General features: G+C 61.3%; 54 protein-coding genes (2 of these 54 cut by a window edge). 27 read left to right on the top strand and 27 right to left on the bottom strand.

Annotated features, from left to right (window positions below; translation table 11 throughout):
* The 8 genes from HX899_RS09895 to HX899_RS09860 form a co-directional block, all read right to left on the bottom strand.
* On the bottom strand, nucleotides 1-569 hold the 5' portion of the coding sequence (locus HX899_RS09895) for a proline/glycine betaine ABC transporter permease (RefSeq protein ID WP_138334161.1). Its footprint begins 280 nt before the window's first position; 569 of the gene's 849 nt are visible here — the first part of the coding sequence; it begins with the start codon at nucleotides 567-569; its stop codon lies beyond the left edge, outside the window.
* Between the two features lie 12 nt (nucleotides 570-581).
* Nucleotides 582-1,670, bottom strand: a complete 1,089-nt coding sequence (locus HX899_RS09890) for a glycine betaine/L-proline ABC transporter ATP-binding protein (protein WP_138334160.1) — start codon at nucleotides 1,668-1,670, stop codon at nucleotides 582-584.
* A gap of 90 nt (nucleotides 1,671-1,760) precedes the next feature.
* Nucleotides 1,761-2,612, bottom strand: coding sequence for a glycine betaine ABC transporter substrate-binding protein (locus HX899_RS09885; RefSeq protein WP_062941731.1), 852 nt, complete (start codon nucleotides 2,610-2,612; stop codon nucleotides 1,761-1,763).
* A gap of 80 nt (nucleotides 2,613-2,692) precedes the next feature.
* A complete protein-coding gene (locus HX899_RS09880; protein WP_138389895.1) occupies nucleotides 2,693-4,039 on the bottom strand; it encodes an FAD-binding oxidoreductase in 1,347 nt (448 codons plus the stop codon).
* A complete protein-coding gene (locus HX899_RS09875; protein ID WP_181292354.1) occupies nucleotides 4,036-5,553 on the bottom strand; it encodes an aldehyde dehydrogenase in 1,518 nt (505 codons plus the stop codon). The genes HX899_RS09880 and HX899_RS09875 overlap by 4 nt, the downstream gene beginning before the upstream one ends.
* Nucleotides 5,546-6,457, bottom strand: a complete 912-nt coding sequence (locus tag HX899_RS09870) for a dihydrodipicolinate synthase family protein (protein WP_181292353.1) — start codon at nucleotides 6,455-6,457, stop codon at nucleotides 5,546-5,548. Before HX899_RS09870 ends, HX899_RS09875 begins: the two co-directional genes overlap by 8 nt.
* On the bottom strand, nucleotides 6,454-7,164 hold the full coding sequence (locus tag HX899_RS09865) for a GntR family transcriptional regulator (RefSeq protein ID WP_138334152.1): 711 nt from the start codon (nucleotides 7,162-7,164) through the stop codon (nucleotides 6,454-6,456). Before HX899_RS09865 ends, HX899_RS09870 begins: the two co-directional genes overlap by 4 nt.
* Nucleotides 7,165-7,463: 299 nt before the next feature.
* On the bottom strand, nucleotides 7,464-8,495 hold the full coding sequence (locus HX899_RS09860) for a GlxA family transcriptional regulator (RefSeq protein WP_138334304.1): 1,032 nt from the start codon (nucleotides 8,493-8,495) through the stop codon (nucleotides 7,464-7,466).
* Between the two features lie 97 nt (nucleotides 8,496-8,592).
* Here HX899_RS09860 and HX899_RS09855 point away from each other — a divergent pair, with 97 nt between their 5' ends.
* The 6 genes from HX899_RS09855 to HX899_RS09830 all read left to right on the top strand — a co-directional run bounded on the left by HX899_RS09855 (nucleotide 8,593) and on the right by HX899_RS09830 (nucleotide 16,264).
* The gene (locus tag HX899_RS09855) at nucleotides 8,593-9,846 is read left to right on the top strand and encodes a sarcosine oxidase subunit beta family protein (RefSeq protein ID WP_062941726.1); all 1,254 of its coding nucleotides are present in this window, start codon (nucleotides 8,593-8,595) and stop codon (nucleotides 9,844-9,846) included.
* A gap of 11 nt (nucleotides 9,847-9,857) precedes the next feature.
* Nucleotides 9,858-10,178 carry a sarcosine oxidase subunit delta gene (locus HX899_RS09850; protein WP_138334150.1) on the top strand — a complete coding sequence of 107 codons (321 nt, stop codon included), beginning with the start codon at nucleotides 9,858-9,860 and terminating at the stop codon, nucleotides 10,176-10,178.
* Complete coding sequence (locus HX899_RS09845; protein ID WP_138334148.1) at nucleotides 10,175-13,165, top strand: sarcosine oxidase subunit alpha; 2,991 nt, start codon at nucleotides 10,175-10,177, stop codon at nucleotides 13,163-13,165. The genes HX899_RS09850 and HX899_RS09845 overlap by 4 nt, the downstream gene beginning before the upstream one ends.
* A 13-nt stretch (nucleotides 13,166-13,178) precedes the next feature.
* Nucleotides 13,179-13,739 (top strand): sarcosine oxidase subunit gamma family protein, encoded by a 561-nt coding sequence (soxG, locus tag HX899_RS09840; RefSeq protein ID WP_138334146.1) that lies wholly within the window; start codon nucleotides 13,179-13,181, stop codon nucleotides 13,737-13,739.
* A gap of 12 nt (nucleotides 13,740-13,751) precedes the next feature.
* Nucleotides 13,752-15,020, top strand: a complete 1,269-nt coding sequence (glyA, locus tag HX899_RS09835; protein ID WP_181292352.1) for a serine hydroxymethyltransferase — start codon at nucleotides 13,752-13,754, stop codon at nucleotides 15,018-15,020.
* A gap of 332 nt (nucleotides 15,021-15,352) precedes the next feature.
* Complete coding sequence (locus tag HX899_RS09830; RefSeq protein ID WP_181292351.1) at nucleotides 15,353-16,264, top strand: acetamidase/formamidase family protein; 912 nt, start codon at nucleotides 15,353-15,355, stop codon at nucleotides 16,262-16,264.
* A gap of 39 nt (nucleotides 16,265-16,303) precedes the next feature.
* Here the strand turns inward: HX899_RS09830 and HX899_RS09825 are convergent, their stop codons facing one another.
* The 4 genes from HX899_RS09825 to HX899_RS09810 all read right to left on the bottom strand — a co-directional run bounded on the left by HX899_RS09825 (nucleotide 16,304) and on the right by HX899_RS09810 (nucleotide 20,034).
* Complete coding sequence (locus HX899_RS09825; RefSeq protein ID WP_181292350.1) at nucleotides 16,304-17,209, bottom strand: NAD(P)H-binding protein; 906 nt, start codon at nucleotides 17,207-17,209, stop codon at nucleotides 16,304-16,306.
* A 94-nt stretch (nucleotides 17,210-17,303) separates the two neighbouring features.
* Complete coding sequence (locus HX899_RS09820) at nucleotides 17,304-18,161, bottom strand: helix-turn-helix domain-containing protein (protein WP_181292349.1); 858 nt, start codon at nucleotides 18,159-18,161, stop codon at nucleotides 17,304-17,306.
* A 93-nt stretch (nucleotides 18,162-18,254) separates the two neighbouring features.
* Entirely contained in the window at nucleotides 18,255-19,157 is a 903-nt protein-coding gene (locus HX899_RS09815; protein ID WP_181292348.1) for a proline iminopeptidase-family hydrolase, read from the bottom strand.
* Between the two features lie 64 nt (nucleotides 19,158-19,221).
* Nucleotides 19,222-20,034 carry a LuxR family transcriptional regulator gene (locus tag HX899_RS09810; protein WP_181292347.1) on the bottom strand — a complete coding sequence of 271 codons (813 nt, stop codon included), beginning with the start codon at nucleotides 20,032-20,034 and terminating at the stop codon, nucleotides 19,222-19,224.
* 129 nt (nucleotides 20,035-20,163) lie between these two features.
* On the opposite strand from HX899_RS09810, the gene HX899_RS09805 reads away from it, so the two are divergent.
* The 5 genes from HX899_RS09805 to HX899_RS09785 are packed head-to-tail and all read left to right on the top strand — an operon-like array spanning nucleotide 20,164 to nucleotide 26,132.
* Complete coding sequence (locus tag HX899_RS09805) at nucleotides 20,164-21,054, top strand: proline iminopeptidase-family hydrolase (RefSeq protein ID WP_181292346.1); 891 nt, start codon at nucleotides 20,164-20,166, stop codon at nucleotides 21,052-21,054.
* Nucleotides 21,055-21,105: 51 nt separating this feature from the next.
* Nucleotides 21,106-22,044, top strand: coding sequence for an ABC transporter permease (locus tag HX899_RS09800; protein WP_181292345.1), 939 nt, complete (start codon nucleotides 21,106-21,108; stop codon nucleotides 22,042-22,044).
* Nucleotides 22,041-22,892 (top strand): ABC transporter permease, encoded by an 852-nt coding sequence (locus HX899_RS09795; RefSeq protein WP_003549355.1) that lies wholly within the window; start codon nucleotides 22,041-22,043, stop codon nucleotides 22,890-22,892. Before HX899_RS09800 ends, HX899_RS09795 begins: the two co-directional genes overlap by 4 nt.
* Nucleotides 22,889-24,598, top strand: coding sequence for an ABC transporter ATP-binding protein (locus tag HX899_RS09790; RefSeq protein ID WP_181292344.1), 1,710 nt, complete (start codon nucleotides 22,889-22,891; stop codon nucleotides 24,596-24,598). The genes HX899_RS09795 and HX899_RS09790 overlap by 4 nt, the downstream gene beginning before the upstream one ends.
* A gap of 19 nt (nucleotides 24,599-24,617) precedes the next feature.
* Nucleotides 24,618-26,132 (top strand): ABC transporter substrate-binding protein, encoded by a 1,515-nt coding sequence (locus HX899_RS09785; RefSeq protein WP_181292343.1) that lies wholly within the window; start codon nucleotides 24,618-24,620, stop codon nucleotides 26,130-26,132.
* A gap of 86 nt (nucleotides 26,133-26,218) precedes the next feature.
* On the opposite strand, the gene yghU is transcribed toward HX899_RS09785, so the two are convergent.
* On the bottom strand, nucleotides 26,219-27,094 hold the full coding sequence (gene yghU / locus HX899_RS09780; protein ID WP_003549352.1) for a glutathione-dependent disulfide-bond oxidoreductase: 876 nt from the start codon (nucleotides 27,092-27,094) through the stop codon (nucleotides 26,219-26,221).
* A 212-nt stretch (nucleotides 27,095-27,306) separates the two neighbouring features.
* Between yghU and HX899_RS09775 the strand changes: the two genes are divergently transcribed.
* The gene (locus tag HX899_RS09775) at nucleotides 27,307-27,555 is read left to right on the top strand and encodes a type II toxin-antitoxin system ParD family antitoxin (protein ID WP_138334129.1); all 249 of its coding nucleotides are present in this window, start codon (nucleotides 27,307-27,309) and stop codon (nucleotides 27,553-27,555) included.
* Complete coding sequence (locus HX899_RS09770) at nucleotides 27,552-27,842, top strand: type II toxin-antitoxin system RelE/ParE family toxin (RefSeq protein ID WP_138334127.1); 291 nt, start codon at nucleotides 27,552-27,554, stop codon at nucleotides 27,840-27,842. The genes HX899_RS09775 and HX899_RS09770 overlap by 4 nt, the downstream gene beginning before the upstream one ends.
* A 31-nt stretch (nucleotides 27,843-27,873) precedes the next feature.
* Here the strand turns inward: HX899_RS09770 and HX899_RS09765 are convergent, their stop codons facing one another.
* From HX899_RS09765 to HX899_RS09735, 7 genes are all read right to left on the bottom strand, one after another.
* A complete protein-coding gene (locus HX899_RS09765; RefSeq protein ID WP_181292362.1) occupies nucleotides 27,874-28,719 on the bottom strand; it encodes an NAD(P)-dependent oxidoreductase in 846 nt (281 codons plus the stop codon).
* 279 nt (nucleotides 28,720-28,998) lie between these two features.
* Nucleotides 28,999-29,754 (bottom strand): hypothetical protein, encoded by a 756-nt coding sequence (locus HX899_RS09760; protein WP_246413408.1) that lies wholly within the window; start codon nucleotides 29,752-29,754, stop codon nucleotides 28,999-29,001.
* Between the two features lie 452 nt (nucleotides 29,755-30,206).
* The gene (locus HX899_RS09755; RefSeq protein ID WP_138334123.1) at nucleotides 30,207-31,712 is read right to left on the bottom strand and encodes an arylsulfatase; all 1,506 of its coding nucleotides are present in this window, start codon (nucleotides 31,710-31,712) and stop codon (nucleotides 30,207-30,209) included.
* Entirely contained in the window at nucleotides 31,709-32,629 is a 921-nt protein-coding gene (locus tag HX899_RS09750; protein ID WP_181292361.1) for a formylglycine-generating enzyme family protein, read from the bottom strand. The genes HX899_RS09755 and HX899_RS09750 overlap by 4 nt, the downstream gene beginning before the upstream one ends.
* A 275-nt stretch (nucleotides 32,630-32,904) precedes the next feature.
* Nucleotides 32,905-33,240, bottom strand: coding sequence for a response regulator transcription factor (locus tag HX899_RS09745; protein WP_210258952.1), 336 nt, complete (start codon nucleotides 33,238-33,240; stop codon nucleotides 32,905-32,907).
* A 168-nt stretch (nucleotides 33,241-33,408) separates the two neighbouring features.
* Nucleotides 33,409-34,026 (bottom strand): response regulator transcription factor, encoded by a 618-nt coding sequence (locus HX899_RS09740; protein ID WP_138334120.1) that lies wholly within the window; start codon nucleotides 34,024-34,026, stop codon nucleotides 33,409-33,411.
* A 4-nt stretch (nucleotides 34,027-34,030) separates the two neighbouring features.
* Nucleotides 34,031-35,914: a sensor histidine kinase gene (locus HX899_RS09735; protein WP_181292342.1), complete on the bottom strand. Its 1,884-nt coding sequence runs from the start codon at nucleotides 35,912-35,914 to the stop codon at nucleotides 34,031-34,033.
* 360 nt (nucleotides 35,915-36,274) lie between these two features.
* On the opposite strand from HX899_RS09735, the gene HX899_RS09730 reads away from it, so the two are divergent.
* From HX899_RS09730 to HX899_RS09720, 3 genes are all read left to right on the top strand, one after another.
* Nucleotides 36,275-36,742 (top strand): universal stress protein, encoded by a 468-nt coding sequence (locus HX899_RS09730; protein WP_181292341.1) that lies wholly within the window; start codon nucleotides 36,275-36,277, stop codon nucleotides 36,740-36,742.
* Between the two features lie 144 nt (nucleotides 36,743-36,886).
* The gene (locus tag HX899_RS09725; RefSeq protein ID WP_181292340.1) at nucleotides 36,887-37,801 is read left to right on the top strand and encodes a DnaJ C-terminal domain-containing protein; all 915 of its coding nucleotides are present in this window, start codon (nucleotides 36,887-36,889) and stop codon (nucleotides 37,799-37,801) included.
* A gap of 2 nt (nucleotides 37,802-37,803) precedes the next feature.
* A complete protein-coding gene (locus HX899_RS09720) occupies nucleotides 37,804-38,127 on the top strand; it encodes a chaperone modulator CbpM (protein WP_181292339.1) in 324 nt (107 codons plus the stop codon).
* A 13-nt stretch (nucleotides 38,128-38,140) separates the two neighbouring features.
* On the opposite strand, the gene HX899_RS09715 is transcribed toward HX899_RS09720, so the two are convergent.
* The 3 genes from HX899_RS09715 to HX899_RS09705 are packed head-to-tail and all read right to left on the bottom strand — an operon-like array spanning nucleotide 38,141 to nucleotide 40,313.
* Entirely contained in the window at nucleotides 38,141-39,070 is a 930-nt protein-coding gene (locus tag HX899_RS09715; protein WP_062943156.1) for a phosphatidate cytidylyltransferase, read from the bottom strand.
* A complete protein-coding gene (locus HX899_RS09710) occupies nucleotides 39,067-39,687 on the bottom strand; it encodes a 1-acyl-sn-glycerol-3-phosphate acyltransferase (protein WP_138334113.1) in 621 nt (206 codons plus the stop codon). Before HX899_RS09710 ends, HX899_RS09715 begins: the two co-directional genes overlap by 4 nt.
* Nucleotides 39,684-40,313, bottom strand: coding sequence for a CDP-alcohol phosphatidyltransferase family protein (locus tag HX899_RS09705; protein WP_138334111.1), 630 nt, complete (start codon nucleotides 40,311-40,313; stop codon nucleotides 39,684-39,686). The genes HX899_RS09710 and HX899_RS09705 overlap by 4 nt, the downstream gene beginning before the upstream one ends.
* Before the next feature lie 206 nt (nucleotides 40,314-40,519).
* On the opposite strand from HX899_RS09705, the gene HX899_RS09700 reads away from it, so the two are divergent.
* The 6 genes from HX899_RS09700 to HX899_RS09675 are packed head-to-tail and all read left to right on the top strand — an operon-like array spanning nucleotide 40,520 to nucleotide 47,752.
* The gene (locus HX899_RS09700) at nucleotides 40,520-41,506 is read left to right on the top strand and encodes a BMP family protein (protein ID WP_033184007.1); all 987 of its coding nucleotides are present in this window, start codon (nucleotides 40,520-40,522) and stop codon (nucleotides 41,504-41,506) included.
* A gap of 8 nt (nucleotides 41,507-41,514) precedes the next feature.
* The gene (locus tag HX899_RS09695) at nucleotides 41,515-42,927 is read left to right on the top strand and encodes an amidase (RefSeq protein ID WP_181292338.1); all 1,413 of its coding nucleotides are present in this window, start codon (nucleotides 41,515-41,517) and stop codon (nucleotides 42,925-42,927) included.
* Nucleotides 42,924-44,456 carry an ABC transporter ATP-binding protein gene (locus tag HX899_RS09690; protein WP_181292337.1) on the top strand — a complete coding sequence of 511 codons (1,533 nt, stop codon included), beginning with the start codon at nucleotides 42,924-42,926 and terminating at the stop codon, nucleotides 44,454-44,456. The genes HX899_RS09695 and HX899_RS09690 overlap by 4 nt, the downstream gene beginning before the upstream one ends.
* Nucleotides 44,446-45,495, top strand: coding sequence for an ABC transporter permease (locus HX899_RS09685; RefSeq protein ID WP_180196299.1), 1,050 nt, complete (start codon nucleotides 44,446-44,448; stop codon nucleotides 45,493-45,495). Before HX899_RS09690 ends, HX899_RS09685 begins: the two co-directional genes overlap by 11 nt.
* Nucleotides 45,492-46,436, top strand: coding sequence for an ABC transporter permease (locus HX899_RS09680; protein WP_181292336.1), 945 nt, complete (start codon nucleotides 45,492-45,494; stop codon nucleotides 46,434-46,436). Before HX899_RS09685 ends, HX899_RS09680 begins: the two co-directional genes overlap by 4 nt.
* A 26-nt stretch (nucleotides 46,437-46,462) precedes the next feature.
* Complete coding sequence (locus tag HX899_RS09675; protein WP_181292335.1) at nucleotides 46,463-47,752, top strand: amidohydrolase family protein; 1,290 nt, start codon at nucleotides 46,463-46,465, stop codon at nucleotides 47,750-47,752.
* Nucleotides 47,753-47,940: 188 nt separating this feature from the next.
* Here the strand turns inward: HX899_RS09675 and HX899_RS09670 are convergent, their stop codons facing one another.
* The gene (locus HX899_RS09670; protein ID WP_018246960.1) at nucleotides 47,941-48,639 is read right to left on the bottom strand and encodes a ribonuclease activity regulator RraA; all 699 of its coding nucleotides are present in this window, start codon (nucleotides 48,637-48,639) and stop codon (nucleotides 47,941-47,943) included.
* A gap of 27 nt (nucleotides 48,640-48,666) precedes the next feature.
* Nucleotides 48,667-49,452 carry an SDR family oxidoreductase gene (locus HX899_RS09665; protein WP_138334097.1) on the bottom strand — a complete coding sequence of 262 codons (786 nt, stop codon included), beginning with the start codon at nucleotides 49,450-49,452 and terminating at the stop codon, nucleotides 48,667-48,669.
* A gap of 97 nt (nucleotides 49,453-49,549) precedes the next feature.
* On the opposite strand from HX899_RS09665, the gene HX899_RS09660 reads away from it, so the two are divergent.
* Nucleotides 49,550-50,422, top strand: a complete 873-nt coding sequence (locus tag HX899_RS09660) for a LysR family transcriptional regulator (protein WP_181292334.1) — start codon at nucleotides 49,550-49,552, stop codon at nucleotides 50,420-50,422.
* 6 nt (nucleotides 50,423-50,428) lie between these two features.
* Here HX899_RS09660 and msrA read toward each other — a convergent pair whose 3' ends face one another.
* Nucleotides 50,429-50,938 (bottom strand): peptide-methionine (S)-S-oxide reductase MsrA, encoded by a 510-nt coding sequence (msrA, locus tag HX899_RS09655; protein WP_138334093.1) that lies wholly within the window; start codon nucleotides 50,936-50,938, stop codon nucleotides 50,429-50,431.
* 186 nt (nucleotides 50,939-51,124) lie between these two features.
* On the opposite strand from msrA, the gene HX899_RS09650 reads away from it, so the two are divergent.
* From HX899_RS09650 to HX899_RS09635, 4 genes are read left to right on the top strand one after another with little or no spacing between them, the layout of a single operon-like run.
* Nucleotides 51,125-52,270 (top strand): extracellular solute-binding protein, encoded by a 1,146-nt coding sequence (locus HX899_RS09650; protein WP_181292333.1) that lies wholly within the window; start codon nucleotides 51,125-51,127, stop codon nucleotides 52,268-52,270.
* Nucleotides 52,270-53,160: an ABC transporter permease gene (locus HX899_RS09645; protein ID WP_181292332.1), complete on the top strand. Its 891-nt coding sequence runs from the start codon at nucleotides 52,270-52,272 to the stop codon at nucleotides 53,158-53,160. Before HX899_RS09650 ends, HX899_RS09645 begins: the two co-directional genes overlap by 1 nt.
* The gene (locus tag HX899_RS09640; RefSeq protein ID WP_181292331.1) at nucleotides 53,157-53,984 is read left to right on the top strand and encodes an ABC transporter permease; all 828 of its coding nucleotides are present in this window, start codon (nucleotides 53,157-53,159) and stop codon (nucleotides 53,982-53,984) included. The genes HX899_RS09645 and HX899_RS09640 overlap by 4 nt, the downstream gene beginning before the upstream one ends.
* 24 nt (nucleotides 53,985-54,008) lie before the next feature.
* A complete protein-coding gene (locus HX899_RS09635) occupies nucleotides 54,009-55,088 on the top strand; it encodes an ABC transporter ATP-binding protein (RefSeq protein ID WP_181292330.1) in 1,080 nt (359 codons plus the stop codon).
* A 19-nt stretch (nucleotides 55,089-55,107) separates the two neighbouring features.
* Here the strand turns inward: HX899_RS09635 and HX899_RS09630 are convergent, their stop codons facing one another.
* Nucleotides 55,108-55,821, bottom strand: partial view of an inositol monophosphatase family protein gene (locus HX899_RS09630; protein WP_138389926.1) — the 3' portion only. It continues 120 nt past the right edge of the window; only the last 714 of its 834 coding nucleotides appear in the window; its start codon lies off the right edge, out of view — the gene reads right to left on this strand; its stop codon occupies nucleotides 55,108-55,110.

Genomic DNA, 55,821 nt, shown 5'->3' with positions numbered 1-55,821 from the left:
CTCGCCTGTCCAAGCTCGATGAACTCGCGCGGCGTCATGCGGATACCAAGCGACGTAAGGCGGATCGCCGGCGGCATCGCAACGATGACGGTGGCTACAAGCGCCGTCGCAGGGCCATAACCCAGCAGCGCGATTGCGGGAAGCAGATAGATATAGGGCGGCAGGGTCTGGATCAGGTCGAGCATCGGCTCGAGGAACCTGTCGAAGGATTTGACGAAGCCCGCGACGATGCCGATGGGGATGCCCACGGCAAGGGCGAGGATGGTCGCTGTTGCCACGAGCGCCAGGGTGCTCATGGTTTCGGTCCACAGCCCCATGATCGCGCAGACCATGATCGCGATGCCAGCGAGAATGCCGGATGTCAAATTTATCAGCCGCCAGCTCAGCAGCGCCACGATGATTGCGACAACGTAGAAAGGCGGCAGTTGAAGCAGCCAGAGAATGCCTGCATAGGTGCCTTCGAGGACCGACCGCAGGAACTCGAACAGCCACTCGCCGTTGTCGCTGATCCAGCTGAGAGCATCATCCGTCCAGGTATCGAAAGTATCCGTTATGACCGAGGTGTCCATTCGCCTTCTCCCTTAAGCTGGCATCTCTCCGAGAGGCGCTCCGGCTACGCCGCGAAGCAAGCCGCGGGTGGTGACGACACCGATAACGGCTCCGTTCTCGACGACTGCCACGGCGTCACGGTCGGACTGCATGGTGAGATCGATGAGTTCGCCGATATCGGCCTCGGGCGAGGTCTTGAGAAGCGTTTCGACGTCGCAGTGCGGCTGCGCGGCTTTGAACTCGGCGACGGGAAACATCACCGAATGCGCCTTTACCAGGTGGATCCGGGAAATGCCCGCGACGAAATCGGAAACGTAGTCGTCCGCAGGTTTCGTGACAATTTCCTCGGCCGTGCCGACCTGCACGATCACGCCGTCCTTCATGATTGCAATCCGGTCACCGATGCGAATAGCTTCTTCGAGATCGTGGGTGATGAAGACTGCCGACTTGCCGAGCGACTTCGTCAGCTGTCTGAATTCATCCTGGAGCTGCCGGCGGATGAGCGGGTCGAGAGCGCTGAAGGGTTCGTCCATCAAGATGATTTCAGGATCGGCAGCAAGCGCGCGCGCAAGACCGACGCGTTGCTGCATGCCGCCTGACAGCTCGGATGGATACCGGGAGGTCCAGTCAGAAAGACCTACCTTGTCGAGTGCGGCCCGTGCCGTCTTCTCGCGCTCAACTTTGGGAACTCCGCGAACCTCAAGGCCGAATGCGGCATTCTCGATGACCGTTCTGTTGGGAAGGAGCGCTACGCTCTGGAAGACCATACCGATATTGCGCGCGCGCATGTCACGGAGTTCGGCGGGATTGAGCTTGGCGATCTCCTTGCCTTTCACCGTGATCTTGCCGAGACTCGGCTCGATAAGGCGGTTGAGAAGGCGAATAAGCGTCGACTTGCCGCTGCCCGAAAGCCCCATGATGCAGAAGATTTCGCCACGTCGGACCTGCAAACTGGCACCGGACACCCCGACCACGCAGTCGAACTCTTGCAGGATTTGGGTCTTGGACAATCCTCGATCGGAGACGGCCTTGACGGCCGCCGACGCCCGGCCGCCGAAGATTTTCCAGACGTTCTGGCAGTCGACCAATACTTCGTTGGAGTCATTCATCGCAGTGTTCATTTCGTTCCCCGCGGGCCGGTCTGATGCTGGCCTGTTGCTCGTCCATGGTAGAGGATGCGGGCCGCCGACCGTGGCGACCCGCGGTTGGCGTCACTCGCTCTTGATGTTTTCCCAGCGCTTGATGAGATCGGCGTGGCTTTCGGTCCACGCTGCAATGGCCTCATCCATGGTCTTGCCGTCGTTGACTGCGCTGTTCATGGCAGTGATATCGGCAAGCGGAACGTAAATGCTGGCGATGACTTCACGCGCATGCGGATAGTCGGCAGAGAAGCCTTTCTTGCCGATCCAGTAGTAGCTCTGCGGCGGCGGGAAGACACCCTTGGGGTCCTGGAGGAACTTGACGTCGTATTTCTGCATCATCCAGGACGGTTCCCAGATGGTAACGGCGATCCATTCCTTGCGGTCGACCGCCGACTTAAGGGCGGCAGTCATGGCAGCCGTGCTGCCTTCGACCAGTTGGAGCTTGAGGTCATATTCCTTGACCGAGTTGCTGGTGTCGCGCATCAGACCGGAACCCGGCTCGATGCCGACGATCTTGCCGCCAAATTTGTCGGCGTTTTCGTTGAGCTGCTCCATGGAGTCGATCGGCACGTATTTCGGCACGGCGACGCCCTGGAACAGACCATGAGAAACCGGGGAGATTTTCTCGAGGCGGTTCTTGTTCTTGTCCCAGTAATCCTGGGCGACGTAGTCCGTCTGCGAGGCGAGCATCTGGATGTCGCCCTTGGTCAGAGCAGCATAGGCGATGCCCCACTCGGAGAACGGCACGACCTTGACGGTGTAGCCCTTGTCTTCCAGAACCTTCTTGGTAATGCCGGTGATCGGCGTGAGATCCTCCCACGACATCGTTCCGATCGTGATGCTTTTTTCCTCCGCCTGAGCGGACGTCATGGTCATCCCGACCATTGCCGCAGCGCAGAGCGCTTTCCACAAAGCCTTCATTGTTGTTTTCCTCTTCTTACGTTCCCATTCTCGTTGAAAACCGGCGGGTCGCCTCAGTCTTCAGATTGCGCGGCAAGGGATCATCCCTCGCGGCCTGCACGCAATTCCTGCAAACGGATCACCGAATTGATGCCCAGCCATGCGATGGGCTCGGGTGGAAGCCGGGACGGCTCGGGGTGATCCATGTATTGTTCGAGATGCCGGGACGTGGTCCCGGTCGCCAGTTCCGCCGCCATCATGCCGGCGAGCGTGCTCTTCACGGTACCCAGCCCGTTTTCGCAGCAGGCGGAGTAAAGCCCTTCTTCGATCTCGCCGAAGGCGGGCACGTGGTTCAGGCTCAGGCAAAGGCGCCCGGCCCAGCTATGTTCGAACGGTATGCCCTCGAGGGCGGGAAAGCGCGCATCGAGCGAAGCCCGATGGGCCTTGGCCATCTTCGCCATCCGCCGTTCGGTCACGGCCACCTTCGTTTCGTAAGTATACTTGGTCCGGATCACGATCCGGGACTGGCCTGAAGAGGAGATCTTACGGACCGTAGCTCCCATCGCATCCGCCGGAAGCAATGCCCATCTCTCCCGTCCCGACGCCTTGCGGCCGATGTCGTCGTCGGAGAAAGGGGCAGTCATCGAGGCATAGGCGAAGATATGCATCAGACGACCGCGATAATGGCCGAAGTCGTCGATATGTCCGTTGACGCCCAGGATAACCTTCGGGGCGACGACCTTGCCGCAAGGGGACGTTGCAATCCAGGTGCCGTTTTCCCGCTTCAACGACGTGACGGGAGAGCGCTCGAAGATATCCACCCTGCCGGAGAGCCCTTGGGCGAAGCTCCGGATGTAATCGGCGGGCTGGATCAGCACCGCCCCCGGCGTATAGATTCCACCGCGATAGAATTCCGTTCCGGTGATCTCGCGCATATCCGCGGCGTCGAGATAGCTGTGCTTTTCGCCTGCACCGGTCAGCGATTCTCCGAAGCTCTGGTTCAGCTTCAGGCCCCTCGCCGTGGCCGCAGCGTTGATCTTTCCGGCCGGATCAAACGTCTCGCGAGACATTCCGTATTCTTCCGCCGCCTGTTTGGCGAAGGCTATCGCGGAACGGTTCTGCTCCATCTCCAAACGAGTGGCGTTCAAGCCGCCGCTCGAATATTCACTGGATGAAAGGGTGTGCGGGACGTCGATCATGAAGCCGGAATTGCGACCCGACGTCCCCTTCCCCAATTCGCTCGCGTCCAAAATGACAATCTTGTCGTCCGGACGCAGTTCGAGCAGACGACGGGCGGCGGAAAGGCCCGCAAAGCCCGCGCCGACGATCAGCCAGTCCGCGGTCACGTTGCCATCGAGGCTTCGGATCGGAAACGAACGTCGACTGATCGCCTCCCAACCCGAGATGCCGTTTTCGACCGGCAAGCGTTTGACGGACTTGGTGATCATCGGATCGTCTCGTCCACCGAGCGTTCCGAGATGTCGATCCAGATCGTCTTCAGTTCGCAATAGTTGTCGTGGGCAAAGATCGACTTGTCGCGTCCGCCGAAACCCGACTCCTTGTAACCGCCGAACGGGGTGGTCGCGTCACCCTCGCCGAAGCAATTGACGGTGACCAGTCCAGCGCGGATTTCGCGCGAGAGCCTGATCGCCTTGCGCAGGCTGCCGGTGTAGACCGATGCCGTCAGGCCATAATTCGTGTCGTTGGCGAGCGCCACGGCCTCGTCGAGGGAATTGAAGGTCGTGACCGACAGGATGGGTCCGAAAATCTCTTCCCTGAAAAGCCGGCTCTGCGGCGTGACGCCATCAACCACCGTCGGCTCGATGAAGATGCCCTTCTGGGTTTCTCCCCCATGAGCGATCTCCAGCTTTTCCGCCTTTGCGTCGTCGAGGAACGACTTCACCTTCTCGAAGTGATTTTTGCTGACCAGTGCGCCGATGCGGTTGTCAGGGTCGAGCGGGTCGCCCGTCCTCCATTCGCGCATATAGGCACCGATGCGCTCGAGCAGTTCGTCCTTGATCTTGGAGTGGACGATAAGCCGCGATGTCGCCGAGCAATTCTCGCCCATGTTCCAGAAGGCACCGTTGACCACCTGTTCGGCAACGAGATCCAGGTCTTCGGCGTCGTCCAGCACGACCGCCGGGTTTTTACCGCCGCATTCGAGGACGACTTTCTTAAGATTGCTGTCTGCTGCATATCGCAGGAAACGCCGGCCGGTCGGCGTCGATCCGGTGAAGGCCACCATATCGACGTCCATGTGCATGCCGAGCGGTTCGCCGACATCCTTGCCGCTTCCCGTGACGACGTTGAGAACGCCAGCCGGAATACCCGCCTCATGGGCAAGCTCGGCGACACGAAGCGTCGTCAGCGTGGTTTCCTGGGCTGGCTTGATGATCACCGAGCAGCCCGCTGCAAGCGCCGGACCGATCTTCCAGGCCAGCATCAGCAGGGGAAAGTTCCAGGGTAGAACGCAGCCGACGACGCCGATGGGCTCGCGCACCACCATGGTCAACGCATTTGGTCCCACAGGATTGGTGTTGTCGTAGAGCTTGTCGATCAGTTCGGCGTGCCAACGAATGGTGTGGATGGTATCCGGAATATCGACGGTCTGGCATTCGCGAACCGGCTTACCGCTGTCGATGCTCTCCATGACGGCGAGCTCATGGCGATTTTCTTCAAGGAGCTTGGCGAATCTGAGGAGAACGGCTTTCCTCTCGCCGGGAGACTGAAGGTGCCAGCGGCCATCGTCGAAGGACTGCCTGGCTTTGGCGACAGCATCATCCACATCGCTTGCGTCACAGGCTGCGATCTCGGCCAGGAGGTCGCCGGTCGCAGGATTGGTTGTTTTGAACGTCTTTCCCGAATTCGCCGGACGGAAGGCGCCATCGATGAAGGCGTTGGTGGCCAGTTGGAGGCTTGCGGCAATTGCCTTGTATTCGGCGGCTGTCAAAGGTTCATGCATGATTTGCTCCCGACGTGATCTGGGCGACCGTGCGCTTCAAGGTGGTAACGACAGTCTGGAGGGTTCTTTTTTCTTCCGATTTGAGCGGGCGAAGCGGCGCGCGAACCGGCCCCGTGCTGAGACCGATCAGTTCGCAACCGTGCTTGATCGACTGGACGAACTTCCCGCATTCGAGGAAATCCATCAGCGGCAGCATCGCGGTCATGATGGCGCGGCCCTTGTCGAAATTCTTCTCGTTCACGCAGGCTTCGTAGAGAGCCACGTGTTCAAGCGGAAGGAAGTTCGAGCCGGCGCAGACCCAGCTCTTTGCACCCCAGGCGAAGAATTCGAGCGCCTGGTCGTCCCAGCCGCAGGACAGCGAGATGTGCGGGAACTTGCGGGCCAGCAAATGGAGATTGGCCATGTCGCCGGAGCTTTCCTTAATGGCGACGACGTTCTTCGATTTGCCCACGCGGGCGAAATATTCTTCGCCCATCACGACGCCCATGCGGGCCGGATAGTTGTAGAGCATGATTGGCATGTTGGCTGCACGGTCGATGGTGAGCGCGTGAACGGCATTCTCGCGCTCGGTGGGCAGCGCATACGGAGGGGACGACACCAGGATAGCATCGGCGCCGATTTCCTTCGCGGCCTTGGCGTATTCGACGGAGTCTTCCGTCCGCGTCGCACCCGTTCCGATGATGAGCGGCAGGCGTGTGCCGATGACATTCTTGGCATAGGCGGCCAGCTCAAAACGTTCCTGGGCGCTCTGCGCATAATACTCGCCGGTCGAACCGCCAACGATGATGCCATGGACCTTCGCTCCGATCAGCGATTCCAGTATGGCGGCGAATGCTGGCCTGTCTATTTGCCCATCCGGGTTTAGCGGGGTCACCGCCGGAGTGTAGATACCTTCGAATTTCAAGACGATTTCTCCATCGCTGCGGCGGGCACTTCGACGAGTGCGTCAGCCTTCATTCCCTGTGGCGCAATGAACATCTCCATGTTCTCCCGCGACAATTCCCAATGTTCGAACACCAGGTCGACGACCGCGTCCTCATCGTGGGCACCGATGGCGGAGATGAAGCCGTCGTGATGTTCGACCGCCAATTGCAGCCGCTGGCGCATGTCGTCGTTGCGCGGCCGGAAGAAGGTGTGGCCGATCCGCGCGTGGTCGATGAGCAGGCGGCCGAGGCTCGGCTGCAGATAGGCGTTGGCCGACATCTCGCCGATGATCTCGTGGAACCGGTTGTTCTCCAGCACCATCGCGAGAGCGTCGCCGGACACACTTGCCGTGCGGAAGCGTTCCTGCGTGTCCTTAAGGTTTCCGAGCTGCTTCGGCTTGAAGTTCTGGACGGCGAGGCGACCGATCGCTGCGTAGATCATCGGCGCGACCAGAAAGAAGTGCCTGAGCGTCTGGTGGTTCATCGGGATGACGCGCGCGCCGCGGTTCGCCCGGATGTCGACGTAGCCCTCGCCTTCGAGACGTCGGAAGATTTCCCGAACCGGCGTGCGCGAAAGCCCGTACTGCTCGCTCAAGCCTACCTCGTCCAGATCCTGATCGGGGTCGAGCTCCATCGTCAGTATCTGCCGCTTGAGATCGTCGTATAGATCGTTTTTGCCGCTTCTCACGTAAACCTCCTGCACATCGCCGTGTCGGGCAGATCACATGATCTGCGCCAGTAAAGTCAGGTTTGCATGGGCCGAGACATGAGTCAATAAAAATGTATAAACTGAGTATACAGTGATTGTTATAAGAAAATACACTCCTTTCTCGCCGCGTTAGAGCGACCGAAATGCCCTACGGACGTCGGTTTTTGCGCGCGAATGTGGTGATGTGCATCGACGCGTTCATGCCGTTTTCGCCAGCGACCGATTGGAACGGCATAGCTGGCTTTGGCTTTCCCATGGTCGGGAGCGAAGTCTCTGGATCAGGATTTCGGGAGAAGAACGCCGACGGCGAATTCCTCGGCGCTGGTCGAGCGCCCGCCTTGCGCCTTGCGATATTCCCCCGGCGTGAACCCATGCTCAGCACTCAGGGCCCGGGACAGGTGTGGCGCGTCACAGAACCCTGTGGCCATCGCAATCTGCGTGATCGTCCAGTCCGTGGTGCGCAAAAGCGAAAGCACTCGATCCAGCCGGAGTTCGAGATAGAGCTTGGCCGGACTGATCTTCAGATCCGTCAGGAACCGCCGCTCGAGCCCCCGTCGTCCGACGCCAAGCTCGTCCGCCAGGTCGATGACCGTCTTCGGTACTTCGATATTTTGCTGCATGCGCAGGATTGTTTTCTTCACCAGCGGATCGCTCGCTATGCGCCTTGTTTGTTGACCCGGCTGCGGCTTTTCTCCGCTTAACGCGTTGTCGATCATCATGATGTTCAGGCTTTTAATGGCGGCAGACTGGCCCACGTGCCGCTCAACCAGGAAAGCCGCCAGATGGGCTGCCCCGTGACCTCCAGAACATGTGAGCCGATCGCGGTCGATGACGAAAATCTGGTCGGCGACCAATTGCTCTGCGCTGAATCGGTCAAGAAAATCCTGATGATGAAACCAGCTGACGCAGCATCGATAACCGTCGAGCAATCCTGCCTCATGCAGGATGAAGACGCCTGTGCACAACCCAATGATCGGGACGCCGATTTCGGCGGAGCTCTTCAGAAAACGGATTGCCTCGGCTGTGAGCGCGCTCTTGTCGCCGATCAGCCCGCCAACGACCACGATGTAATCATATCGTTCCGCATGTTTAAGACGCGTATCCGGTTGCACCTTGACGCCGCAACTCGACTGCACGCTGTTCATGTCGTCCGACAGAACGGTCCATTCGCATAGAATAGGCCGGGAGCGGTCAGCCTCGTCGGCGGCGAGGCGAAGCACATCGACAAAATTCGCGAAGGCCGAGAGCGTGAACCGGTCGGCAAGAAGAAAAGCGACACTCAGGCGCTTTTTGGTGCGAGGCGCGATCATGCGCAAATATTCAATCAAAGCGACGCAATTGTCCAGACGTGCGTCGTGAAATCTCTCTACGTTCCAGGCCACCATATCTCCAACAAGCAGGCACGCCATGACGCGCTTCAACGCACTCAATCTCTTGCGGCATGCACTGACCGGGCATAAGCACTGGGATGAGCAATGGCCGCAGAAAGAGCCAAAAGCCGAATATGACGTTGTCATCGTCGGCGCCGGCGGCCACGGCCTGGGGGCCGCTTATTACCTTGCCAGCCAGCACGGCATTACCAACGTCGCCGTCATCGACAAGGGCTGGCTTGGCGGTGGTAACACCGGTCGCAATACGACGATCATCCGTTCCAACTATCTTTATGACGAGAGTGCGCGCCTTTACGATCACGCGGTTGATCTTTGGGAAGGGCTGAGCCAGGAGCTTAACTACAACGTCATGTATTCGCGTCGAGGCTGCCTCATGCTGGCTCATACCGTGCATGACGTTCAGAGCTTCAAGCGGCATATTCATGCAAATCGGCTGAACGGTGTCGACAACCGATGGCTGACCAAGGAAGAGGCCAAGGAATATTGCCCTCCCCTGGATCTGTCACCCAACGCCCGTTACCCGGTGATGGGCGCCGCCCTTCAAGAGAGGGCTGGCACAGCCCGTCACGACGCCGTCGCCTGGGGATATGCGCGCGGTGCAGCGGCGAGAGGCGTTGATATCATCGAGAACTGCCCGGTCACCGGGATCCGCCGCAACGCCGACGGTTCGGTCGCCGGCGTCGAAACGGCCAAGGGATTTATCAAGGCAAAAAAGGTTGCGGTCTCGGCGGCCGGCCATACCTCGGTCGTCATGGAAACCGCTGGGGTGCGGTTGCCGCTGGAGAGCTACCCACTGCAGGCATTGGTTTCCGAGCCGATCAAGCCAATTTTCCCGTGCGTGGTGATGTCGAATGCGGTCCACGCCTATATCAGCCAGTCAGACAAAGGCGAACTGGTCATTGGATCGGGGACCGATCAGTACACGTCCTACTCGCAACGTGGAGGACTGCCGCTGATCGAGCATACGATCGCCGCCATCGTCGAGATCTTTCCCATCTTCAACCGCATGCGGATGCTGCGAAAATGGGGCGGCATCGTCGATGTCACACCCGATCGCTCGGCTATTCTCGGTAAGACACCGGTTCCCGGGCTGTACGTCAATTGCGGCTGGGGCACCGGCGGTTTCAAGGCCACGCCGGGAGCGGCGCACACCTTCGCCTGGACCATCGCGAAAAACGAACCGCATCCGATCAATGCGCCCTTCACGCTTGAACGCTTCCGTTCCGGCCGCCTGATCGACGAAGCCGCCGCCGCCGCCGTAGCACATTGAGGACATAACTGATGCTGCTGATCCGTTGCCCTTACTGCAATGAAACCCTGCCCGAGGCGGAGTTCACCTACGCCGGCCAGGCCCACATCGTTCGCGCGTCCGATCCTTCGTCACAGTCCGACGAGCAGTGGGAGGAGTTTCTGTTTATCCGCGCCAACGTCAAAGGCCCGCACTACGAACGCTGGCGGCACCTGCATGGTTGCGGCCGGTTTTTCAACGCGGTGCGCGACACGGTCAGCGATCGGTTCCTGACAACCTATGCAGCGGGCGAGCTGCGCCCCGATCTTGCTACATTGCCCGGCCTGCCAGCCGGTTCGGAGGTGCTGAAATGAACCAGTATCGCGTTTCGGGTCGCGGCCGAGTAGACACCGGACGTCCTGTTGTCTTCATCTTCGACGGCAAGGCTTATCACGGCGCAAAGGGCGACACGGTAGCCTCCGCGCTCCTGGCGAACGGCGTTCATCTGATGGGGCGGTCGTTCAAATATCACCGTCCACGCGGCCCTATTGCCGCGGGTTCGGAGGAGCCCAATGCGCTGATCGGCACGCGGCGCGGCCCCGGCCGCTTCGAGCCGAATACCCGCGCTACCGTTCAGGAAATCTGGAACGGGCTCGAAACCAACTCACAGAACAAGTATCCCAGCTTGAAATTCGACGTGGGGGCGGTCAACGACGCCGCCTACATGCTGTTTTCGGCAGGCTTCTACTACAAGACGTTCATGTGGCCCAAGAGTTTCTGGAACAAGGTCTATGAGCCCTTCATCCGTGCGGCCGCCGGTTTGGGCGTGTCTCCCAAGGAGACGGATCCGGACACCTATGCGTCTCGCAACATGCATTGCGACGTCTTGATCGTCGGCGCCGGACCGGCGGGGCTGGCGGCAGCGCGCGCGGCGGCGGTCGATGGCCTGAAGGTCGTCGTCGTGGACGAAAACGGTGAAGCCGGCGGTACGCTTCTGTCCGAGCCGCAGGCCCATATCGACGGACGCCCGGCATGGGACTGGCTGGCTGCCGAGTTGAAAGCTCTCGATGATCTGGGCGTCAAAATCATGACCCGGACCACAGCAATCGCCTATTACCACCAGAACATGATCGGCTTGTGCCAACGTTTGACCGATCACCTCGAGGCCCCGCCCAAAGATACGCCACGCGAACGCCTGTGGCGGGTGCGGGCGCGCCAGGTCGTGCTGGCGCAGGGTGCGCTTGAAAAGCCGCTGGTCTTCCATGGCAACGACCGTCCGGGTGTGATGCTGGCCGGTGCGGCCCAAACCTATCTGAACCGGTATGGCGTCAGGGTCGGCAATATGCCTGTCGTCGTCACCAGCCATGACAGCGCGTGGTACGCAGCCTTCGATCTTCACGGCGCGGGCGCCCGCGTCCAGGCGATCGTAGATACCCGTAACAACGTACGGGAGGAGCTGGTGAATGAAGCCCGCGCCTTGGGAATTCCGGTCAAGCTGTCTCATACGGTAACGTCGACTTCGGGGCGTCTGCGCGTCAACTCGGTCGGCGTGAGCCGGGTCGATGGCAAGACGGTCCACTCGGGGCACAGGATCAAATGCGATGCCGTACTGATGTCGGGCGGCTGGACGCCCTCCTTGCATCTTTTTTCGCATACCCAGGGCAAGATCGCATGGGACGACGAACGCACGACCTTCCTGCCGGCGCTCACCCGCGAGGATTGCGTGATCGCTGGAGCCGGACGAGGGCTCTGGGGCATCGAAGCGGCATTGAAAGATGGCGCGGAGCGCGGTCGCGAGATCGCTGCCGCCCTCGGCAAAACCGGTGCGTCGATCGGCTATGCCGTAGATCATGACCGGACCGGCACTGGCGTGTCACACACGGAGCTGCCGACCGATCGCAATCCGGGCAAGGCCAAGGCTTTCGTCGACTACCAGAACGACGTGACCGCCAAGGACCTGCGTCTGGCCGTCCGCGAGGGCATGCGATCCATCGAGCATGTCAAGCGCTACACGACCAACGGCATGGCGACCGATCAGGGAAAAATGTCGAATATCAACGGTCTGAACATCGCTGCCGATGCGCTCGGCAGACGCCAGCCCGAGGTCGGTCTGACCACCTTCCGTCCGCCCTATACGCCGACGACCTTCGGAGCTTTTGCAGGTTATCATCGCGGCGTTCATTTCGAGGTCACCCGCAAAACGCAGATCGACTCGTGGGCCGAAGCGAATGGCGCGGTTTACGAGCCGGTCGGACAGTGGCGCCGCGCTTGGTATTTTCCGAAGCCGGGCGAGGATATGGACGCTGCCGTGAGCCGTGAATGCCGGGCCGTGCGCAAAAGCCTCGGCATCTTCGATGCATCGACTCTCGGCAAGATCGAGGTCGCAGGTCCCGATGCGGTCGAATTCATGAACCGTATGTACACCAACCCCTGGTCGAAGCTTGCGCCGGGGCGATGCCGCTACGGTCTGCTTTTGGGCGATGACGGTTTTATCCGTGACGATGGTGTCATCGGCCGCATGACCGAGGATCGCTTCCACGTCACAACCACCACCGGCGGCGCGGCGCGTGTGATGAATATGATGGAAGACTACCTCCAAACCGAATGGCCCGACCTCAACGTCTGGCTGACCTCGACCACCGAACAATGGTCGACCGTTGCGCTGAATGGTCCGAATGCGGCCAAACTGCTGGCGCCGCTGGTCGAGGGGATCGAACTGACGGAGGAAGCCTTCCCGCATATGTCCTGCGTCGAATGCACCGTCGCCGGGATGCCTGCACGACTGTTCCGTGTCAGCTTTACCGGCGAGATCGGCTTCGAGGTCAACGTGCCCGCGCCTCTCGGGCGCAGGCTATGGGAGACGCTCTGGGAAGCAGGCCAGTCATATGGCATCACCGCCTATGGCACCGAAACGATGCACGTTCTGCGAGCCGAAAAGGGCTACATCATCGTTGGTCAGGATACTGACGGCACCGTCACGCCCTATGATGCGGGTATGGGCTGGGCCGTGGGCAAGAACAAGCCGGATTTTGTCGGCAAGCGTGGCTTAGCGCGCCCGGATTTGGTGGCCAAAGGCCGCAGGCAGCTTGTCGGCCTTCTCACCGAGGATCGCTCGAAGCTGGAAGAAGGAGCGCAGATCGTCTTCGACCCGAAGCAGGCAATTCCGATGACGATGGTGGGGCATGTGACCTCTTCCTATCATTCGGACGCAGCCAGCCAGCCGATCGCGCTGGCGCTTGTCGAGGGAGGCCACGACCGGATTGGAGAGACGGTCTACATCCCGATGCCCGACCGCACCATTGCCGCGAAAATTGCCGGGACCGTGTTTGTCGATCCCGAAAACACCCGCCTGAAAATCTGACCCGGAGATGAAGATGAGCACGCAGATTTCTTCTCTGACACCCGGCGTCCTGGTCGAAACCGGAGCCGTACGGGTCGCAGTCTTGCCGGAGCGGGGACGGTTGTCGCTGCGCTCCCGCGGCGACCCTGCGGCGCTGAACAAGGCTCTCGGTCTGACGCTTCCTGATCGGATCGGCCGGCGCGTCATCGCCGGCGAAACCGAAGTCATCCGGCTAGGTCCCGACGAATGGACGATCCTCGTCCCCGTCGGTGAGGTGACTGGGCTTATTGCCGCCTGTGACGCAATCTATGTCGAGCATCCCCACAGCCTTGTCGATATTTCAGGGCGTGAGATCACGCTTGAGATCGAGGGCCCGAAAGCGGTGGAGCTGCTGGCGCTCGGCTGCGCCCGCGACATCGAGATCATCCCGGTCGGTGAGGGTCGCAGGACGGTTTGCGACGGAACGACGGTGATCTTGTGGCGCGATTCCGGGGACCGCTTCCGTATGGACATCTGGAATAGTTTCGCACCGCACCTCGGCCATCTGTTTGAAATCGGCAGCAAGGAACTTGCTGCAGAAATCGCCTTATCCTGAAAGGAAAATCCAATGTTTGACCGTTTGTCACAAGCCACCGTTTCCGACGTGGCGGTTGCCAGCGCCATCGCCGAAGAACTTGAGCGGCAGAAGACCCAGATCGAGCTGATCGCTTCGGAGAACATCGTTTCTCGGGACGTTCTGGCGGCGCAAGGATCGGTGCTGACAAACAAATATGCCGAGGGCTACCCAGGGAAACGCTACTACGGCGGCTGCGAATTCGTCGACAAGGTCGAGCAGTTGGCCATCGACCGGCTGAAGCAGCTCTTCGGAGCAGAATTCGCGAATGTGCAGCCGCATTCCGGCGCGCAGGCCAATCAAGCGGTCTTCCTTGCGCTTCTGCAGCCCGGAGATCGGATCATGGGTCTGTCGCTCGCCCATGGCGGGCACCTCACCCACGGATCGCCGGTGACCATGTCGGGTAAATGGTTCGATGTGGTCTCCTATGAAGTCGATGCCGACACACATCTCATCGACATGGAAAAGGTCCGCGAAAAGGCTCTGGAGACGAAGCCAAAGTTGATCGTCGCAGGTGCCTCGGCCTATCCTCGCCAGATCGACTTTGCCGGGTTCCGCAAGATCGCGGACGAGGTCGGGGCCCATTTGATGGTCGACATGGCCCACTACGCCGGTCTGATCGCAGGCGGCAAATACCCAAATCCGGTACCCCACGCCCATATCGTCACCTCGACCACCCATAAGACCCTGCGCGGGCCGCGCGGGGGTGTCATCCTGACCAATGATGCCGAACTGGCGAAGAAACTGAACTCCGCTGTGTTCCCCGGCAATCAGGGCGGCCCTCTGATGCATGTCATTGCTGCCAAGGCCGTGGCATTTGGTGAAGCGCTGCGGCCTGAGTTTGCCGATTACGCCGGCCAGGTCATCTCCAATGCCCAAGCCCTGGCAAGAGTTCTGAAGGACGGTGGCCTCGGGATCGTTTCGGGTGGTACGGACAGTCACATGGTCCTGGTTGATCTGCGCCCGAAAGGCGTAACCGGCAAGGTGGCTGAAATTGCGCTGGAACGCGCGGGCCTGACCTGCAACAAGAATGCAATCCCGAACGATCCGGAAAAGCCATTCGTTACCTCAGGTATTCGTTTGGGGAGTTCGGCCGGAACCACGCGCGGCTTCCGTGAAGCCGAGTTCGAAAAGATCGGCGTGCTGATCCTGACTGTTATCGATGCGCTGTCGCAGAACCCGGAGGGCATCGCCGAGTCCGAGGCGGAGGTGCGCACACAAGTCTGCGCTTTGTGCGAGGCGTTTCCGATCTATGGTTCATAAATGATCCCTTCGGTCCTCGCGATCGGGATTGGTCCCTCATCCTGATATAGGATGGCCCAATAGATGCCGCCGCGCGATTTCTGCATGAAACGCACGGGCGGTGTCGAAAGGAATCTCGGCGCAGGCCGACACCGGAATTGCGTGGTGCCGCGGATATTGGCATTGCCGACAATCTCCGATCTACAGCGGCGCTGTAGCACTTTGAATTGCTGCATAATTTTATCCGTAAATCGATTCCGATTTACGGAATTATGCAGTAGTCTCGCACTCTCTCCGCCGGGCAGTTCAGCCGCAGGCTCATGACATTCGAAACGAGCGAGAGCTGTACTTTCATGACCACTCACCGCTTCATTCCGACGAGCTTTCACAATGTCATCGGCTCTCTTTCGCCGGCCCTGCACATCGCCGACGGCGATACCGTCGTCACCGAGACGCTCGACGCCGCTGGGCATGACAAGGACGGCATCAAGCAGGCATCCGGCCCCAATCCGATGAACGGCCCGATCTTCGTGGAAGGTGCTGAGCCCGGGGATGCGCTGAAGGTCGAGATCATCAGCATGATCCCGACCAGGGACACGGGTTTCACCCGTAGCGTCGTCGCGGCCAATGTGGTCGATCCCGAGGCGGTTCGTGACCTGCCGCCGCGCGATATCGCCATCTGGGCGATCGACCGCGAAGCACTGACCGTCCGGCTTTCCGAACCGGTTGCAGGTCTTGAAAATTTCGTTCTGCCCCTCGCCCCGATGATCGGCTGTTTCGGCGTGGCGCCCAGCCTCGGCCAGGCGATATCGACCGCAACCAGCGGCGAATATGGCGGCAACATGGATTATCGGTTGTTCGGCCCCGGCACCACGGTCCGCTTACCCGTAGCGGCCCCCGGCGCCTTGTTCTTTCTCGGCGACTGCCATGCCGTGCAAGGGGATGGCGAAATCGTCGGAACCGGCGTCGAGACGACATTCGAGGTCACGGTACGGCTGACGGTGGAAAAGAAGGCCGGACTGGTCTGGCCGCGCGGAGAAACGGCCGAAGACATCTTCACCATCGGCAACGCCCGGCCCCTCGATCAGGCGCTCCAGCACGCCACCAGCGAAATGTTGAATTGGCTGGCAGCGGATTACGGCCTGGACAGAACGGCGGCCAGCCATCTGCTCGGCCAGGTGGTGCGCTATGATGTCGGCAATGTCTTCGATCCGGCCTATACGATGGCTTGCCGTGTTGCCAAGAAATGGCTGGTTCGCCGATAGAGGGTCCCCGGCAGGACTCCTCCCCATGTGTGATTGAGGCTATCGCGACACAGCCTGCCGGATGTCGGGACGAAATGGTTCAAGGGCAGCGGAAAGCCCCGTGCGGCCACGGCGGATTTCACCGACGCCGGCTTCCGCTCCGATCAGACCTTTGTTGTGCGCATCGCCGAGCCTGACGATCAGATCGGCGTAACTTTCCGAAAGTCCTGCGCGGATCAACGTTGCCGGCCAATCGGCACGCGGCAGTTCGTGTGCGACGACGCGCCGAGTCGATAACCGCCCCACGGCCGCAGCGATCTCAAGCGCCGTGTATTCGCGCGGCCCCTCGCCATGGACGATCCGCGGCGAAGGGCCATGATCCTGGTCAACCAGCAGAAGGTCGGCGGCCATATCGCCGATATCGGCGGCGGAGACGGTCGGGAAGGATCGTTCCAGCGGCTGGTGCATGCTCGGCATCACGCCGGTCTTGCCGGCGATCTTCAGGTAGCGTGCCCAGTTTTCCATATGTTCAGCCGAACGCAGGAAGCTCACCCTGGTGCTGCAGCGCCGGAACCGCTCCTCCATCGCGCGGAACAAGCTGGTAATGCCGGTATCGATCGTCAGATGCGCGCCGTAATCCGAGATCGCCAAGATGCGCGGCGGCCGGGCGGCATCGATCGCCTGCGCCATCCGCTCGATCGACTGCAGCATCTGGCGGCTGGCATCGGCGGCGCGCGGATCGATCGGGCAGATGAGCTGTACAGCCGTCGCATCTTTCATCGCGGCGGCCATGGCTTCGACATCGCCGACCTCGGCCATAGCGATCTCGCATCCGAGTGCCGCAAGGGGCGCAGCCTTGGCGGGATCACGGAGCACCGCCCTGACGGGTGCGCCCTCGGCCCGAAGCCTTGTTATCGTTGCCTTGCCGACCTTGCCGGTGGCGCCGAAGATGACAAACATGATCATTCCTTCCTCTGTTCGCTGTCGAAGGAAGATGTACTGCCGCCAGGGGCATTGCCTGCGCATTCAGCCGATCTGTTGCAGGATCGGCCACTTTTCGTCAATTACGCAGGCGGGCGATGGTGCCGGGGCTGATGCCAAGCAGCCGCTTCATGCTGTTTGCCATATGGCTTTGATGCGCGAAGCCGGCCTCAAGCGCGATCTGGCTCAAGGGCAGGTCGGAGCTCCGGATCAGCACCTCGACGCGAGCCACCCGGCGGTGCAGCACATACTGATGCGGCGGCATGCCGAAACTGTGTCGAAACTGCGTCTTCAGATGCGAGAGGCTCAGTCTGGCAAGACCGGCCAGTTCGGCAAGGGAAAGCGGCATATCGAGATTGTCTTCGATGTAGTCGGCAAGCATCCGCTTCTGACGGGGCGAGAGCGCTCTGCCGCTATACACTGGGCGAGAGCTGCCGCTGCCCGCCTCGACCAGACGGAGCGCCAAGGCTGTCGCCAGCGTATCAGCATAGAGATTGTCGGACGGCACATCCGCCTCGAGTTCCGCCTTCAAGGCCCAGACGATTGCCTCGAGCCGCGGATCGCGGAGTTGAAATTGCGGCACGATTGCCGTCGCGGGATCGCGGCCGAGGTCGATGGCAGCCCGATGGAAAAGATCCTTGCTGATCTTCAGCCGCAGGATCATGCATTCGCGGTCGTCCTCCCAGACGCCATCGAGGCCGGCTGGCACCACGTCGATATCGCCATGCTTCTGCAGTCGGCGATGCTCCCGCCCGTCACAGCGGCATTGCGCCCGCACCGGTCGGCCGACATGGATTCCGAGGCGATGATAGGGCGTGCCTGAAATATGCGTGCGGCCGGGCGGAATGCGCAAAAGCTCGGCCTCCAGACCGCGCCAGGCACGGCCCTTGCTGGTTGCGAGGATTGTCGCGCTTTCTGTTTGCGGATAATCGTTCATCGGCCCGTTCCATTCGCTCTTGAATGGGACGGAGACTATCGCAAGCGCCACTGCCGCGGCAAGAAACGGTGTAGCCGGCGCGGGCGAGTTTTCTCAATCGTGCCGCGACAGGAAACCAGAAACGGTCGCCAGGCAAAGCTGCTTTTCCTCGACATGCGGCATGTGGCTGGAATTTTCGAAGAGCACCCATTCGCAGCCCGGAACGCGTTCGAGATAAGGCCTTACCACCAAGGGTGTCGCCTCGTCGTATTTTCCCGAGATCAGCAGCGTCGGGGCTTCGATGCGGTCGAGCCTGTTCTCGATCGTCCAGTCCTTCATGGTGCCGATGACGTGAAATTCGGTCGGGCCGTTCATGTTACGGTAGACCGTGTTGTCCTCGTCCATGATCGCGAAGGTCCGCGCCACTTCAGGCGGCCACGGCACCACCCGGCAGACATGGCGGTCATAGAAGACACGCGAGGCGGCGATATATTCCGGATCGGTGAGGCTTCCCGCCAGTTCGTGCTTCAGCAGCGTGTCCTGCACCTCTTTCGGCAGTTCCTGCCTCAGCCGGTTCGCCTCCGAAACCCAGGTGTGCATGTTGGCCGGCGAGTTGGCGATAACAAGTGCATTCAGGCCTTGCGGCCGGCGCACCGCATGTTCGGCACCAAGCATGCCGCCCCAGGACTGGCCGAGGAAGGCGTAACGATGCTGAATGCCGAGATGGGAAAGCAGCGCGTCCAGCTCCTCGAGAAACAGGCCGACCGTCCAGAAATCCGGGCCCTTTTCCGGAAGGCGGGTGGAGTTGCCGTTGCCGAGCTGGTCGTAATGGATGACCGGACGACCGTCGAGGGCGGCGATATCCTTGAAGGAATCGACATAATCATGGGTGCAGCCCGGTCCGCCATGGGCGACGACGAGAGGCAGCTTGCCGCTGTCCAGCGAACCGGTGACGCGATACCAGGTGCGATAGTCGCGAAAGGGCAGATAGGCTTCGTTGGTCGTGACTTCGCCCACGGGCGTCTCCATCTCTTAGCGGTATGAAAAAAGCATAACGCGGCGGCAACGGGGAAGGCAGCTATCACAAGTTATAGGGTGGCCAATTATGGGTCGGCCGGTCTTCGAGCAGACGGTAATGGGTGGCGCGCACCACGGCCTGGGTGCGGTTGCGGGCGCCGAGTTTCTTTGTCGCGGCGTTCAGATGCATCACGACAGTCGGTACGGAACGGTCGATGATGCGGGAAATTTCCTTGGCGGAGTAGCCTTCCGCCGAATGGCGCAGGCATTCCCGTTCCCGCTCGGTCAGGCGGATCGTGCCGACGCTCTTCGCCCGCGTATCGAAAAGCGAATAGGCGGTCTCATGGAAAACATGGGCAAGCAGGTTGAAGTCGGCGATAAAGCGCAGTGCGTGCCGTTCGAAATCTTTGTTCCGGCCGAAGCGGATACCGGTGACGGTGGCATAGTCGCCGCGTGGCATATGAACCGGGACGGTGACACCGGTAGACATATCACGTTCGCTTAAATAGCGGGTCACCGGCACGGTGTCGTCGTTCATGAAACGGTTGATCAGCGTGTCGGCGTCCGGGTCATAGTTCCAGAAGAAGGGTGCGGAGGTGCGCAGCGCCACCTGCTGCACCGGATCGATACGGAAATAGCCGCGATTGAACCAGTAGTCGTGCATGTCGTCGGAAATATTCCGCAGCTTCAACAGCGATGGTATCATGATCGCGCCGTCGAGATCGTAGGGAACGGGTGTATAGTCGTAGATCAGCGCCTCGAAGCCGATCTGCTTCATCGCCTCGAAGGCTTGGTCGATTCGGCCGTCCAGCGTTTCGTGCGCTGTAAACTGCCGTCGGATCGTTCCGATGTCGTCAAGAATGGGGTCGTCAAGCATGGGCTGCTCCCGGGTTCGGCATTGCGGCCCACCCTATCACTTCTTATAGCTGGCACTGAATGCGGTTTAAGGTAAAAATTTAGCCGTGCCCAAATATTGAGCAAGCGAAATCTTCTGCCGGAGCGATCAATGTGGCGTGAAATACGGCCGGACGAACGATTTGAGATTGATGTCGATGGCTATCGCGTCGTTGCCTATAGTTTCGGAACCGGCAGCGAGACGGTTTTCTGCCTGAACGGCGGGCCGGGTCTGCCCTGCGATTACCTGCGCGAAGCGCATTCCTGCCTCATCGACAAGGGCTATCGCGTCGTCGCCTTCGACCAGCTCGGCACCGGCGCCTCCGACCGGCCGGACGATCTCTCGCTCTGGACGATCGGTCGTTATGTCGAGGAGACGGAGACGGTGCGCAAAGCGCTGGGGCTCGGCAAGGTCCACATGCTCGGCCATTCCTGGGGCGGGTGGCTGGCGATCGACTATGCGCTGACCTATCCCGAAAACCTCAAGACGCTCATCCTCGAAGATACCGTCGCCGACATGCCGCATCTGATCTCGGAACTAGAACGGCTGCGCGCAGCGCTCGGTCCCGAAACCGTGTCGATGATGCAGAAGCACGAGGCGCAGGGCACCTACAATCATCCGGAATATCTCGCCGCCGTCACCATCCTCAACTATCGCCATGTCTGCCGTCTGCCGGAATGGCCGGCGCCGGTGCGCCGCTCGCTCGACGATTGGAACATGGTGCCCTATGAGACGATGCAGGGACCGAACGAGTTTCTCTATATCGGCAATCTCAAGGACTGGAACCGCATCCCCGATCTGCCGCGACTGACGCTGCCGGTGCTCATCACGACGGGAGAGCATGACGAGCTGACGCCAGCCTGTGCGCTCAGGATGAAGCTTGCGCTGCCGAATGCCGAGCTGAAGGTATTTGCCAATGCCAGCCATATGCCGTTCTATGAGAACCCGCAGGATTATTATCCGGCGCTTCTCGATTTTCTCGCCCGGCACGAGGCAGGCTGATGCAACAGGAAGCGGACCGAATCCGACGAAGACAAAGGGGCGATCGCCGTCATGCATCGCTATAAATTCGTTCTGACGCGACCGCTGCAGTTCCTGCCCGTGATCTTCGGCATCAGCGTCATCACCTTCATTCTGGTCAGGCTGATCCCCGGTGATCCGGCGCGCAACATCCTCGGCACGCGCGCGACGCCGGCGGCTCTCGCCAGCATTCGCGCCCAGTACGGCCTCGACCAGCCGATGTGGCTGCAATATGTCTATTTCCTCAAGAACCTCGCCAATGGCGAGATGGGCAAGTCGATCCTCTACAAGATCGACGTGCTGAAGCTGATAGTCACCCGCATCGAGCCGACGCTCGCCCTCGTCGTCTCCAGCGTCGTGCTGTCGGTCCTGATCGCGGTGCCGATGGCGGCGATCGCCGCGCGCAATGCCGGCCGGGCGCCGGATCATGCGGTGCGCATCGTCTCGACCTTCGGCATCGGTTTTCCGCCCTTCTGGCTGGGACTGATGCTGATCATCCTCTTCAGCGTCGAACTCGGCGTGCTGCCGGTCTCGGGTTATGGTGCGACGATCGGCGAAAAGCTGCCGCATCTCGTACTACCGAGCCTGACGGTCGCGCTGTCGCTCTCGACCGTGCTGACGCGCAGCCTGCGGGCGGCGATGATCGAGCAGTTGAAATCGGATGTCGCGACGGCGGCGCGCGCCCGCGGCATGCCGGAGGGGATCGTCTTCTGGCGGCATGTCCTGCCGAATTCGCTGGTGCCGACGATCAATCTGCTCGCCGTCAACATCGGCTGGCTGATCGGCGGCACGGTGGTGGTCGAGAGCGTCTTTGCGCTGCCCGGCATGGGACAGCTGCTGATCAGGGCGATCTTCTCACGCGACTACATGGTGGTTCAAGGCGTCGCCATGGTCTTTGCCTGCGCCACCGTACTCATCAACTTCATTGCCGACATCGTCACTGTCGCCGTCGATCCGAGGGTGAAGCTATGAGCATCGAGGCGATCGCCCCCGCCTCCCCCGGTTGGCGCCGGTTCTTCGGCCGGCGGCCGATGCTTGTGCTCAGTGCCGGCCTGCTGCTGTTCTTCGTCCTGCTGGCGATCGGCGCGCCCATCGTCGCGCCCTACGACCCGATCATGCAGAATGCCGAGGTGCGCCTGCAGGCGCCTTCGCTGTTGCATCCCTTCGGCACCGACAACTTCGGCCGAGACATCCTTTCCCGCGTCATCTGGGGCGCGCGCCTCGACCTGCAGATGGCGCTGATCGGCGTCATCTTCCCCTTCCTGATCGGCACGACAGTCGGCACGATCGCCGGCTTTTTCGGTGGGATCGTCGATGCGCTGTTCATGCGCCTCGTCGATATCATCCTCGCCTTCCCCTTCCTCGTGCTGATGCTGTCGATCATCGCGATCCTCGGCCCGGGCCTCGGCAGCTTCTACATCGCCATGGCGCTGGTCGGCTGGGTTTCCTATGCGCGGCTGATCCGGGCGCAGATGCTGGTGCTGAAGGGCAGCGACTATGCCGTTGCCGCCGTCAGCCTCGGCTTCAGCCGCCCGCGCATCATGTTCCGCCACCTGCTGCCGAACGCGATCGCCGGCTCGATCGTCTTTTCGATGTCCGATGCGACGCTGGTGCTGCTCAGCGGCGCTGCCGTCAGCTATCTCGGCCTCGGCGTCCAGCCGCCGATCGCCGAATGGGGCGTCATGGTCGCGGAAGGACAGAGCTTCATCACCACGGCATGGTGGATCACTTTGTTTCCTGGCCTCTCTATCGTCTGCCTCGCCTTCGGTTTCAGCATGCTGGGCGACGCGCTCGGCGAACTGCTGGGGGTGCATGAATGAGCGGCTCCGTTCTGTCCGTCCGTGATCTCACCGTCAGGGCACATGTCGAGCCCGGCCCGCGCACGTTGCTCGATGCGGTGTCGCTCGATCTCGGCAAGGGTGAGATCCTCGGTCTCGTCGGCGAGAGCGGCTCGGGCAAGAGCCTGTTCTGCCGTTCGCTGGTGCGCCTGCTGCCCTCCTCGCTGCTGAAGATCGAAAGCGGTAGCGTGCTGCTCGAAGGGCGCGACCTCATGCGGATCGACGATGGCGAGATGCTGAAAGTGCGCGGCGGCGAGATCGGCATGATCTTCCAGAACCCGACCAGCCATCTCGACCCGGTGATGCGGATCGGCGATCAGATCGCCGAGGGCATCCGCTATCACCAGGGCCTCAACACCCGGGAGGCCCGCGCCGCGGCGACGGAAATCCTGGCGCAGGTCGGCTTCCCCGATCCGAAGCGCCAGTACGACAGCTATCCGCACGAATTTTCCGGCGGCATGCGGCAGCGGGCGATGATCGGCGTGGCGCTGTCCTGCAATCCGAAGATCCTGATCGCCGACGAGCCGACCACGGCGCTCGACGTGACCATCCAGGCGCAGATCCTGCGGCTGTTGATTGACATTCGCGACCGGCGCGGCCTGTCGATCATTCTGATCACTCACGATCTCGGTATCGTCGCCCAGACTTGCGACCGCATCGCCGTGCTGCGCGGCGGCAAGCTCATCGAAGAGGGGCCGAAGCGGACGATCCTCGCGCGGCCGCAGCATCCCTATACAATCAACCTGATCAACAGCCACCCTTCCCTGCCGGGCGCGATATCAGCGCCGTTGCCCGAGCTTGCCGAAGCCAACAACCCGGCGAGACCGTTGCTCGAAATCGATGATCTCCACGTGCGCTTCAGAGCCGGCGGCGCCCTGCTCAGGGGCGGTGCCAAGACGGTCAGCGCCGTTGCCGGCGTCAGCCTGCAGATCATGCCGGGCGAGACGGTCGGCATCGTCGGCGAATCCGGCAGCGGCAAGAGCACGCTTGCCCGCGCCGTGCTCGGCCTCACGCCGCTTTCCTCGGGTCACGTCACTTTCGACGGCGTCGATCTGGCGCTGCAGAAAAGCGCTGGCCTGGCAAAGCTCAGGCGCGAGACGGCGATGGTCTTCCAGGACCCCTACAATGCGCTCAATCCGAGGCTGACGATCGGGCAGATGCTGGCCGAGGTGCTGAAGGTGCAGGGCAAGGTCGCCAGGAGCGATATCCCTGTTCGAATCGGCGAACTGCTCGATCTCGTCGGCCTCGAACGCGAATTCGCCGGCCGCAAACCGCGCAGCATGAGCGGCGGCCAGTGCCAGCGCGCCGGCATCGCCCGAGCCCTCGCCGTCGATCCGAAGCTGATCATCGCCGACGAATGCGTGGCGGCCCTCGACGTCACCATCCAGGCGCAGATCATCGAGCTCTTCCGCGATCTCACGGCGAAGATGAACCTCACGCTGATCTTCATCGCCCATGACCTCGCAATCGTCCGCAATCTCTGCGAACGCGTCGTCGTGATGTATCGCGGCGAGATCGTCGAGGAAGGTCGCTCCGAAGAAGTCTTCGCGCGGCCGAAGCATCCTTATACGGCGGCGCTGATCGCCGCCATTCCCGACATCGATCCTGACAAGCGGCTGCTGCAAGGCGCCGACGGCAAGGACGATCCGCATTCGATGCCGATTCAATCAATCAAACGCATGCCATAACAACGAAGGGAACGAACTCATGACAAACAGGTGGAAATCAATCGGGCTTGCAGCCCTGCTCGCCGGTCTGACGCTCAGCGCAAGCTATGCCGAGGCCGCCGGCGTGCTCACCATCGGCCGCCGCGAGGATTCGACGACATTCGATCCGATCAAGACCGCGCAGAACATCGACAACTGGGTGTTCTCCAACGTCTACGACGTGCTGATCCGCGTCGACAAGACAGGCACGAAACTGGAGCCGGGTCTTGCCGAAAGCTGGACCACCTCGGATGACGGGCTGACCTACACGTTCAAGATCCGCGACGCAAAATTCTCCGACGGTTCGCCGCTGACGGCGGAAGATGCGGCCTACAGTCTGCTGCGCATCCGCGATGACGCCGCCTCGCTCTGGAGCGATTCCTATAAGGTGATCGACACGGCCGTGGCGACCGACGCGCACACGCTGACGATCAAGCTCAAGAACCAGTCCGCGCCGTTCCTGTCGACGCTGGCGCTGCCGAATGCCTCGGTCATCTCCAAGAAGGGCATGGAATCGCTTGGTCCCGACGCCTATGGCGAAAAGCCGATCGCATCCGGCGCCTTCGTGGTCGAGGAATGGCGGCGCGGCGACCGCGTCATCCTGAAGAAGAACCCGAATTTCTGGCAGGCCGACCGCGTCAAGCTCGACGGTGTTGAGTGGATCTCGGTGCCTGACGACAATACCCGCATGCTGAACGTCCAGGCGGGCGAGCTGGACACGGCGATCTTCGTTCCCTTTTCTCGCGTCGAGGAGCTGAAAAAGGACCCGAACCTCAATGTCGATATCGACGCTTCGACCCGTGAGGACCATCTTCTGATCAACCATGCGCATGGCGCGCTCGGCAAGAAGGAAGTCCGCCAGGCGCTTGATCTCGCGATCGACAAGAAGGCGATCGTCGATACCGTCACCTTCGGCCAGGGCACGGTCGCCAATTCCTATATTCCGAAGGGCGCGCTCTATTATTATGCTGACAATCTGCAGCGGCCTTATGATCCCGAAAAGGCAAAGGAGCTGCTGGCCGCCGCCGGCGCCTCGGACCTGACGCTGAATTACCTGGTGCGTGCCGGCGACGAAGTCGACGAACAGACGGCCGTGCTCGTCCAGCAGCAGCTGCAGAAGGCCGGCATCACCGCCAATCTGCAGAAGGTCGACCCGAGCCAGGAATGGGACATGATCGTTGCCGGCGACTACGACGTCTCGGTCAATTACTGGACCAACGACATTCTCGATCCGGACCAGAAGACCACCTTCGTCCTCGGCCACGATTCCAACAACAACTACTCGACCAATTACAAGAACGAGGCGGTGAAGGAACTGGTGGCCAAGGCGCGTCTCGAGCTCGACCCGAAGAAGCGCGAGCAGATGTATGTCGATCTGCAGAAGATGGCCAAGGACGACGTCAACTGGATCGACCTCTATTACAGCCCCTATATCAACGTCTCGCGCAAGAATATCGAGAACTTCTACCAGAACCCGCTCGGCCGTTTCTTCCTGGAAGACACGGTCAAGAACTGAGTTCGGGCAGTATGCAGATGCTCCGTCGCCGTAAAGGCGGCGGAGCATCATTTGTTGCTGCGACACGTGGCTGGGGGGCCGCTTGCTTACTCGGCGGCCGCGAGCTTGTCCTGCGTCCTGGTGTCGAAGTCGCTGGCGTCGTGGCGCTCGTGCAACTGGCTCGATGGCTCGCCGGAGAGGCGGTTGACCATCCGGCCGCGTTGCACGGCTGGCCTGCTGTGGATGGTGTCGGCCCAGCGCAGCACGTTCTTATAGTCCTCGACCTGCAGAAACTCGGCCGCGCCGTAGGTCCAGCCCTTCACCAACCCGCCATACCAGGGCCAGACGGCAATATCGGCGATCGTATATTCGCTGCCTGCCAGATACTCGCTTTCGGCAAGGCGACGATCGAGCACGTCGAGCTGACGCTTCACTTCCATGGCGAAGCGGTCGATCGCATATTCGATCTTCGTCGGCGCATAGGCGTAGAAATGGCCGAAGCCGCCGCCGAGATAGGGCGCGCTTCCCATCTGCCAGAACAGCCAGGACAGGCATTCGGCCCGCGCGCTCGGCTCAGTCGGCAGGAAGGCGCCGAATTTTTCAGCGAGATAGGTGAGGATCGCACCGGATTCGAAGACACGGATCGGCTTTGGCCCGCTGCGGTCCATCAGCGCCGGTATCTTGGAATTGGGATTGACCGCGACGAAGCCGCTGCCGAACTGGTCGCCATCGCCGATCTTGATCAGCCATGCATCGTATTCGGCACCGCTATGGCCAAGGGCCAGCAGTTCCTCGAGCATGATGGTGACCTTCTGGCCGTTCGGCGTTCCGAGCGAATAGAGCTGCAGCGGATGGCGGCCGATCGGAAGCTCCTTGTCATGCGTCGGTCCCGCGATCGGGCGATTGATGCTGGCGAACTGGCCACCATTCGCCTTGTTCCAGGTCCAGACCTTCGGGGGTGTATAATCGGGAGAACCGCTCATCTTTCAAACTCCTGGCATTGATAGGACAGAGCGCGACGCCAGTTGGGCTGCCGCATTTTTCCTGACATAGCAGAGGCGACGAGGTTTTGTCAGAGGTGTCGAAGCGCTTCACACAATCGTCAGAGCGCCGGCCATATATCAATTTACGCTGTGAACACTAGGGTTTTGTAAGTACCAAAAATTGGTATATTGGGCTCAAAGGAGATTTCAGGATGGCTAGAAATACGTCCATATCGCTCGGCGACCATTTCACCAGCTTCATCGATACGCAAGTTCAGGCTGGCCGCTATGGTTCAGCCAGCGACGTCGTCCGGGCAGGCCTCCGCCTACTTGAAGAACACGAAGCCAAAGTGAAGGCATTACAGGACGCCTTGATTGAAGGCGAGGAATCCGGCCCTGCCACACCCTTCGATTTCGATGCGTTCAACGCTCGCAAACGGGCGGCGTTCAATGCGAAATGACCGGCATCATATTTTCTCCCGCCGCGCAAACCGATATTGACAAGATTTGGGATTACACAGCGACGAGTTGGAATGTCGATCAGGCAGAGCGTTATATTCAGGACATAAGAGACGCCTGTCAGGAACTGGCGGAGGGAACACGGGTGAGCCGCCCCTCAGATATTCGGAAAGGGTACAGAAAGGTCTCCGCTGGCGCTCATTTTCTGTATTTCAAAAGCAATGATGCGGGCCAGATCATCATCGTGCGCGTCCTTCATCAAAGAATGGATGTAGCCAAGCATCTGTAAGGCTGTTGCGGGGATTCCTTGACTATTGCGGTCAGCTACCGGGGCGGCCGATGATCTCGTCCAGCTGCTCGACGAGCACGCGGCTGCCCTCCACGTCGTTCGCCATCCTGGAGAAGACGTCCGCCATGCCGCGGAAGATGGTCGCTGCCGGATCATTCTCGCCGAGGAAATCGGCAATCTCCTGCATTTCGGCAACCCACCGATAGGCTTTCGGATACATGTTGGGTATGGATCCCGACAGCTTGCGATCGATGTCGGGAAGGCTTTCGGAGAGCTCGGCTTTCAGGCTTTCGGCCGCACCGGAACGCGATGCGGCAAGCAGCATGGCGGTGCCAAGGCCGACAAATCCCTTGTTGATGCCGGCATAACACATCTTCAGTGCCGAGGCGGCGCCGAGCGGTCCGTCGAGCCGGCGGATCCGCAGGCCGCAATCCTCGAGCAGCCGGCTTCGCTCCGCAGTATCGCCGCTGATATAGATGGTCGGATCTGATTTCCCGGGGACCGGCGGCCCGCCGATGATCGCACCGTCAAGCACCTGCACGCCGCTGCCTTCGAACCGCGCCGCCAACGCTTGCATGGTTTTCGGCGCAATCGCGTTGAGGTCGATGAAGGGCGGAGGCGCCTGCATCGCCGACGATATGTCCGCGACGAGTTCGGCGACCTTGATCGCCTCCGCCGGTGGAACGATCGACAGGATCAGCTCGGCCTTCGTCAGTTCCTGGCGGCCGACCGGCACCATGCCGGCTGCCTTTGCCCGCGCGATCGTCTGCTCGCTCCTACCCTCGAGATAGGTCAGCACCGTAGCGCCGTGGTCGATCAGCCGTTTGGCGACAGCACTTCCCATCGCGCCCGATCCAATAATCGCAAAATTCGGCATGTGAACCTCAATCAGTGACGACATCACGTGAGAGTATTTCCGATTTTCTCCGAGTCACGCGAATTGGACGGCTGGAAAGTAACCGTGCTCGCCATGAACGGGATGGCCTTTGATCGAACGGGACTTAATCAGCGAGCGGGGTCAATCCAGCCTCGCCGCCGCCAAGGCGCTCGGCGCCCAAATCTCGGGGGATGCAAGCGCCATGTATGTCACTCTCCGAGTTGCTCAGTTGGTCCATCGCACTTGTCATTTTGGCTCTCTCGGGCAGGCGGCCATCTATCAGAACTTTATGGCGAGGCTAAGGATCGGCCCCTGCTGGACAGTGTCGAAGATGAAGCCGTCGTCGCTGTAATCGACGCCCACGGCACGGTATCCCGCAATCGCCGATATCTTGTCGTTGAAGTCGTAGCCGATGCCCATCGCCACATCCCAGTCGATGTCCGCGCCGCCTCCGCCAACTAGGCCCCAACCCGTGAGGTAGACCTCTGGGGTCAAAGAGTACTTCCCCCGCAGACCGACCATGCCATCTACCCATGTGGCGCTGTCGCTTTGTTCTACTCCTCCGAACAATCCACCCGTAAAGCTGATCGTCGTGTCGACCGACCAGACCTTAATACCGCCCACGACATCCAGATTGCCGTCAGGGCCATCCAGCACCGCGTAGCCAACCCCGAGCAGGCCAGAAAAGGTTTCCGAAGTGACGTTGACTTCTGTGGCGAGGATGCCTGCCGGCGTGCTGGCATCAGCGCCCAGTTTTACGTAGATCACATCGGCGATGACGCTGAAGCGGTCGTATCGGGCTTCGCCTGCCGCCATGAATGCAAAGTCGAGATTGCCGAGGATGTCGCCGAAGTCGGCGTCGATGTGGACAGTGGGAAGGCCGAACTGCGCCGTGTCCCCCGACAGGCCCGACATCCAGAAATAAGGTGCGACGGTAAAGGTCCAGCCGTCCTGCGCCTCGGCAGGTTGGGGCTGCTGGGTGAGGAGCGGAGAGACGTCGGCGGCCTGCGCCGCGGTACCGATCAGCACTGCCATCACCCCTGAAATCGCTGTTTTCAAGTAATTCCTCATTGACCTTCCCCCTCCGGTGGTTGTGCGATGCGCGATATATCGGATCGCCTCTCCAACCTATTTGAAACACATTTCTTCACCGCGTCTCTCTGCATTGCCCGCTGTCGTGGCTGACTTGCCGTCCCTTGCTTTCCGTTCCTGGTTGCATGAGTGCCCCTACCTCCCACATTATGAGCCCGGTTTCCTGGCCACCCGCGACGCCGAACAGTCCATCGCCTATCCTCGATTCCCTGCTGCAATCTACACTCCCGAATATGTTCCGTCGACATGCGAAGGACGTCGGAGGTCCGAGCGGTGTCTTCGTCCAGAGGCGACGGCGGAGGCACACCTAGGCGACGTGTCGCCAAAGTCGCTGAGCCAGCTTGCGGTATCCGCGATAGGCAGTTCCGTCGTTTCGAGTCACCATGAATGCGGGACTAGTCCGACACTTCGAAAAAGCCCTCGGGTGTCGACGGCGGTTCGGAAAGTATGAGGCGGAATGCATCGGTCATGAATAGCGGCGGCGCCGCTTGCGCTGCCAGCTCCGCGATCCTGGCCTGAAGTTCCTTCACTTTTGCGGGATTCGCTTCCGCGAGGTTTTTGGCTTCCGACGGGTCAGCCGCCAGATCGAACAATTCCAAGGTTCCGGGTATGAGCGCCTGCCATACCAGCTTCCAGTCTCCCTGGCGCACCCCAGCAGCCCACGGCTGCACGTTGTAGACGACTTCGGTGCGCGGCGAGACCTTCCCTTCGCTGATCGCCCCCCACACATCGAGGCCGTCCAGCGGCTTGGTCTTGTCGAGCGTGCCGCCAGCGAGGCCGACAAGCGTCGGATAGATATCGACGACATGCATCATCCCATCGACCTTCCCGGGCTTGATTTTTCCGGCCCAATTCGCGAGCGCGACAACGCGGGTGCCGCCTTCGTAGATCGTTCCCTTGCCGTCGCGATAGGAGCCGTTGTTGGGCGGGAGTTCGCCGGTTACCTTCGATTCGCCGGTGAACTTCGCTGAACGCGTTCCACCATTGTCGCTGTGGAATACAATCAGTGTGTTTTCACGCATTCCTCGCTTGTCGAGCGCTTCGAGCACGTGGCCGATCTGATCGTCCATGGCGGTGATCATTGCTGCGTAAGTGCGCCGCGACGTATCGGCGATCTCCGGATAATTGTCGAGATACTCGTCAGGCACCTGGTATGGCGTGTGCGGCGCGGTAAAGGCGAGGTAGAGGTATAGTGGTTTGCTGGGATCGTGTTCTTCAATCCGCTTGACCGCTTCGTTGCCGAAAAGCGTCGTGTCGTAGCCTTCTTCTTCAATGCGATCGTTGTTGCGATACCAATCACCCTCGCCATGCGCTTCGTGCTTGAAATGGTCGATCTCGCCCACCATCGCGCCATAGAAATAGTCGAAGCCGCGCTGACGTGGCCAATATTCCGGCTTGGCGTGGCCGATGTGCCATTTCCCGACGAGCGCGGTTTCGTATCCGGCGTCTTTCAGTGCCTGAGGCAGAAGCCATTCGTCCACCGGTACCCCATAGAGGCCCCCGGAGGGAATGACCGCCGTTTGAAACCCGGTACGGAGTGGATAACGCCCCGTTAGCATCGCGGCGCGCGTCTGTGAGCACATCGGCTGCGCGTAGAACTGCGTCAGCTCCGCGCCTGTTTCCGCCAAACGGTCGATGTTCGGCGTTTTGATGTCGGAGCCATGAAATCCGACATCCTTCCAACCTTGATCGTCCGAAACAATGTGGATGATATTCGGCTGTGGTTCTGCGGCCATTGCGGCCATCCCCGAACCGAATGCGCCGCGAAGAACCGGCAGGCCGAATCCGCCCGTGGCGACGGCGCCTGCCGCGACGAGTGCGCTGGCGCTCAACAAGAGTTCACGGCGCTGCAACCCTGTCTTCGGCTGCGTCCCTGTGGGGGTCTGCGAGCTACTGGTCATCTGACGTCTCCTCTCACTATGCATCGGAAGCCGACATGGCTAGTTGAAGTATCGATTGGCTGGGGGTAGCGCGCCGCCGGGCGATAGCGACGGCAGTAGTTTGGAGCGCAGAGATGCGAGCCGCCTTTCAGAACCTTGCGCGGAATCCTGATCTCCGGCTGGCGCGGATCGTAGCTGTCCAACTCGCGACCGCCGCGCGGGTTTTCCGGAATGCAGCAGGCTTTGGGCGCATCGGCTGGATGCTCCGAAGTGTACCAGTCAGAAGTCCATTCCCAGGTGTTGCCGATCATGCTCAGGAGCCCGTAGCCGTTTGGCGGGAATGCGTTGACAGGGCAGGTCCGCTCGTAGCCATCAGCGGCCAGGTTCTGGTGCGGGAACTCGCCCTGCCAGGTGTTGGCCATGTGGCGACCGGCAGGTGTGAACTCGTCGCCCCAAGCGAATTCGGCGTTCTCAAGACCGCCGCAGGCTGCATATTCCCATTCGGCTTCAGTCGGCAGTTCCTTGCCGGCCCATTCTGCATAGGCAAGTGCGTCCGTATGGGCGATTTGAACGACCGGATGGTTTTCCTTCTTGAACAGGCCGCTGCTGAGGCCGAGCGGATGCCGCCAGCTTGCCCCTTTGACGAAGGCCCACCAGTTGTTCGGATTTCTCAAATCGACTGGCCCTGAGGCCCTCTGGAACACCAGCGATCCGGCGTAGAGCATGTGCGGAAGCGCTCCTGGATAATCTCTCGCATCGGGAACCTGCTCGGCGATCGTTACATAGCCGGTAGCCTTGACGAACTGTTTGAACTCTCCGTTGGTGACCGGCACCCTGTCCATCCAGAAGTCGTCGACAGTCACGCGATGGGACGGAGCCTCCTCTGGGTAATGCGTGTCCGACCCCATGCGGAAAGTGCCCCCGGGGATCAAGACCATGTTTGTGTCGGACGTGTTCGCTGCCACAGGTCCAGCTGTCAGTTCGGCAGGGGCAAGTTTTGTCATGGCTTTCGTCGTTTCGTCGTTGATCGCAAGCCTTCGACCGTGAGGCCAAGAAAGGTTCGGTTCGAGCGATGGCGACAAGTCACCGCTAAACTCCTTCCGGTGATAAGTCTTACCGAGAAAAGGTGGCTGCGCTATTGTCCTTAGGGGAAGATGGTTTTCGGAAGTGGCGAGGCATGCCTTGTTGGCTGGGGAGCGCACATGGACCGCTTTCAGCCAGTTGAGGAATCAGCCAGTGCTTTGGTGACAGCGCCAATCAACGAGGCCGCTGGAAACGGCTTGTGAAGATAGGCGATGCAACCTGCTTGAACCGCCTCGAGTTCGAGCGCGTCATCATCGACGGCGGTAATGAAAACGACTGAGAGCGTGGAATCAGATTGTTTAAGCCGGTGCCGAAGCTCGATGCCTGACATGCCATCAAGATGGATATCGAGCACGATACAGCCTATCTTGATCGTGGCGTCGCGGTTGAGAAAACTTTCCGCCGACCTAAATCCTTTGGTCGGGAACCCATGAGCGTTGAGCAAGCGCTCGACGCTTGTCCGCATGCTCTGGTCGTCTTCCACGACAGCCACTGTGGGCGGCGAACTTTCCACCGTGTGCCTTTCCCTAACCAGCCGGCGATATGGCCACTTCCAATCTTACCGATCGTAGGCTCAACAACGGACCGCGGATATTGTCCTATGGGGAAGTGCCGGATTTTTATTGCCGGGCGGTCATGCCGCCGGATCGACAAGTCCCAATCGCTCGGCAATCGACACTGCCTCGGCAAGTGAACCCACTCCAAGTTTTTCCATGACACTGTGCCGGTGTGCCTTGACAGTTCTCTCCGACGTGCTGAGATCGTAGGCGATCTGTTTATTGCGCTTGCCGCGGACAATCCGGTCGAAAACTTGGTATTCACGCGGCGTTAGGGCGGCGACGAGGGCGTGGAGAGAATGAACATGGTCCTGCTGGGTACGCCGCTTTTCATACTGCAGCAGCGCCCGTTCGATAGCCCCTAGCAATGCCTTATTGGATGCATGCTTCTCTAGGAAATCTTCGGCGCCTGCCTTCATCGCTCGAACGCTGTCCTCGATTTCGGCTTGACCGGTGAGAAACACGATAGGCAGCAGCGGTGCCTTCTGTGCGAGACAGCCCTGCAGTTCTGACCCGCTCAGGCCAGGCATTTGCAGATCGAGCAGAATGCATCCAGGTTCCGAGCCTGTCAGACGCGTTAAAATATCGTCGCCCGACTCATAAGAAATTACTCGAAAGCCCGAGGCCTCCAGCAATCGTCCGACCGCGATGCGAAACGACTTGTCGTCATCGACAATATGAACGATTGGTCCCACTGCCTCATCCTCGCTGCGCGAGCGGCAGAACGAAGCGAAACACAGCGCCACCATCAGCGCGATTGTCGGCCCATATCTTGCCGCCGTAGGTTTCGATTATTGTGCGCGCGATGGAGAGGCCAAGTCCAGTGCCAGTCGCCTTGGTGGTGTAGAACGCGTCGAAAACCCTGGCGAGCTGTCCGCTTGGGATGCCGCGTCCAGTATCCGAAATTGATAACTCGACTTCGGATCCCTCTGTGAGAGTTGTCTGAAACACCAGCCTTCTCTCGGTCGACACCGCGTCGAGCATCGCATCCATCGCATTGGTCGCGAGGTTCAATATAACTTGCTGAACATGAACCTGGTCTGCCCGCACCGGAAGTTGCGCTACCGGTTGGCTGAAACTGATTGTTATGTTCCTTCGACCCGCCTCAGCGTGGAGAATTTGGATCGAGCTCTTGATCACGTCCTTCAGGTCGAATTCTTGCCAGTCGATTTCGCTCCGCTTCTTGAGCAGTCCTCTTAGCCGCACGATGATATCCTCGGCACGCTGATCATCGTCGCGGATGTCACAGAGTATTTGTTGGATCAGTTTGAGGTCGGGCGTTTTGCCGCGGATCATGACTTCGGCAGCTTCGGCGTTGGCTCGGATCGCGCCAAGCGGTTGGTTGAGCTCATGGGCGATCGAGGCCGACAGCGCCCCTGCGGTGGCCGACTGGTTAAGGTGCACCACCTCAAGAAGACGACGGCGCGCCTCCTGCTCCGCGCCGTGGCGGCGCCGGCGCTCGACCAGCAATCCCCCAATGACCAAGCCTTGAAGCGCGAGAACGACAAGGATGGCAATGATCAGCCTCTGGTGCTCCTCCCATAGGGTCTTTTCCTTGAAGCTTTGAACTGTTCCCGGAGGGAGCCTGCTCTCCGACAAGTCCCAGTGCTTCAGTTGTCTCGCATCGGCGACGTAGGTCTGCGGCACGTCGACATTGGCGATCACCTTTCCGCCAATCGCATCCGCAGTGAGGTCGGCTACAGCCAGTCCCGCCGATTCAAAGGTGACGGTGTTGCCACCGACAATGCCATGACCGACATAGGTGGAGAAGGGACCATAAATCGGTGCGCTGGCTGTGGCCGCTATCCGTTCGAGCGCGTCCCTCGGGATAAGGTCACGCCCGGTGCTATCCTTCGAAACGGTCAGGAACAAAACGATGCTTTCGGACGGGAGGCGGGCGACGCGCTCGACAAACTCATCAATCGTCAAATCCGTCAAGTAAGTTGTTTCATAGCTCTTGACGAGAAGCGCCAGCTCCTTGCGCGCTAGTGCAAGCCACGAACGGTCGAACTCCGACGAACCGCCGACAATGAAAAGATGGCGTGCGCTCGGCTGGAGGCTGCGAGCCATTTGGAGAGTTTTCGCGATGTCGAACTCGGTAAACGCACCTACCACATCGCTCGGCAGCTTCATTCTGGCGGCAGTGTCGCTACCAAAGCCGGAGAACACTATCCTAGCATTTGGGGCGATTGTACTGCGGTGCGCGACGATGAAGTTGGCCGCCGGCTCTGCGATGGCGATGACAACATCCGGGCGATAATCGACGTATTTCGCGGCGAGATAGCGCGCCATGCGATCTATGTGAATTTTGTCGCTGAATCTGGTAAGGTCGAGAAACTCGGAGAATAGGTCAATCTTGCCAGTGGTTACATCCAGCAGTCGATTTCTCGCCGATTCACCGACAATCACTGGTGCGGGGGTTCTTTCATCCAGCGGGTAAAGGATGAGCACGCGCGGAACCCGCTCCACGATCGCCGCCGAGGCGACATTCGCGGCCAAAACCATCGCGAGCAACAGAAGGCAAGGAAATCCGGATGGAATTCCAACGGTCTGGCCGGACCGAACTCTAGGAGCAGGAACCATACTGAACTCCTCCTCATCACCATCCAAAAAGCGAAATACACTAACAGGTTAATCAGGCGGCGTCACCGTGGGCAACTCTGGAAGGAGTACCATCTGGAGGTGGCGGCGGCTCGCTTAGCGTGCCAGGCGGGACCGGGGTTTCCTGAGCATGGCGTGCCCTCTTGGCTCGGGGTGTTGACTGCGCTGAAGCCTTGAGTTTCGGTCGCTTCTGCGACGATTTCAGCCGGAGGTTCGTTCCGAGCAGCTGGCTGTTTCATGCACGCTGCCGTTGCCGCACTTTTTCTTGATATTCGTCAATGCCGGGATGGTCGACACCGGTATGATCGGTGCTATCATTCACATTCGAGGATATGGATTTCAATGTATCGGACGATCATCTGCGGCATCGGTATGGGTTCCCGCAAAACGGCCAGCCGCCTTCTGCGCCGGGCTGCTGCGCTGGTGGATGAAGGCGGAAGCATCGTCGTCATGCACGTCATCGAGAATATCCCCCGCCATCACCTGACGGAGCTTCCCGAGGAGTTCGAAACGACCGCCATCATCGACGCCGAAAAGAAACTAGCATCGCTCTGCAAGGAGCTGGGAATTCCGGCGATGATCGAGGTTCGCATCGGCGTTGCCGCCTCCCTGCTCGTCTCCAGCGCAAGCGAGAAATCGGCCGATCTTATCCTGGTTTCATCCCATGTGACCGATATCACCGACTACGTCTTCTCCTCGATCGTCGACAAGGTCGTGCGCCATGCCGGGTGCTCGGTTCTTATCGATCGACGCCCCGATCACGCGCAGGAAGGCTCGGCGTCCCCGGCGGAAGACGCGGCGTTGTTCTAAGCTCCACAGAGCCTGCGTGACAGCGGACGCTTTGTCTGATTGACGTCGATCAGAGCGGACGGCCTCCCCTCCCCGGCGGCGGCCCGACAACCTATATCATTGCCAAGCCAACCAGCAGTATTCGCTGCCCGACCGGAGATATGTATGAGCCAGGATCCCTACGAGCTTCTGGGCGTGAAACGCGATGCGACGCAAAAGGATATTCAAAGCGCGTTCCGCAAGCTCGCCAAGAAACTTCACCCCGACCTTAACCCCGGCGACAAAAAGGCTGAGGAACGGTTCAAGCAAATTTCAACGGCCTACGAGATATTGAGTGACGAGCAAAAACGCGGACGCTTCGACCGCGGCGAGATCGATATATCAGGCGCCGAGCGGGCGCAGCGCAATTATTACCGCGACTACGCGTCGAAGAGCGGGCCTGGCGATCCCTACCACAACAGCGCCGGCTTTGCCGATTTCAGCGATGCCGACGATATCTTCGCCAGCTTCTTTTCACGTCGTGCCGGCGGCGGCCAGACCCGTGGTCGTGGCCGTGACCGCCAATTTTCCATGGAGGTCGACTTTCTCGAGGCCGTCAACGGCACCAGGACGGAGGTCAAGATGCCGAATGGTCCGGCGCTCGACGTACAGATCCCGCCGGGGACGCGCGACGGCCAGACCTTGCGGCTGCGCGGCAAGGGCGAGCCGGGCATCGGCGGTGGGCCGGTGGGCGATGCCCTGATCGAAATCCGTGTTCGCCCGCACCGCTTCTTTACGCGAGACGGCGACGATATCCGCCTGGAACTGCCGATCTCGCTCAGTGAGGCCGTGCTTGGTGGCAAGGTTCGCGTGCCGACGCCGTCGGGACCGGTCAATCTGACGCTGCCGCCTCATTCGAACACGGGCAAGGTCCTGCGTCTCAAGAGCAAAGGTGTCGCAAAACGCGGCGGCGGACACGGCGACGTCTACATCTCGCTGAAGATTGTGCTGCCCGACGCCCCGGATGAGCGGCTGACGGCCTTGATGAAGGAATGGGCGACGGCAAACTCCTGCGATCCGAGAAAGAACATGGAGGCTTGATCATGGATGATCTCGAATTCCGTCTTTACTTGAAAATCGACATCATTCAGCTCGACCTCTGGATCGAACAGGGTTGGCTGATCCCGGAGATATCAGGCGGCCAGAGGCAATTTCGCGACGCCGACGTCGCACGCGCCCGGCTGATCCTGGACCTCATGGGAAACATGGGTGTCAACGAAGCCGGCGTCGATATCGTCATGGAGCTGGTCGACGAGTTGCACGGCCTGCGGGGAACGATGGGCAGGCTGATGACCGCCATCGGCAAGCAGGAGCGGGATGTTCAGCGCCGGCTGTTCGAGAGCCTCGAGGAGATCGACCGGTTTTAGCCAGAACCAGCTTCTACGTGGTGAACCAATAGCGGACGATGTGGAAGAATAGTGGTGCGGCGAAGGTGATGGAGTCCAGGCGGTCGAGCACGCCGCCATGGCCCTCGATCACATAGCCCCAGTCCTTGGCATTGAGATCGCGCTTGATGGCCGAGAGCACGAAGCCGCCGAAGAAGCCCGCGACGACGATGACCGTGCTGATGGCAGCGGCCTGCAGCGGTGAAAACGGTGTCAGGCGATAAAGCAGCGTTCCCACGAGGATGGCCGAGGCGCCGCCTCCGACCAGCCCTTCGATCGTCTTCGACGGACTGATATTCGGCGAGAAACGGTGCTTTCCGAGGAGCTTGCCCCAGACATACTGGAAGACGTCGCTGAGCTGTACGACCACGACCAGATAGACGAGAAGAAGTGCGGACGGTGTGCCGGTCTCCAGCATGAGGAGTGCTGGAGCGTGGCTGATCGAATAGACCGTCAGCATCAATCCCCATTGCACCCTGGCGCTGCGGGCGAGGAATTCGTTGACGTCACCCGTCAAGGTCGCCACCGCCGGCAGGATCAGGAAGGCATAGACCGGGATGAAGATCGCAAACAGGCCGTACCATTCCGTTCCGAGCAGCACGTAATGCAGCGGCAGCACAACGAAGAAGGACAGGAAAAGCGCCAGATGATCGCCGCGCCGCGATGGTGTCAGCGTCCAGAATTCGCGAAGCGCCATAAAGGATAGGAATGCGAACAGGATGACGGTCGCCGTATCGCCGAGCAGGATCGCACCGCCGAACACCGCGACCATGATCCACCAGGAGCGGATCCGGGCGTTGAGATTTTGGACGGTGGCGACGGAGCCGGGCTCGGTCGCGCGCCGCTGAAGGATAAAACCGATGGCTGAGGCAACGGCAAGCAGGCCGAGGATGGCGGCCAGAACGATGGAGAACAGGCTGGTCATGCGGTATGCCCCCCATCTGCGAGTTCAATGACCGCGGCGCGGGCGCGAGCCAGGAAGCTGTCCTTTTCCTCGCCCGGTTCGACGCGGAGCGGCTTGCCGAAGCGCGCCGTGCAGGTGATCGGGACGATCAGCATGCTTCCCTTCGGCAGGATGCGCTGAAGATTGTCGAGATGGATCGGCACGAGATCGACATCCGGAAAACGGCAGGCGAGGCGATAGATGCCGCTCCGGAACGGGGCGATCTCATCGGTGGCGCTTCTCGTTCCCTCAGGAAAAATCAGGATCGAACGGCCTTCCTCGAGCAGGCGCTCGAGAGGCTCCAGCGGGTTGCTGTCCGGCGGAGGCTTGCGGTCTATCAGGACGGCGCGCAGGCATTTCTCCGCGATGAAGCGGCGAAGTGCGCTCGTTCCCCAATAGTCTCGTGCGGCGACCGGATGGGTCAGCCGGCGCACCGGCCACGGCAGGGCGGCCATGACGGCGACGGTATCGACATGGCTGTTGTGATTGGCGAAATAGATGCGGCGGCTGGGATCGGGCGCGCAGCCCCGCCACTCGCTTCGGGCGCCGACCAGGATACGGACGAACAGCACGAGAAGGCGACGAATGAGCGCGATCATAGTCTCTCCAGGGAACGGGCAAGCGTTATCGTGCGTGTGATGCAGGTGACAAGGCTGCCGGCGGCGATGACCGCAGATGCCAGGATCAGCGACCAGTGGCTGCCTGATATCAGCGTCTCGACGCTCTGGGCGAGGAGGCCTGCCGTCAGCACCGCCATGCGGCGCTGCTTGGCCATGACGCCGCTGAAGTCCTGGGGAAGACCGACCGATCCTCCGAAGACCCTGATATAGGCAGTGAGTGCGGCGAGCAGCGCAGCCAGCCAGCCGAGCCAGCCAAAGCCGCAGGCATAGCCGGCCGCGACGAGAAACAGGCTGTCGGCGACCCGGTCGGGAAATTCATTGTAGAGTGGCCCGCTCTTGGTTTTCTTGCCGCCTTCGATTGCGACCATTCCGTCCAGCAGATTGCAGATGAGCCGCAGTTGCACCGAGATCGCGGCACAAACCATGGCAATCGGATGTGTTGTGAAAACGATGAGCGCTGCGCCTATACCCGCGAATACGACCGATAAAAGCGAAATGCCGTTTGGTGTCGCGCCGCTCCGCGCCAGCCACGCGCTGAGGCCGATGGCCCAGGACGACGACCGGCTCGCGATCGGTCGCCGCGAGGCGCCCTCTTCTTCCCCCATTTCATGTCCCCCAACCCCTATCCTCCTTGCTTATCCTGCCAATTGCGTCGCGCCAAGCCGCGACGCCATACAGTTCGGAAAAAATGGCTGCAGAACGCAACGCGCAACAGATTGAACAGCCTGATATTTAAGCCCATTCGCTGCTTGACACATTTTTGGGCGCTACTATGATTTTGAACCAAATGGTAAAAAAAGGGGAACAATCAATGACCAAAGATATCCTGATTTCACGCCGGGCAGTGATCGCGTCCGGCATTGCGCTTGGGGTCAGTGGCTTTGCCCCGCTGGCAAGGGCGGCTGCGCCGCTGAAGGTTGCCGGCATTCATGCCTCGCCGGTCGAAAATGCCTGGAACTCCTGTCTGCACAAGGCCCTGCAGGACGCGGCCAAGGAAGGCGTCATCGAATATGTCTTCTCCGAAGGAGTCTCCGGCACCGATTATCCGCGCGCCATGCGCGAATATGCCGAACAGGGCAACAAGCTGATCATCGGCGAGGCCTATGCGGTGGAGAAAGAGGCCCGGCAGGTCGCGGCCGACTATCCCGACACCGCTTTCGTTCTGGGTTCGAGCGGCGAGCAGGCCGGCGACAATTTCGGCGTCTTCGGCACCTGGAACCATGACGGCGCCTATCTCGCCGGCATGCTGGCGGGCAAGATGACCAAGTCGAATGTCGTCGGTTCGGTCGGCGCCATTCCGATCCCTGAGGTCAACATGCTGATCAATGCGTTCGCGGCGGGCGTCAAGGCGGTCAACCCGGACGCAAAACACCTCGTCTCGTTCATCGGCACCTTCTTCGATCCGCCGAAGGCCCGTGAAGCCGGCCTTGCCCAGATCGACGCCGGCGCCGACATTCTGTTCGGCGAGCGTATCGGCACGGCCGATGCCGCCAAGGAGCGCGGTATCAAGTCGGTCGGCTCGCTGATCGACTACACGCCGCGTTATCCCGATACGGTGTTTGCCAACGCCATGTGGTATTTCCGTCCAATCCTCGACGCTGCGATCGCCGATGTCGCTGCCGGAAAGCCGGTCGGCAGGAACTACACGTCCTACGGCCTGATGAAGGAAGGCGGCAGCGATATCGTCTTCGTGAAGGGTGTGGCGCCCGCCGAGGCGGAGGCTGCGATGGAAGCCAAGCGGGCGGAGATCAAGGCCGGCAGCTTCGAAGTTCCGAAGATGATGGACGAGCCGAAGTAATCCGGCTCATGCAACGTGATGCGACGGACCTGGCGGCAGCGATCAGGCATGGCAGCTTGAGCGCTGCGGAGGCGATGCAGGCTTCCCTCGAGGCGGCTGCGCGGCAGGAACCGCTTGGCGCCATCGCCTATCTCGATGCAGCGATGGGTCTCGCCTCGGCCAATGCCCGCGATCGGGAACGGCAGAGCGCGCCCGATCGTTTTGTCGCCAGGCCCTTTGCCGGTGTGCCGACCTTGGCGAAGGATCTTGGCGGCCCTTTTGCCGGGTTGCCGGTCACGGCCGGCTCCCGTCTCTTCGAAAGAAAAGGCGGCGAAGCGGATTCCGATCTGGCCGCTCGTTTCCGCGACGCCGGCTTCTGTTTCTTCGGCTTGACGACCAGCCCGGAATTCGGCCTGTCGCTCGCCAGCGAACCGGCGATCGGGCCCGTCTGTCGCAACCCACTCGATCCGGCACGAACCGCGGGCGGCTCCTCCGGCGGGGCGGCAGCAGCGGTTGCTGCCGGGATCGTGGCGATTGCGCATGCCACCGATGCCGGCGGCTCGATCCGTGTGCCTGCCGCTTGCTGTGGCCTTGTCGGACTGAAGCCGACGCGCGGCGCCATCCCGGGCGGGCCGTCCTTCGGCAACCACCTCGCCGGCATCGCCAGCGAACTCGCGGTCTGCCGCTCGGTGCGGGATACGGCACTGACTTTCGACAGGCTAAGCGGCAAATCACGAGGACCGTTTCCGGACCCCTTCCCTGTCGATAGCGGCAATGGCCGTTTGCGGATCGGCCTGCTTGCCGATACCGGGCCGGCCTATCCGACGGAAGACAATCGGCTCGCAGCCGTAGAGCATGCGGCCCGCGCGCTCGAAAGCGACGGACATCTCATGGTTCCGCTCACCTGGGCTGACGTCGAATGGAACGTCACCGCGAGCGGCCGCGCCTTCGCCGATATCGTCTCTGTCAATCTCGCAGCACTCATGAAGACGGCGGCGCTTGATGAAAGCAGGGCCGAGCCTCTGACGCAGGCTTTCGCGGCGCGCGGACGAGCGCTGTCGGCCACCATGCTTTGGAACACGCTGAGCGAGGCCGTCCTGGTGAGCGGTAACCTTTGGGCGCTGTTCGACAGGGTCGATTGCATCCTGATGCCGCTGCTGTCTTCCGCGCCTCTTGTGATCGGCTCCTTTCCGTCCGATCATGCCGACACGGATCTGCATCTCGAGCGGATGACGGCATTTGCGCCGCTTGCCTGCCTCGCCAATATTTCGGGTTTTCCTGCTTTGACACTGCCTTTCGGACAGGATGAGCATGCCATGCCGCTGCCGGTGCAGATCATGGCGCCGATGGGTCACGAGCCGCGTCTGCTGTCGCTTGCCGCACGCCTGGAGGCCGAGGGGCGGTGGCAGCACCGTTTTCCCGTCGTAGGACTGCCGTCATGACCGCGCCTGTGCTCGAGATAGCAGGCGTCAGCAAGCGCTTCGGCGACAATCTCGCCAATGACGATATCTCCATGACGCTCGCCAAGGGTGAGGTCGTGGCCCTGCTTGGCGAGAACGGCGCCGGCAAGACCACGCTGATGAGCATCCTTTTCGGCCATTACATGCCGGATGCCGGTCGCATTCTGATCGAGGGTGCGGAGGTGCCGCAGGGCAAGCCACGTGCAGCGATCCGCGCCGGCGTTGGCATGGTGCATCAGCATTTCTCCCTCGCGCCCAATCTGACCGTTCTCGAAAATGTCATGACCGGCACCGAAAAACTGTGGTCCTGGCGCTCGGGAACGTCAGCGGCACGCAAGAAGCTGCTCGCAATTTCCGAACGTTTCGGCCTCAAGGTCGATCCCGATGCCCGTCTTGGCGACCTGTCGGTCGGCGAGCAGCAGCGGGTCGAGATCCTCAAGGCGCTCTATAACGATGCCCGCATCCTGATCCTCGACGAGCCGACGGCGGTGCTGACCAATATCGAGGCCGAACGGCTGTTCACGACGCTGAGGGAAATGGCCCGCCAGGGCCTGTCGCTGATCTTCATCTCCCACAAGCTCGACGAGGTCATGGCCGCGGCCGACCGCATCGTGGTCTTACGCGGTGGCAAGATGGTCGCCGAACGCAGGGCGTCGGAAACCAGCAAGGCGGAACTCGCCGAACTGATGGTCGGACGCCGTGTGACGCGGCCCGTGCGCGAGCCGTCGACACCCGGCGCCGTTGCCCTTGAAGCGGCCGATGTGACGGTGCGCACCGGCGGCATCGATCGGCTGAAGTCGATCAGCTTCCGGCTGCATCAAGGAGAGATCCTCGGCATCATCGGCGTTTCCGGCAATGGCCAGGCGACATTGGCGCATCTTCTCTCCGGTATGCTGGCGCGCAGCGCCGGCGACCTGCTGCTGTTCGGGGAAGCCGTCGGCAATCTCGGCGTCGCCGATGTCGTCGAAGCCGGCATCGGCCGCATTCCCGAGGATCGCAACGAAGAAGGCGTGATCGGCGAAATGGCGATCTGGGAAAACGTCGTGCTGGAGCGCATCGCTTCACCAGCCTTTTCGCGCCACGGTCTCGTCAACCGCAAGGCGGGCATGGCCTTTGCCAGGGAAATCATCGACGGGTTCGATGTTCGCGGTGGCGGCCCTGCCATTCGTACCCGGCTGCTCTCCGGCGGCAATATGCAGAAGCTCATTCTCGGCCGCAACCTGCATCGGCGACCGCGCATCCTGATCGCCGCGCAGCCCGCGCGCGGACTCGACGAAGGGGCCGTGGCCGCTGTCCACGCCCGCCTGCTCGAAGCTCGTCGGCAGGGTACTGCCGTGCTGCTGATCTCGGAAGACCTCGACGAGGTGATCGCACTTGCCGATCGCATACAGGCGATCGTCGGCGGCCGCCTGTCTCCGCCCGTCGCGGCCGAAAGCGCCGATGCCCGCAGGCTGGGGCTGATGATGGCCGGCGAATGGCAGGAAACCCCAGAGGCCGGCCATGCGATTTGAGCGCCGCGAACATCGTCCGCTTTACCTGCTGATCGTTACCCCTGTGATCGCAGTGATAGCAGCGCTCGCGCTGGCCGGCATCCTGATATCAATTGCCGGCGCCCCGGTGCTCGATGCCTATTGGCGCATCCTGACTGGTGCCTTTGGCTCGCGGCTGTCGGCCACCGAAACGCTGACGCGGGCAACGCCGCTGATGCTGACGGGACTTGCCGCCGCCGTCGCCTTCCGGGCGCGGCTCTGGAATATCGGCGCCGAAGGCCAGTTCTATCTCGGCGCCATCGCCGTTGCGGCGGCGAGTTCGAAACTGCTGGGTAATCTTCCCGCGCCCATTCTCATCCCGCTCCTGCTGCTGGTCGGCGCTATTGCCGGCATGGTGCTGATCCTGATCCCGCTCTGGCTCAGGCTGCGCTTCTCCGTCGATGAGGTCGTGACCAGCCTGCTCTTGAACTTCATCGCCGTGCTCTTCGTCTCGATGCTGATCGACGGCATCCTCAAGGATCCGCTCGCCTTCGGCTGGCCGCAGTCGCAATCCGTCAGCGATCACGCCATGCTGCCGAAGCTGATCGCCCGCTCACGCCTGCATATCGGCTTTGCGATCGCGATCGCCCTGGCCGTCATCGTCCATTTCGTCCAGTCGCGCACCGTGTTCGGCATGCAGTCCCGCGCCGCCGGCCTCAATCCCACTGGTGCGGTCTTCGCCGGCGTCCCGCTCGGCAGAACGCTGGTGAAGGTCGCCTGCCTCTCGGGCGGGCTTGCGGGGCTCGCCGGAGCGATCGAGGTCATGGGTGTCAAGGGTTATGTGACGACCGACCTGTCGCCCGGTTTCGGCTATGCCGGCATCGTCGTTGCCATGCTCGCCAACCTCAATCCGCTCGGCGTCGTCTTCGCCGCCATTTTCACCGCCACCATGTTCGTGGGCGCGGATGGTATGAGCCGGGGCCTCGGCATCCCGACCTATATCGCCGACGTCACGGTGGCGCTGTCGCTGTTGACGATGCTGATCGCGTTATTCTTCACCCAATACAGGATACGGCGATGATGCAACTGTTCGACATCATCGCTTCCGCCGGGCTCTGGGCGGCAATCCTGCGGATCGCCACGCCGCTGATTTTCGGCACGCTCGGCGCATTGCTCTGCGAACGGGCCGGCGTGCTCAATCTCGGCATCGAGGGTATCATGACCTTCGGCGCGATGATCGGCTGGCTTTCCGTCTATCACGGCGCCGATCTCTGGACCGGCCTGCTGATCGCCGCCATCGCCGGCGGCGTCTTCGGCCTGCTGCATGCGGGCCTGACGGTGACGCTCGGCCTCTCCCAGCATGTTTCCGGTCTCGGCGTCACGCTGTTTGCCTCCAGCTTCAGCTATTATGTCTTCCGGCTGATCGTGCCGCTCGCCAATACTCCGCCCACCATCGTGCCGTTCCAGCCGATCGCCATCCCGGGTCTCTCGACATTGCCCTTCATCGGGCCAGCCTTCTTCACCCAGACGGCGCCGACCTATCTCGGAATCCTTATCGCCCTGCTGATGGCCTACATCATTTTCCGCACACCCGTCGGGCTTGCGATCCGCATGACCGGCGAAAATCCGCATGCGGCCGAGGCCCAGGGCGTCAATCCGATGAAGGTGCGCTATGGCGCGGTGATTGCCGGAAGCGCGCTGATGGGAATGGGCGGCGCCTTCCTGACATTGTCGGCGTTCAACAGCTTCTTCCCGACCATGGTGCAGGGACGGGGCTGGATCTGCATCGCGCTTGTTGTCTTCGCCTCCTGGCGGCCCGGCCGCGCGCTGTTCGGCGCCCTGCTCTTTGCCTTCTTCGACGCCTTTCAGCTTCGGCTGCAAACCGCACTGAGCGGGCTCGTGCCCTATCAGCTCTTTCTGATGACGCCCTATATCCTTTCCATTGCCGCCCTGGCCGTCATGGCCCGCCGTGCCCGTGTTCCGCAGGCGCTGATGCAGCCCTATCGCCGCGGCGAACGCTGAAACCGCCCACATCCAATGAGGCTCCGATGTTCGATCTGATCGTCAGAAATGCAAATCTCCCCGATGGCCGAACCGGCATCGATATCGGCATCCAGGGCGGCAAGATCACCGCTGTCGAGCGCAATCTTCAGGCGCAGGCCGGAGAAGAGATCGACGCGGCCGGCCGGCTGGTCAGCCCGCCCTTCGTCGATCCGCATTTCCATATGGACGCCACCCTGTCGCTCGGCCTGCCGCGCATGAACGTATCCGGCACGCTGCTCGAAGGCATCGCGCTCTGGGGAGAGTTGCGCCCGATCGTGACGAAAGAGGAACTGGTCGATCGCGCGCTGCGCTACTGCGACCTGGCGGTCACGCAGGGACTGCTTTTCATTCGCAGCCATGTCGATACCAGCGATCCCAGACTGGTGACCGTCGAGGCGATGATCGAGGTTCGTGAGAAGGTCGCCCCCTACATCGATCTGCAACTGGTCGCCTTCCCCCAGGATGGTTATTACCGCTCGCCGGGCGCGATCGATGCGCTCAACCGGGCCCTCGACATGGGCGTCGATATCGTCGGCGGCATTCCCCACTTCGAACGGACGATGGGGGAAGGTGCGGCGTCGGTCGAGGCGCTCTGCCGCATCGCCGCCGATCGCGGCCTGCCGGTCGATATCCATTGCGACGAAACCGACGATCCGCTCTCGCGCCATATCGAGACGCTGGCTGCGGAAACTATCCGCTTCGGCTTGCAGGGGCGCGTCGCCGGCTCGCATCTGACCTCGATGCATTCGATGGACAATTATTATGTTTCCAAGCTCGTTCCGCTGATGGCGGAGGCCGAGATCAACGTCATCCCCAATCCGCTGATCAACATCATGCTGCAGGGCCGGCACGACACTTACCCGAAACGCCGCGGCATGACACGTGTGCGGGAGCTGATGGATGCCGGGCTCAATGTCTCCTTCGGGCACGACTGCGTCATGGATCCCTGGTATTCGATGGGGTCGGGCGACATGCTGGAGGTCGGCCATATGGCAATCCATGTCGCACAGATGGCCGGCATCGAGGACAAGAAGAGGATCTTCGACGCGTTGACCGTCAATTCGGCGAAGACGATGGGACTTGCAGGCTACGGCCTGGAAAAGGGATACAACGCCGACCTCGTCATCCTCCAAGCCAGCGACACGCTGGAAGCGCTGCGGCTGAAGCCGAACCGACTGGCGGTAATCCGCCGCGGCAAGATCATCGCCCGCTCGGCGCCGCGCATCGGTGAGCTTTTCCTGAACGGACGCCCCGCCCGGATCGACGGCGGCCTGGATTACGTGCCGCGCTATTGAGGTGTCGGTTCGGACCCCATGGCGGCCCCTCACCCTAACCCTCTCCCCGTAAACGGGCGAGGGGACGTGCCAAACGCAACGTCGAGATTTGAGGAAGTCGGCGCGGCATATCCCCTTCGCCCCGTTTACGGGGAGAAGGTGGCGGCAGCCGGATGAGGGGCCGGTTTCGGCGATCTCCTACCAGGAACCTATTTCTTCGAGGCCTCGTAGAGCGCCTTGGTTTCGGCGTTCATTGGGTAGAGGCCGGGCAACGGCGTGCCTTCATCGATCCTGGTCATGATCCAGGCTTCCATGCGCTCCTGTTCCGGCGCTTCTGCGAGCACGGTGTCGAGCAGATCGGCGGGGATCAGCACTGCGCCGTCCTGGTCGACGACGATGATGTCGTCAGGAAAGACCGCAACGCCGCCGCAGCCGATCGGCTGCTGCCAGGCGACGAAGGTGAGGCCGGCGACCGATGGGGGTGCTGCGACGCCGCGGCACCAGACCGGCAGGTTGGTGTCGAGCACGCCGGCAAGGTCGCGTACGACGCCGTCGGTGACGAGGGCTGCAACGCCTCTCTTCTGCATGCGGGCGCAGAGGATGTCGCCGAAGATGCCGGCATCGGTGACACCCATCGCATCGACGACGGCAACACAGCCTTCCGGCATCGCCTCGATCGCCGCGCGTGTCGAGATTGGCGAGGCCCAGGATGCCGGCGTCGCCAGATCCTCGCGGGCCGGAACGAAGCGGAGGGTGAAGGCCGGCCCGACGATGCGCGGCTGGCCGGGCTTCAGCGGAACGGCGCCGCGGATCCAGACGTTCCGCAGGCCCTTCTTCAGAAGAACGGTCGTCAGGGTCGCCGTCGAGACGGTCTTGAGGGTTGCTATCGCTTCAGCACTGAGGGCCATCGGTGTTCGGTTCCAATTCGGTTTCTGTCAGATGCTCTGGATCATGCCGCCATCGACGCGGATCACCGATCCGGTGAGATAGGAGGCCGGCTCGCTAGCCAGGAAGGTGACGACATTGCCATATTCTTCCGGCCGGCCATAGCGGCCGAGCGGAATGCTGCCGGTGCTCTCAATGACGACGTCATCGATGGAGCGGTTTTCGCGTTTGGCCTTCTGCTCGTCGAGGAAGGTGATGCGGCCGGTGGCGATCCGGCCCGGCAGGACGATGTTGACGGTGATGCCGTCGCGTCCGACCTCGCGCGCCAGTGTTTTCGACCAGCCGACCAGCGACAGACGCAGCGCGTTGGAGATACCGAGATTGGGGATCGGCGCAACTACGCCCGATGAGGTCGAGGTGACGATGCGTCCCCATTTGCGCGCGCGCATCTGAGGCAGCACGCGATCGGTAACGGCGATGACGGAGAGCACCATGCTTTGGAAATACTGGTTCCAAACCGCCGGATCCTGGCCGGAGACAGTGGTCGGCGGTGGGCCACCGGTATTGTTGACGAGGATACCGACCGGTCCGAACTGGCGCTCGATTGCAGCGACATGCGCATCGATCGAACCGAGATCGGAAAGGTCCCATTGCAGCGCCAGCGCCTTGCCGCCTTCGGATTCAACCGCAGCCGCGGTCTTCTCAGCGGCGGCGAGATCGATATCCGCCGCGGCAATTCTGGCGCCTTCGCGCGCAAGCTTGGCGGCAATCGCGCTGCCCAGTCCGCCGCCGGCGCCAAGCACCAGGGCCGTCTTGTCCTTCAGGCCGAAATCCATTTCATCCATCTCCTCATAGGGTCTGGCCATCTTTCGGAGCAATGGATCGTAAATAAAATATGGCTTCTGCTTCGTTCAAGAGATAGAAAAACTATCGATGGACACACGTTTTCTCGAAACCTTCATTGTCGTTGCCGAGCGGCACTCTCTGGCGGAGGCCGCCCAGCGGCTGAACCTCACGCCCGCAGCTGTTGCCCAGCGTATCCGCGCATTGGAGGCCGAGCTCGGGGTGCGGCTGCTGGTGCGCTCCGGCCGCGTGATGCGGCCGACGGAAGCTGGTTTTGCCATTCTCGAACGTTGCCGGGATCTGGTGCGCGATACACGCGACCTGAAGGCGATGGCCGGCACCGCGACGATTTCGGGTGAGATGCGGATCGGGGCGATCAATACGGCGCTGACCGGCCTCGTTCCCGGCATTCTCCACCGCCTTGCGCAGGACTATCCGCTGATCGAAATCTTCCTCAAGCCTGGCGCGTCGATGGACCTCTATGCCGAGGTTCTGAACGGCACGCTGGACGCCGCCTTCATCATCGAGCCGCGATTTCCGATGCAGAAGACGCTGACTTTCAACAAGCTGCGCCAGGAACCCCTGGTGCTGATCGCTCCGCGGGACTGTGAGGGAGCGGATCCGCTCGAACTGTTGACGGCCCTGCCCTTCATTCGCTACGACCGCAACCAGTGGGGTGGTCACATCGCCGATGAATATCTGCTCGAGATCGGCATCCATCCGGTCGAGCGTTATGAGCTTGACGCGCTGGAGGCGATCGCGGTGATGGTAGACCGCGGTCTCGGAATCTCGATCGTGCCGAATTGGGCGCCGCCCTGGCCGGCGGGATTAGATATCGTCAAGCTGCCCCTGCCCCGCTCGTCCGCTATGCGCACCGTCGGCATCGTGGTGACGCGATCTTCGCCGAGGACAAACCTCGTCGCCGCGCTTCTGGAAACCAGCCGCGCGGCGATGGGAGCTTGATCAATTTCAGGCGATCTTCTGGCGGACCGGCAGTTTCCAGCCGGGTCGGACGAAATGGCAGGTATAGCCGTTCGGAATCCGCTCCAGATAATCCTGGTGCTCGGGCTCGGCCTCCCAGAAATCGCTGACCGGCACGACTTCGGTGACGACCTTGCCGGGCCACAGGCCGGATGCATCGACATCGGCGATCGTGTCCCTGGCGACGCGCTCCTGCTCAGGGGTGACATAGAAGATTGCCGAGCGGTAGCTCAAGCCGACGTCGTTGCCCTGGCGGTTGCGCGTGCTCGGGTCGTGGATCTGGAAGAAGAATTCGAGGATTTCCCGATAGCTGATCCTTGCGGGGTCGAAGATGATCTCGATCGCCTCGGCATGGGTTCCGTGGTTGCGGTAGGTGGCATTCGGCACATCGCCGCCGCTATAGCCGACGCGGGTCGAAATCACGCCGTTATATCGGCGGATCAGATCCTGCATGCCCCAGAAGCAACCACCGGCGAGGACTGCACGTTCTTCGGTCATTGGACATCTCCTTTTCCGCAAGAGATAGTGTCTCCTGCCGCCGATTTCCACACGGTGCAAAGAGCACAGCTGTGCAATTTCCCTGCCGAGACCCCCGATCCTGTCATGTCGATGTTACGCGCCGGCGCTAGCAAGGCCTTGGACAATCCTGCGGAGGCTGAGCCTCGACACCTGATGGAGACGGTTATGAATAGACGCGAATTTCTGATCACATCGTCGGCTGCAGCCGGTCTGCTGGCTCTTCCGCGTTTCGCATCGGCTGCGGCCGGCACGATCGATCTCTACAGCGGTTCGGATGCCAACATCGTCGACCTCTGGAACAACGTCATCCGCCCGGCCTTCGAAAAGGCGCATCCGGGTGTTGCCCTGAAGGTGACCGATGCCGGCGATAATAATGGTCTGCGCGCCATCGCCGACCGTGCGCTCGCGGCGCTGAAGACAAAGACCGATCCGCAGGCCGACCTTTTCGAGCAGTTCGATCCGCGCCTGCCGTCCGGCGGCATCGATGCCGGGCTCTGGGTCAAGTTCTCCGCCGAGAACATCGAAGGCTACGACCATATCAACCCGCTTGCCTTCGATACCCCCTACTCGCTGCCCTATCGCGGTTCGCAGGTGCTTCTCGCCTACGACACGACCAAGCTCGATCCGAAGGATGCGCCGAAGAGCTGGGATCAGCTCACCGCCTGGATCAAGGCCAATCCGGGCCAGTTCATCTACAACCGTCCTGACAAGGGCGGTTCGGGTGGCAATTTCGTCCGCCGCGCGATCCATGAGGCCAATGGCCGCGATCCGAAGAAGTTCAAGATCGACAATTTCAGCGCCGACTTCGCCACGGAGGCGCTGACGCCGGCCTGGAAGATTCTCAACGACCTCGCCCCTGCACTTTATGACAAGGGCGCCTATACGGCCGGCAACACCCAATCGATCCAGCTGCTCGCCCAGGGCGTTGTCACCATGGTGCCGGTCTGGTCGGACCAGGTGTTGCAGGCGATCTCCCAGGGTGTGCTTCCTGATACGACCGGCCTCGTGCAGCTTACCGATCTTGCCCTTTGCGGCGGCTTCTCCAGCATCGCCGTGTTCTCGAACGGCGCCAACAAGGATGCGGCCCTCAAGCTTGCCGCATTCATGCTGACGAAGGAAATGCAGGAAGCGATCATCACGGAGATCGGTGGTTTCCCCGCCATCTCCTGGGATCACATCTCCGACGATCTCCGCAAGAAATATGCCGACGTCATTCCGTCGACCATCCCGACCTTCCCGGGCGGCGATTGGGAAAAGGCGATCGCCGACGGCTGGTACCGCAACGTCGCTCCGGGCATCAGCCGCACCTGATGTCCACTGACACTGCGCCGGCGGTTCTGCGCCGTCACCGGTCCATCAACAGGGGGAGTTCCATCGGGCTCCTCCTCGTTGCCCTACCGGTCCTCCTGCTCGCATGGCTGATCGTCTTTCCGATCTTTTCGGCTGTCGTCGGCACGATCTTCGTTCGGGGCCCCGACGGCGCGACGGAATTCTCGCTTGCCTCCTATCGCTTCTTCTTCACCGATGGCTACAGCCTCGGCAATCTGTGGCTGACGCTCTGGACCACCGCCGTCTGCGGTATTCTGCTTCTGGCGATTGGCCTTCCGATCGCGCTATACCTCCGCTTCTCGCAAGGGCGACTTGCCGCCTATGTGCAGGCTCTTGCGATCTTCCCGATGTTCGTGCCGTCGATCATTCTCGCCTATGCGCTGATCAGGACGATCGGGCCGAACGGCACCGTCGACCTGCTGCTGAACGCCGTCAGCCTGCCCAAGCTGCGCACGCCCTATCTGACGCCGTGGGGACCGGTCATCGGCCTCGTCTGGGACAATCTTCCCCTGACGGTGCTGATGCTGACGGCGGGGCTTTCCTCCGTTTCGAACAGCGCGATCGAGGCCGCCCGCGATGTCGGCGCAGGCCCGCTCCGGGTGTTCATTTCGATCATCCTGCCGCGCATGGGCAATTCCGTGCTGGTGACCGCGTCCTTCGCCGTGCTCGGCATCTTCTCCGCCTTCACCCTGCCCTATGTGCTCGGCTCGGCATCGCCGGAGATGATGGGGCCGTTCATGCAGCGCACCTTCGCCGACATGAACGACCCACTGAACGCCATGACCCAGGCCGTCATCACATTCGGCTTCTGCCTGGTCTTCGGTATCTTCTATATCAGGTCGATCGCCCGCAACCGCGAGGCCCAGCCATGAGTGCCGGTAGATCGGGTACGGATCTTCGCTTCGACTGGATCGGCATGCTCTTCGCGTGCCTGCTGACGCTGTTCATCGCGCTGCCGCTGATCGTCGTCGGAACGTGGGCTTTCACCGAGGTCTGGCGTTATCCATCGGTGATCCCGCAGCAGTTCGGCCTGCGTTTCTGGGGCCAGACGCTGGCGCGTCCGGATGTCTGGGAAGCGCTCTTCCTCAGCCTGCGGCTGACGACGACGGTGACCATTCTTTCCGCCGTCATCTGCCTTCCCGCGGCTTACGCCTTCGCCCGCATGCGCTTTCCCGGCAGGAACATCCTGTTCCTGTCGTTCCTCGCATCGCATGCCTTCCCGAAATTCGGCCTGCTCGTCGCCATTGCCGGCATCTTCCTACAGCTCGGCCTGATCAGCACTTTCTGGGGCGTCGTGCTGATCCAGCTTGTCGGCACGCTGATGCTGATGATCTGGATCCCGGTCGCAGCCTTCCAGAATGTCGACCGGCGCATGGAAGAGGCGGCGCGCGATGCGGGTGCCACGCCGCTGCGCGTCTTCTGGTCGATCACCCTGCCGCAGGCCGGACCCACGATCGCTGCCGCACTGCTTTTGACCTTCGTCGGCACCTTCTACGAGACGGAAGGTGCCTGGCTGATCGGCGCGCCTCAGCTCCGCACCATGCCGGTGCTGATGATCAGCTTCATCAACAATCAGATCGTCGTGCAATACGGCGCCGTACTGTCAGTCATGTTGTGGGTGCCGTCCTTCATCGCGCTGATGTTTGCCCGCCGCGTGATCGGCACCGGCGCCTTTGCAAGAGGTTTTGGCGCGTGAGGTTAATTCAGGGAAGGGTTTGAGATGGCACATCTTTCGATCGAGGGCGTTTCGAAGCTGTTCGGGACCGCCTTTGCCGTTCGCGACTTCTCGCTCGAAGTCGGAGACGGCGAGCTCGTCTGCCTGCTCGGCCCATCCGGTTCCGGCAAGTCGACGCTTCTCAGGATGATCGGCGGCTTCGAGCGCCCAAGCGGCGGAACGATCCGCATCGACGCGAAGGATGTGACGGTGCTGCCGCCCGAGCGGCGCCCGACCGGCATGGTGTTCCAGAGCCATGCGCTCTGGACGCACATGGACGTCTTCAACAATATCGCCTTCGGCCTGAAGCTCCGCCGGCTGCCGAAAGCGGAAATCCGGCAACGCGTCGAGGATGCTTTGGCCCTGGTCGGCCTCGCCGATTACGGGCGGCGGATGACGACGCAACTCTCCGGCGGTCAGCAGCAGCGCGTCGCGCTTGCCCGCTCGCTCGTGCTTGAGCCGAAGATCCTTCTGCTCGACGAGCCCTTCGCCAGCCTCGACCAGCATCTGCGCGAAAGGCTGCGGGAGGAAGTGCGCGATATCCAGCGGCGCCTTGGCATCACCACGCTCTTCGTCACCCACGGCCAGGACGAGGCCTTAGCGCTCGCCGACCGCATCGTCGTCATGCGCGACGGAGGCACCGAACAGATCGCGCCGCCGAGCACCATCTACCGGCAGCCGCAGACGGCTTTCGTCGCCGGGTTCATCGGCTCGATGAATTTTGTCCAGAGCCGCGTTAGAAACGGCGTCTGTGAGCATCCGCTGTTCCCGCTTCCGGTTCCCGTCGAGGATGGGCCGGTGACGCTTGCCGCCCGCCCGGAAGCGCTGACGATCCGTCCCTCGGAGCGGGTCGATGCCGCGACAGTCCATCGCACCGTCGATTTCGGCACCCACAAGATGGTCGATGTCGATCTTGCCGACGGCACCCGCCTGAAGGCGATGGTCGCACCGGACGATCGGATTCGGGCCGGGATGAGGGTCGAGCCGAGTTTCGCCGGCTTGTTCGTCTTCCGCGACAACGAGCTCGTCCATCAGTCGATGCCGGCAAAGGGCGATGTGGAGATCGAAGAGCTCCTGCGGGTTTAGACGGTAGGAATGCGCCGGTTCACGCCTTGCTCTGGAAGCCTTCCAGCAGCCAGGGATGCAGCGCCTTGCTGGCGGCCAGGATATCGCTCTTTCCGACAACCTTAGCGCCGGAAAAACGGGTGACGATGCCGCCCGCCTCTTCGACCATCAGCGCCGAGGCGCCGAAATCATGGATCGCGAGCCCGTCTTCGAAGAATCCGTCCAGCCGGCCGCAGGCGACATAGGCAATCGACAGTGCCGCCGAGCCGAGGCGGCGCACACCTGCCGTGTTCGCCATCAGGCGTTTGATGGCCTCGAAATAGGTCTCTTCCGCAACCGCCGTGACCTGGCCGGGGATCGGCAGCCCGGCACCGACAAGCACATTCTCGATGTCACCGACATCGGCGCAGCGGATACGTTCGCCGTTCAGATAGGCGCCGCCCCCGATCTCGACACTGAACAGCTCGTCCTGCATGGCGTCATAGACGACGCCCATGACGAGCCTGCCGCTTTCGACGATCGAGATCGTCATGCCGAAATGCGGAATGCCCCAGGCGTAATTGGTCGTGCCGTCGATCGGGTCGATGTAGATGATCGGAGTGTCCGGACCCGCCGTGCGGTTGCCGACGGCTTCCTCGCCCTGGATGGCATAGTCCGGGAAGGCCTTCGCCATCTCGTCGACGATGATCCGCTCGACGGCGACATCGATTTCGGTCTGATAATCGCGCGGCGCCTTGGCGAGCATTTCTGCCGA

It is taken from the genome of Rhizobium sp. WYCCWR 11146, from assembly GCF_013591995.1.
Classification (GTDB): domain Bacteria; phylum Pseudomonadota; class Alphaproteobacteria; order Rhizobiales; family Rhizobiaceae; genus Rhizobium; species Rhizobium indicum.
This window is presented reverse-complemented; position numbering and strand designations above follow the sequence as displayed.

What these genes read in the sequence shown, in the direction of transcription:
- HX899_RS09685 (WP_180196299.1), top strand. Translation starts at nt 44,446, where the DNA reads ATGCGATTTGAGCGCCGCGAACATCGTCCGCTTTACCTGCTGATCGTT.
- HX899_RS09850 (WP_138334150.1), top strand. Translation starts at nt 9,858, where the DNA reads ATGCTGCTGATCCGTTGCCCTTACTGCAATGAAACCCTGCCCGAGGCG.
- HX899_RS09710 (WP_138334113.1), bottom strand. Translation starts at nt 39,687, where the DNA reads ATGATCGCGCTCATTCGTCGCCTTCTCGTGCTGTTCGTCCGTATCCTG.
- HX899_RS09875 (WP_181292354.1), bottom strand. Translation starts at nt 5,553, where the DNA reads ATGCATGAACCTTTGACAGCCGCCGAATACAAGGCAATTGCCGCAAGC.
- HX899_RS09790 (WP_181292344.1), top strand. Translation starts at nt 22,889, where the DNA reads ATGAGCGGCTCCGTTCTGTCCGTCCGTGATCTCACCGTCAGGGCACAT.
- HX899_RS09735 (WP_181292342.1), bottom strand. Translation starts at nt 35,914, where the DNA reads ATGGTTCCTGCTCCTAGAGTTCGGTCCGGCCAGACCGTTGGAATTCCA.
- HX899_RS09720 (WP_181292339.1), top strand. Translation starts at nt 37,804, where the DNA reads ATGGATGATCTCGAATTCCGTCTTTACTTGAAAATCGACATCATTCAG.
- HX899_RS09650 (WP_181292333.1), top strand. Translation starts at nt 51,125, where the DNA reads ATGAATAGACGCGAATTTCTGATCACATCGTCGGCTGCAGCCGGTCTG.
- HX899_RS09890 (WP_138334160.1), bottom strand. Translation starts at nt 1,670, where the DNA reads ATGAACACTGCGATGAATGACTCCAACGAAGTATTGGTCGACTGCCAG.
- HX899_RS09675 (WP_181292335.1), top strand. Translation starts at nt 46,463, where the DNA reads ATGTTCGATCTGATCGTCAGAAATGCAAATCTCCCCGATGGCCGAACC.
- HX899_RS09820 (WP_181292349.1), bottom strand. Translation starts at nt 18,161, where the DNA reads ATGAACGATTATCCGCAAACAGAAAGCGCGACAATCCTCGCAACCAGC.
- msrA (WP_138334093.1), bottom strand. Translation starts at nt 50,938, where the DNA reads ATGACCGAAGAACGTGCAGTCCTCGCCGGTGGTTGCTTCTGGGGCATG.
- HX899_RS09725 (WP_181292340.1), top strand. Translation starts at nt 36,887, where the DNA reads ATGAGCCAGGATCCCTACGAGCTTCTGGGCGTGAAACGCGATGCGACG.
- HX899_RS09640 (WP_181292331.1), top strand. Translation starts at nt 53,157, where the DNA reads ATGAGTGCCGGTAGATCGGGTACGGATCTTCGCTTCGACTGGATCGGC.
- HX899_RS09810 (WP_181292347.1), bottom strand. Translation starts at nt 20,034, where the DNA reads ATGCTTGACGACCCCATTCTTGACGACATCGGAACGATCCGACGGCAG.
- HX899_RS09645 (WP_181292332.1), top strand. Translation starts at nt 52,270, where the DNA reads ATGTCCACTGACACTGCGCCGGCGGTTCTGCGCCGTCACCGGTCCATC.
- HX899_RS09760 (WP_246413408.1), bottom strand. Translation starts at nt 29,754, where the DNA reads ATGGCAGTGCTGATCGGTACCGCGGCGCAGGCCGCCGACGTCTCTCCG.
- HX899_RS09765 (WP_181292362.1), bottom strand. Translation starts at nt 28,719, where the DNA reads ATGCCGAATTTTGCGATTATTGGATCGGGCGCGATGGGAAGTGCTGTC.
- HX899_RS09795 (WP_003549355.1), top strand. Translation starts at nt 22,041, where the DNA reads ATGAGCATCGAGGCGATCGCCCCCGCCTCCCCCGGTTGGCGCCGGTTC.
- HX899_RS09825 (WP_181292350.1), bottom strand. Translation starts at nt 17,209, where the DNA reads ATGATCATGTTTGTCATCTTCGGCGCCACCGGCAAGGTCGGCAAGGCA.
- HX899_RS09800 (WP_181292345.1), top strand. Translation starts at nt 21,106, where the DNA reads ATGCATCGCTATAAATTCGTTCTGACGCGACCGCTGCAGTTCCTGCCC.
- yghU (WP_003549352.1), bottom strand. Translation starts at nt 27,094, where the DNA reads ATGAGCGGTTCTCCCGATTATACACCCCCGAAGGTCTGGACCTGGAAC.
- HX899_RS09830 (WP_181292351.1), top strand. Translation starts at nt 15,353, where the DNA reads ATGACCACTCACCGCTTCATTCCGACGAGCTTTCACAATGTCATCGGC.
- HX899_RS09845 (WP_138334148.1), top strand. Translation starts at nt 10,175, where the DNA reads ATGAACCAGTATCGCGTTTCGGGTCGCGGCCGAGTAGACACCGGACGT.
- HX899_RS09695 (WP_181292338.1), top strand. Translation starts at nt 41,515, where the DNA reads ATGCAACGTGATGCGACGGACCTGGCGGCAGCGATCAGGCATGGCAGC.
- HX899_RS09730 (WP_181292341.1), top strand. Translation starts at nt 36,275, where the DNA reads ATGTATCGGACGATCATCTGCGGCATCGGTATGGGTTCCCGCAAAACG.
- HX899_RS09755 (WP_138334123.1), bottom strand. Translation starts at nt 31,712, where the DNA reads ATGACCAGTAGCTCGCAGACCCCCACAGGGACGCAGCCGAAGACAGGG.
- HX899_RS09855 (WP_062941726.1), top strand. Translation starts at nt 8,593, where the DNA reads ATGACGCGCTTCAACGCACTCAATCTCTTGCGGCATGCACTGACCGGG.
- HX899_RS09690 (WP_181292337.1), top strand. Translation starts at nt 42,924, where the DNA reads ATGACCGCGCCTGTGCTCGAGATAGCAGGCGTCAGCAAGCGCTTCGGC.
- HX899_RS09880 (WP_138389895.1), bottom strand. Translation starts at nt 4,039, where the DNA reads ATGATCACCAAGTCCGTCAAACGCTTGCCGGTCGAAAACGGCATCTCG.
- soxG (WP_138334146.1), top strand. Translation starts at nt 13,179, where the DNA reads ATGAGCACGCAGATTTCTTCTCTGACACCCGGCGTCCTGGTCGAAACC.
- glyA (WP_181292352.1), top strand. Translation starts at nt 13,752, where the DNA reads ATGTTTGACCGTTTGTCACAAGCCACCGTTTCCGACGTGGCGGTTGCC.
- HX899_RS09770 (WP_138334127.1), top strand. Translation starts at nt 27,552, where the DNA reads ATGACCGGCATCATATTTTCTCCCGCCGCGCAAACCGATATTGACAAG.
- HX899_RS09745 (WP_210258952.1), bottom strand. Translation starts at nt 33,240, where the DNA reads ATGCGGACAAGCGTCGAGCGCTTGCTCAACGCTCATGGGTTCCCGACC.
- HX899_RS09670 (WP_018246960.1), bottom strand. Translation starts at nt 48,639, where the DNA reads ATGGCCCTCAGTGCTGAAGCGATAGCAACCCTCAAGACCGTCTCGACG.
- HX899_RS09750 (WP_181292361.1), bottom strand. Translation starts at nt 32,629, where the DNA reads ATGGTCTTGATCCCCGGGGGCACTTTCCGCATGGGGTCGGACACGCAT.
- HX899_RS09885 (WP_062941731.1), bottom strand. Translation starts at nt 2,612, where the DNA reads ATGAAGGCTTTGTGGAAAGCGCTCTGCGCTGCGGCAATGGTCGGGATG.
- HX899_RS09775 (WP_138334129.1), top strand. Translation starts at nt 27,307, where the DNA reads ATGGCTAGAAATACGTCCATATCGCTCGGCGACCATTTCACCAGCTTC.
- HX899_RS09715 (WP_062943156.1), bottom strand. Translation starts at nt 39,070, where the DNA reads ATGACCAGCCTGTTCTCCATCGTTCTGGCCGCCATCCTCGGCCTGCTT.
- HX899_RS09700 (WP_033184007.1), top strand. Translation starts at nt 40,520, where the DNA reads ATGACCAAAGATATCCTGATTTCACGCCGGGCAGTGATCGCGTCCGGC.
- HX899_RS09705 (WP_138334111.1), bottom strand. Translation starts at nt 40,313, where the DNA reads ATGGGGGAAGAAGAGGGCGCCTCGCGGCGACCGATCGCGAGCCGGTCG.
- HX899_RS09635 (WP_181292330.1), top strand. Translation starts at nt 54,009, where the DNA reads ATGGCACATCTTTCGATCGAGGGCGTTTCGAAGCTGTTCGGGACCGCC.
- HX899_RS09680 (WP_181292336.1), top strand. Translation starts at nt 45,492, where the DNA reads ATGATGCAACTGTTCGACATCATCGCTTCCGCCGGGCTCTGGGCGGCA.
- HX899_RS09665 (WP_138334097.1), bottom strand. Translation starts at nt 49,452, where the DNA reads ATGGATTTCGGCCTGAAGGACAAGACGGCCCTGGTGCTTGGCGCCGGC.
- HX899_RS09860 (WP_138334304.1), bottom strand. Translation starts at nt 8,495, where the DNA reads ATGATCGCGCCTCGCACCAAAAAGCGCCTGAGTGTCGCTTTTCTTCTT.
- HX899_RS09785 (WP_181292343.1), top strand. Translation starts at nt 24,618, where the DNA reads ATGACAAACAGGTGGAAATCAATCGGGCTTGCAGCCCTGCTCGCCGGT.
- HX899_RS09660 (WP_181292334.1), top strand. Translation starts at nt 49,550, where the DNA reads ATGGACACACGTTTTCTCGAAACCTTCATTGTCGTTGCCGAGCGGCAC.
- HX899_RS09805 (WP_181292346.1), top strand. Translation starts at nt 20,164, where the DNA reads ATGTGGCGTGAAATACGGCCGGACGAACGATTTGAGATTGATGTCGAT.